The sequence below is a fragment of the Vibrio sp. 1557 genome (assembly GCF_033340175.1).
GTDB lineage: Bacteria > Pseudomonadota > Gammaproteobacteria > Enterobacterales > Vibrionaceae > Vibrio > Vibrio alginolyticus.
Genome location: NZ_JAWOVZ010000029.1, coordinates 1 through 43,875 on the forward strand (window position 1 = coordinate 1; position 43,875 = coordinate 43,875).

The window sequence follows — 43,875 nt, forward strand, 5'->3', positions numbered from 1 at the left end:
GAATTGGTAGACGCACCAGATTTAGGTTCTGGCGCCGCAAGGTGTGAGAGTTCAAGTCTCTCCTTCCGCACCATTATCGGAAAACCCAGCATGACTTTGCTGGGTTTTTTCTTTTTTTGGTTCTGGACTCGGGAAATCATTAGATTTGCCGAATTAAAAAAGCGAGCTCATGGCTCGCTTTTTTTCTATCTGTGATTTGAGTAGCTTACTACATACCTAACGCGTATTTCAGTACTTGAGCCTTAATTGGCCCTGAGTTTTCAGCAAGCTTCAATGCAGCATTACGTACGAACTTCAATGGCCCAAGATCGTTGCTAAAACCTTTATAGAAAAAGTCCATGCCCGTCTGCATGAGTAAGTTGTCAGGTCGACGTGCGCGTTCGTATTTCGCGAGTAAGGTATCTTCCAGCTTTTCTTGGTGTTCTGTTACCGAAAGGAGAACGTCTACATCTTTGAAGCCTAAGTTTACCCCTTGCCCTGCAAGCGGGTTGATCGTATGAGCAGAGTCACCCACTAACACGCAATTTTTGCTTGAGTAGCTTTGCGCATGACGACGAGTGAGTGGGAATGAGCCAAACTGTAAAACTTCAATATCGCCTAATTCAGCAGGGAAATGACGTAAAATTTCTTCCCTTAGTTGAGGTTTACCCATCGCACACAGTTGTTTAATACGTTTAGGCGAGTCATACCAAACCAAAGAACCTTGGCCTACTACTTGACCATCGTCGTTACTCAAAGAGCACAGAGGTAAAAATGAACGTGGGCCTGAAGGTGTAAATTGTTGCCAAGTAATATCTTGCTGAGGCAATTCTGTTTTCACGTTAATCAACATGCAGTGTTGTCGGTAATCCCACGCAGTTACACCAATTCCAGCCAATTGACGAACTTTAGAGTTTGCACCATCAGCACCAATCACCCAGTTAGCTTCAAACTGCTCCCCACTTTCTAGTGTCACAAGGTTTACATCTGCAAACTCAATGTCTTTTAATCGCTCGGGACACATCACGGTTAGATTGTCATACTGAGAGAAGACTTGCCAAAGACCTAATTGGATTAGGCGGTTTTCAACGATATAACCTAGTTGCTCCAATGACAGTTCATCAGAGTGAAAACGAGTACGGCACTCTGGGTGCTCCCAAGTTTCTAACCGCCGATAAGGACAAACTCGCATGCTCTTGATCTCTGACCATGCTCCGAGTGAATCAAGTAACTCCACCGACTGGTGCGAGATTGCAGATACACGAATATCCATCGCCTGAGCGGCATCAAAAACTTTAGGTTTTGTACCTTCAACCAAGACAACGCTTCTGCCCTGCTTGGCAAATCCAACAGCGACGGCTGCCCCGACCATACCGCCACCGATCACGGCGATGTCATACTTGTTCATTTTTCACTCTTCATCGTGCTGATTAATTGGCGTTTTTTATTGTACTTTCCATGGCTATTTTTACAAAATTGTTTAACAAAAAACCTTGTTCTGCATAGGGCGAAAAACTAGATTTCATCAGGCTTTGCAGAGAATTAGCTAGATCACTAGTCAGGTGCTTTTTAAAGCAGTACAATACGCCGCTTACCGCCGTGATGGCGGCTATAATTTGAGCAATAGCTCTCCGATTTAAGTACAACTGAACGAGCGAAAGTGAGATGAGTAAGAAACTGCTAATTAAAACCTGGGGCTGCCAGATGAACGAATACGATTCATCAAAAATGGCCGACCTGCTTAATGCTGCAAACGGCTACGAGCTGACGGAAGAGCCAGAGGAAGCAGACGTACTTCTACTTAACACCTGTTCGATCCGTGAAAAAGCGCAAGAGAAAGTTTTCCACCAGCTAGGCCGCTGGAAAACACTAAAAGATAAAAAACCTGGCGTAGTTATCGGTGTAGGTGGTTGTGTAGCAACGCAAGAAGGTGACCATATTCGTGAACGTGCACCATACGTTGACGTTATTTTTGGCCCACAAACTTTGCACCGCCTACCTGAGATGATCAAACAATCTCAGTCCGATGATGCACCAGTTATGGACATTTCGTTCCCAGAGATCGAAAAATTCGACCGCCTACCTGAACCTCGCGCTGAAGGTGCGACAGCATTCGTTTCTATTATGGAAGGCTGCTCTAAGTACTGTACTTACTGTGTCGTACCGTACACTCGTGGTGAAGAAGTAAGCCGTCCAATGGATGACGTACTGTTCGAAATCGCCCAACTTGCTGAACAAGGCGTACGTGAAGTAAACCTTCTGGGTCAAAACGTAAACGCGTACCGTGGTCCTATGCACGATGGTGAGATCTGTTCATTTGCAGAACTGCTTCGTTTGGTTGCGTCTATCGATGGTATCGACCGTATTCGTTTCACGACGAGCCACCCGTTAGAATTCACAGACGACATCATCGCAGTATACGAAGATACGCCAGAACTTGTGAGCTTCCTGCACTTACCTGTGCAAAGTGGTAGTGACCGTATCCTAACGATGATGAAACGCCCTCACACCGCTATCGAATACAAATCGATCATCCGTAAACTGCGTAAAGCTCGTCCTGATATTCAAATCAGTTCAGACTTTATTGTTGGTTTCCCTGGTGAGACAGACAAAGACTTCCAAGACACCATGAAGCTAATCAAAGATGTAGACTTTGACATGAGCTTCAGCTTTATTTTCTCTCCACGTCCAGGCACGCCAGCAGCGGATTACCCTTGTGATGTGTCAGAACAAGTGAAGAAAGAGCGCCTTTACGAACTACAGCAAACTATCAATGCTCAAGCGATGCGTTACTCTCGCTTAATGCTTGGCACAGAACAACGTGTTCTAGTTGAAGGTCCTTCGAAGAAAAACCTAATGGAACTACGCGCTCGTACAGAAAACAACCGTGTAGTAAACTTTGAAGGTAGTGCAGACCTAATTGGTCAGTTCGTTGATGTGAAGATCGTAGACGTATTTGCAAACTCACTGCGTGGTGAGCTAGTACGTACTGAAAAAGACATGGATCTTCGTAGTGTGATTTCCCCAACGCAGATGATGGCGAAAACACGTCGCGAAGATGAGCTGGGTGTAGCTACTTTTACGCCGTAAGCTCGTATAAATAGCCATAGAGAGCCTGGTCGTTATCAGGCTCTCACTAAGTGGCAAAAAATGAGAGGCAACATTGAGCAATAAAATCGTAACTCTAGAAATTAACCTAGAACCTTCAGACAACCGCCGACTAGCTAGCCTGTGCGGTCCATTCGATGACAACATCAAGCATTTAGAACGTCGTCTAGGCGTTGAAATTAACCACCGTAGTGACCACTTTACGATTGTCGGTAAACCTCATACCGCATCAGCTGCGCTGGATATCCTGAAAACTCTATATGTTGATACCGCACCTGTACGAGGTGAGATCCCAGATATTGAGCCTGAGCAAATCCATCTAGCGATCAAAGAGTCTGGTGTTCTTGAGCAGAATACTGAGTCTAATATCGAGCACGGTAAAGAAGTCTTCGTCAAAACCAAGAAAGGTGTGATCAAACCACGTACGCCAAACCAAGCGCAGTACTTGGTTAACATGGTCACGCATGATATTTCTTTTGGTATTGGCCCGGCTGGTACAGGTAAAACCTACCTTGCTGTAGCAGCAGCTGTTGACGCACTAGAGCGCCAAGAGATCCGCCGTATTCTACTTACTCGTCCAGCGGTTGAAGCTGGTGAGAAATTGGGCTTCCTACCTGGTGATTTAAGCCAGAAAGTCGACCCATACCTACGTCCGCTATACGACGCCCTATTTGAAATGCTGGGCTTTGAGCGCGTAGAGAAGCTGATTGAACGTAACGTGATTGAGGTTGCCCCTCTTGCTTACATGCGTGGTCGTACTCTAAACGACGCCTTTATCATTCTTGATGAGAGTCAGAACACCACAGTTGAACAGATGAAGATGTTCCTAACGCGTATTGGTTTTAACTCTCGCGCGGTTATCACTGGTGATGTCACGCAGATTGACTTACCTCGTGGTGCGAAATCGGGTCTTCGTCATGCTATTGAAGTACTAAGCGAAGTTGACGACATCAGCTTTAACTTCTTCTTAGCCGACGACGTTGTACGTCACCCTGTGGTTGCTCGTATCGTTAACGCGTACGAGAAGTGGGAAGCACAAGACCAGAAAGAGCGTAAAGAGTTCGAGAAACGCCGTCGTGAAGAACGCGATGCGAAGTTACTAGAAGCAGCAAAAGCCGAACTGAATGCACAAGTTGCTTCAACTAAGGAATAATCATGGCGATTGAACTTGATCTGCAACTGGCAGTCGAAAATGAAGAAGGTCTGCCTTCGCAGCAAGATTTCCAATTGTGGCTAGATAAGACAATTCCTCTCTTCCAGCCACAAGCCGAAGTCACCATTCGTATTGTTGATGAACAAGAAAGTCATACGCTCAACCATGAGTATCGCGGCAAAGATAAACCAACTAATGTGTTGTCGTTTCCATTTGAAGCACCTCCTGGTATGGAAATAGATTTACTTGGTGATTTGATTATTTGCCGCCAAGTTGTTGAAAAAGAGGCGGTTGAACAGAGCAAGCCTCTGCTAGCACATTGGGCGCATATGGTTGTACATGGCAGCTTGCATCTGCTAGGTTATGATCATATAGAGGATGACGAAGCCGAAGAGATGGAGTCCCTCGAAACCGAAATCATGCAAGGTATGGGTTATGAAGATCCTTACATTGCTGAAAAAGAGTAGCTATTGGCCACTCGACAGGGAAAGGCGAACCACCTAAATGACTCTCGTGTTCGCCTCTCTATGTGTGCTATCACACTTCTGATAGCGTTACTTAATTGAGAAACAATGAACGAAGATAATTCTCCCTCTTCTAACGAAGATAAGAAAGAAAAGGCAGAAGGTCCGAGTAGAAAGTCCTTCTTTGAACGTCTAGGTCAACTATTTCAGGGCGAACCAAAAGATCGCCAAGAGCTTGTGGATGTTATCCGCGACTCTGAAGTTAACGACCTGATTGACCATGACACTCGCGATATGCTCGAAGGTGTTATGGAAATCTCCGAAATGCGTGTGCGTGACATTATGATCCCGCGTTCGCAAATGGTTACCGTTGAGCGTACTCACGACCTTGATACCTTGGTTGCTTTGATTACCGATGCTCAACACTCTCGCTACCCTGTGATCAGCGAAGATAAAGACCATGTGGAAGGCATACTTCTAGCGAAGGACTTACTTAAATACTTAGGCTCAGGCAGTAATCCATTTGATATCGAAGAAGTCATTCGACCAGCGGTTGTAGTACCGGAAAGTAAACGCGTTGATCGACTGCTGAAAGAATTCCGTGAAGAACGTTATCATATGGCCATTGTTGTCGATGAATTCGGTGGTGTTTCTGGTCTTGTGACCATTGAAGATATCCTTGAGGAAATCGTCGGGGATATTGAAGATGAATTCGATGAAAGTGAAGAGACGGACATTCGTAAGCTGAGCAAGCATACGTTTGCTGTCAGAGCGCTGACAACCATCGAAGAGTTTAATGAGACATTCGGAACCAACTTCAGCGATGAGGAAGTTGATACCGTTGGTGGTATGGTCATGACTGCCTTTGGTCACTTACCTTCTCGTGGTGAACTGGTTGAAATTGAAGGCTACAACTTCAAAGTCACCGCTGCCGATAACCGTCGTGTCATTCAACTCCAAGTGACGATCCCAGACGAAGAAACCCTGGTTGAAGCCACTCAAGAGTAACGCGATACCCATTGGGAATCTCAGAAATTACAATGATGAATGAACTCTTTCATCGCCTTAAGCGGCCCTTAGTGGCCGCTTTTGTTGGCGCCTCTACTACACTCGCTTTCGCTCCTTACCAGCTGTGGCCTATTGCCATTCTTAGCCCTGCAATTCTACTGATTCTTCTTGCTAACCAAACTCCGAAACGCGCACTATGGATTGGTTATGCTTGGGGGTTAGGTCAATTTGCAACTGGCGTTAGCTGGGTTTACGTCAGTATCTCCGGTTTTGGCGGTATGCCGCTCATTGCCAATTTATTTTTAATGGGCTTACTTGTTGCCTACTTGGCTGTTTATTCAGGCTTATTTGCTTGGCTCAACAACAAGCTGTTTCCTCAATTTACGCTCACAAAAGCACTTCTCGCTGCACCTGCTTTATGGCTGATAAGTGATTGGTTGCGTGGTTGGGTGATGACCGGCTTCCCTTGGTTATGGCTAGGCTATAGCCAGATAGATGCTCCACTCGCAAGCTTTGCACCAATTGGCGGCGTAGAACTGCTTACTCTATTTATCCTTATCAGCGCAGGGGCGTTAGCCTATGCATGGATTCATAAGCAGTGGCTGATGGTGATTATCCCTGCAGTATTACTCAGTACTGGCTTTGGGATTCGCAACTACGATTGGGTAACACCCCGACCAGAAGACACGACTAAGCTCGCACTGATTCAAGGTAACGTAGACCAAAACCTAAAGTGGCTACCAAGTCAACGCTGGCCAACCATCATGAAATATGCTGACTTAACTCGTGAAAACTGGGACGCTGACATTATCGTTTGGCCAGAAGCAGCAATTCCCGCTTTTGAAATTGAAGTGCCTTCATTTTTGAGCAATATCGACAGCGCTGCAAAAATGAATAACAGCGCAATCATCACCGGTGTCGTCAACCAAGCTGAAGATCGACAGTTCTACAACAGTATTCTGTCCCTCGGCATCACACCATACGGTGACTACAGCTTCGATTTAAGCGAACGTTACCATAAGCATCACCTACTACCGTTTGGTGAGTTTGTACCATTTGAAGATATTTTGCGCCCATTAGCGCCATTCTTTAACCTACCGATGTCATCGTTTAGCCGTGGGGCTTTTGTGCAGCCAAACATCGTTGCGAATGGCATGCACATGGCACCAGCGCTTTGCTATGAGATCATCTTTAATGAGCAAGTGCGTCAAAATGTGACTGACGAAACAGACTTCATTCTAACGCTTTCAAACGATGCATGGTTTGGTCACTCTATCGGCCCTCTTCAGCATATGGAGATCGCCCGTATGCGTGCCTTAGAGTTGGGCAAACCGCTCATCCGCTCGACTAACAATGGATTAACAGCGGTAACCGATCACAAGGGTAAAATCGTTGAGCAAGTTCCGCAGTTTGAAACTGCAGTACTGCGCGCAGAGCTCACCCCAACCGATGGGAAAACGCCATATCGAATCGTTGGTACTTGGCCATTGTATATTTGGGTAGGGTTAAGTTTAGCGCTGGCTTTCGGTTTAAGAAGAAAACAGAGCTGATAACAGCTTGAAAGTAGAAAAGACAAAAAAGAGGCGACTAAGCCTCTTTTTTATTCATTGCATTATACAGTCGTTACTCGCCATTTATGGCTTTAATGACTGACGAGTAAAGCCTTTGTGACTACACTTAATACACGGAATGATTACTGTTGGGTGGTTATACGTTGTCTTGTGACCACACTCATCACAGACTAAAGTGCCTAAGCCTATCACCTCTCCTGCTTCATATAGCCCTTGATGCTCTAAGTCATCGAACAACTCAACCCACTCAACTTTAGTTCGGTCTGTAATCTCTAACAGCCCTTGCCATATCGAATCCGCAATCGTTAAGTAAAACGGACCGCTTTTGCTATCCTCGTAACTCTCTGAAAACTCTTTTAAGTCTGCTTTAAGGTACGCTTTGATTAAAGCCAATTCATCTTTGGTCAAGTCATTAGCAGCATCCACCACTTTGCCCGACGTCTCAATCGCTTTGTTAACTTCTTCCGGACTGTGCTTCAAGGTTTCAATCACATCCTCGAGCATTTCCTCATAACCTGTTTTACGTTTAGGCATAACTGACCTCCATCTTTCTCCTACCTGCGTCACTTAAGGGCGCATGGGTACAGATTGGCTATTGTTGTGATCCCTAGCTTTAGGTATTCTATGACGATCTATTTAAGTCTGTTCTAACCGAACTCACAAATTCCAAGATAACGGATACCATCGATGCAAGAACAATACAACCCACAAGATATTGAACAAAAAGTTCAAAAGCACTGGGATGACAACAAAACCTTTGTTGTAAGTGAAGACCCAAATAAAGAAAAATTCTACTGTCTGTCCATGTTCCCATACCCAAGTGGTCGACTGCACATGGGTCACGTGCGCAACTACACTATCGGTGATGTAGTATCTCGTTTCCAACGCCTACAAGGTAAAAACGTGATGCAACCAATCGGTTGGGACGCATTCGGTCTACCTGCAGAAAACGCAGCAGTAAAAAACAAAACTGCGCCAGCACCTTGGACTTACGAAAACATCGAATACATGAAGAACCAACTTAAGCTTCTAGGCTTTGGTTACGATTGGAACCGTGAATTCGCAACATGTACACCGGAGTACTACCGCTGGGAACAAGAGTTCTTCACTAAACTTTACGAGAAAGGTTTAGTTTACAAAAAGACTTCTTCTGTTAACTGGTGTCCTAACGACCAAACTGTTCTTGCAAACGAGCAGGTTGAAGACGGTTGTTGCTGGCGTTGTGATACGCCTGTAGAGCAAAAAGAAATCCCTCAATGGTTCATCAAAATCACTGAGTACGCTCAAGAGCTACTAGACGACTTAGACAAGCTTGAAGGTTGGCCTGAAATGGTGAAAACCATGCAGCGCAACTGGATTGGTCGTTCTGAAGGTGTTGAACTGAAGTTTGAAGTTAAGGGTCAACAAGACCTAGAAGTTTACACAACACGTCCAGATACGCTAATGGGTGTGACTTACGTGGGTATCGCAGCCGGCCACCCTCTTGCAGCTCTTGCAGCAGAGAACAATCCAGAGCTTGCAGCGTTTATCGACGAATGTAAGAACAACAAGGTTGCAGAAGCTGAGCTAGCGACAATGGAGAAGAAAGGTATGGCAACTGGCCTTACTGCTATTCATCCATTGAACGGCCGCGAAGTACCAGTATACGTAGCAAACTTCGTTCTGATGGACTACGGTACAGGCGCGGTAATGGCTGTACCTGCGCACGACCAACGTGACTACGAGTTCGCAACGAAGTACGGTCTAGACATCGTGCCAGTTATCAAGCCTGCTGATGGCAGCGAGCTAGACATCTCTGAAGCAGCATACACTGAGAAAGGTGTACTGTTCGATTCAGGTGAATTCGATGGCCTAGAATTCCAAGCGGCATTCGACGCAATCGCAGCGAAGCTAGAAGCAGAGGGCAAAGGCACTAAGACTGTAAACTTCCGTCTACGCGACTGGGGTGTATCTCGTCAACGTTACTGGGGCGCACCAATCCCAATGGTAACGACTGAAGACGGTGAAGTTCACCCAGTACCTGCTGACCAACTACCAGTGATTCTTCCAGAAGACGTGGTAATGGACGGCGTCACTAGCCCAATCAAAGCAGACAAAGAGTGGGCGAAGACAACCTTTAACGGCGAACCTGCTCTACGTGAGACAGATACGTTCGATACGTTCATGGAATCTTCTTGGTACTACGCGCGTTACTGTTCACCACAAGCGGACGACATCCTAGACCCAGAAAAAGCAAACTACTGGCTACCAGTAGATCAATACATCGGTGGTATCGAGCACGCTTGTATGCACCTACTGTACTCACGCTTCTTCCACAAACTACTGCGCGATGCGGGTTACGTAACTTCTGACGAACCGTTCAAGCAACTACTGTGTCAAGGCATGGTACTGGCTGATGCGTTCTACTTCGAGAACGAGAAAGGCGGCAAAGAGTGGGTAGCTCCAACAGACGTAGCCGTTGAACGTGATGGTAAAGGCCGCATTACTTCTGCTAAAGACACTGAAGGTCGTGATGTAACGCACTCAGGCATGATCAAGATGTCTAAGTCTAAGAACAACGGTATCGACCCTCAAGAAATGGTAGACAAGTACGGCGCTGACACAGTACGTCTATTCATGATGTTCGCGTCTCCAGCGGACATGACACTTGAATGGCAAGAGTCTGGCGTAGAAGGTGCGAACCGCTTCCTAAAACGTGTTTGGAAACTAGTGAAAGAGCACACAGCGAAAGGTGCAGCAGAAGCAGTAGATACCTCAGCGCTTTCTGGTGATCAAAAAGCACTTCGCCGCGACGTTCACAAGACTATCGCGAAAGTGACGGACGATATCGCTCGTCGTCAAACATTCAACACCGCGATCGCAGCGATCATGGAGCTGATGAACAAACTAGCGAAAGCGCCTCAAGAATCTGCGCAAGATCGTGCAATCCTTGACGAAGCACTGAAAGCTATTGTTGTCATGCTTTACCCTATCACTCCGCATATCTCATACGAGCTATGGGCAGCACTAGGTGAAACAGACATTGATAACGCGGCATGGCCGACGTTTGACGAAAAAGCGCTAGTTGAAGACGAAAAAACTATCGTTGTTCAAGTTAACGGTAAGCTACGTGCGAAGCTAACAGTCCCAGCTGATATCTCTAAAGACGATATCGAACAGCTTGGTCTAAACGACGAAAATGTGGTTAAGTTCACTGATGGCCTGACTATTCGTAAAGTTATTTACGTTCCAGGTAAACTGCTGAACATCGTTGCAAACTAATCGCAGCTGTCAATTTGTCTCTGTTTAGCGAACTTATTTGTTAACCAAGAGTCATTAAACAGGGTAGTTTTCTACCCTGTTTATTTACCTCAAACCATTCACATGAGTGGTTTAAGGTAAATAACCCCTTCAATTTAGGATGAATACAATCAATGCGCTTTTTCTCTTTGATTAAACTACCAGTGGTATTGGTATTAGCGGGGCTTCTTTCTGCCTGTGGTTTTCACCTTCGCGGCGAGTATTCCGTACCGGAAGAGCTGCACACTATGTCTTTCTCCAGCTACGATGAATACAGTGAATTAACTCGCTATGTTCGCTCTCAACTCGAACTGAACAAAGTTGAACTTGTTCAACCATCATCGACGGTACCCAACCTTCATTTGACGGAAGCGACAATCGATGAGCGTACACTATCGCTTTATCAAAATAGCCGTGCAGCAGAAAAAGAGCTGACATACGTAGTAAAATACCGTGTGACAATTCCTGGCTATGGTTCTAAAAACTTTACGACAACAGTAAACCGCAACTACCTAGACAACCCGTTGACCGCACTTGCAAAATCTGTTGAGCGTGACGTAATTGAAGACGAGATGCGCTTGCAAGCTGCAAAACAGATGATGCGCCAGTTGGGCCGTATTCGTGCCGAATATGAAGCAGGACAAATCTCTGAGCCAGCGAACAAAAACTCTTAGTCACTATGCGAATTTATGCCGATAAGCTAACGGATCATTTAACTAAACAAGTTAAACAGGTTTACTTAATCTTTGGTAATGAGCCGTTACTGATTCAAGAAAGCCGCCAAGCAATCCAAAAGGCAGCGTTTCAGCAAGGTTTTGAGGAAAAACACCGTTTTGCGGTGGATGCTAGCATCGACTGGAACCAAGTTTACGACTGTTTCCAAGCGATGAGCCTGTTTTCAAACCGTCAATTGATTGAGCTTGAAATTCCTGAAAGTGGCGTAACAACCGCCGTCAGCAAAGAGCTGCAAACACTGTGTGATATGCTTCATGATGACATCATGCTCGTCATTGTTGGTAGCAAACTGACCAAAGCCCAAGAAAATGCGAAATGGTTCAAAGCATTAAGCTCAAAAGGCGATTGGGTAAGCTGCTTGTCGCCAGACCTTCAACGCCTACCTATGTTCATTCAGACACGTTGCCGCACGTTGGGACTAAAACCCGATCAGCAATCACTGCAAATGTTGGCTCAATGGCATGAAGGTAACCTATTTGCATTGACACAAAGCTTAGAGAAATTGGCCCTACTCTATCCGGATGGTGAGCTGACCATCATACGTTTAGAGGAAGCCCTAAGTCGCCATAATCACTTCACTACCTTTAACTGGATCGACGCCTTACTGGCAGGTAAAGCAAACCGTGCACAACGTATTCTTCGCCAACTTGAGGCGGAAGGGGTTGAGACCGTGATCTTGATTCGAAGTGTACAAAAAGAGTTGAGCCAACTTTTAAATATGCATCAAGACTTAACTCAAATGGGAATGAACCAGGTATTTGAGAAATATCGAGTTTGGCAAAACAAGCGTCCACTCTATAACGCAGCACTGACCCGCTTATCAGCGAGTCGTATTTGTGCATTGCTCTCCTTGTTGGCTCAAGCCGAGATAAAAGCCAAAACTCAGTATGACGAGTCTGTATGGCCAACTATTCATCAGTTGAGCTTAGAAACCTGCTCTCCTGATATTAAGCTGGCAATTTAAAAATCAAAGCGTGATATAGTGCGCGACCTGTTTTGCAAGCAAGAATGTAAAACACTTTAGAGATAAGAGACAAACCGAGGAAAACCGAGTGCTTCGCGAAGAACTGAAAGACTTTTTAGCTGATAAAGCCGACGACATGAAAGCGGAAGACATTATCGTCCTAAATGTGGAAGATAAATCAAGCGTGACAGATTACATGATCATCTGTACTGGTACATCCAAACGCCACGTTTCATCCATCGCTGACCATGTTGCAACAGAAGTGAAAAAAGCCGGTCTTGAGCCACTAGGAATGGAAGGTGAAAACGAAGGTGAATGGGTAGTCCTAGATATGGGCGACGCCATGCTTCACGTGATGCAAGAAGAGCACCGCGAACTCTACCAGCTAGAAAAACTCTGGGGTTAATCTTTTGAAAATTCAACTAATTGCTGTTGGCACAAAAATGCCAAAATGGGTTGAGGAAGGCTTTCAAGAATATCGTCGCCGTTTCCCGCATGATATGCCGTTGGAGTTGATTGAAATCTCTGCTGGTAAGCGTGGTAAGAATGCCGATATCGCTCGCATCCTGCAAAAAGAAGGAGAAGCGATGCTCGCGGCGGTACCAAAAGGCAACCGTATCGTCACGTTAGATATCCCAGGTAAAAAATGGGACACTCCTCAACTCGCTGAGCAGTTAGAAGCTTGGAAATTAGATGGCCGTGATGTATCAATATTAATCGGCGGTCCTGAAGGACTCGCTCCTGCATGCAAAGCTGCAGCAGACCAAAGCTGGTCATTGTCTGCCTTAACGCTACCCCACCCTCTAGTGCGTATCGTAATGGCAGAAAGCTTGTACCGAGCGTGGAGCATCACCGCTAACCACCCTTATCATCGCGAATAATCGTTGTTTAACTTTAGAGCCAAGCGTTAATGATTCGTAAACGACGCAGTCAAATCCGAGATTATCAAGCCGAAGCGCGTCTGTTTGCCAGCCGCGCTATTGTTGCTTTTATCGGCATTGTTGTCTTGATGGGAGCTCTGGTTGCCAACATGTACAACATTCAGGTGAACCAGTTTCAAGACTATCAAACCCGCTCGAACGATAACCGCATCAAAGTGGTGCCTATCGCGCCTAACCGAGGTCTAATTTATGACCGAAATGGCGTTTTACTGGCAGAGAACCGTCCCGTCTTTAACTTAGAACTGACCCCAGAAAAAATTAAAGACATTGATGCAACCATCCAAGAATTACAAACTATTCTGGAAATTACACCAGACCAGATTGAACGTTTCCACCACGAGCGTAAACGGACTCGTCGATTTAAATCGGTCCCACTGCTGACCCAACTGAACGAAAAACAAGTAGCGGTATTCTCCGTCAATCAGTACCGCTTTCCAGGTGTGGAAATAAGTGCGACCTTAAAGCGCTACTACCCTTTCAGCGAAGTCTTAACCCACGTGATTGGTTACGTTTCTCGAATCAATGATCGCGACATGCAGCGCCTGATCCGAGAAGAAAAAGACGCAAACTATCAAGCCACTCGCGACATTGGTAAGCTGGGTATTGAAAAATACTACGAAGACCTCTTACACGGTACAGCCGGATATCAAGAAGTCGAGGTAAACAGCCGCGGCCGAGTAATTCGTACCCTAAAGTACGTTCCACCTGTACCCGGAAAAGACATCGTTTTAAACCTTGATATCAACTTGCAGTTGTACGTACACCAATTATTGGACGGCCGCCGAGGCAGTGCTGTAGTAATCGATCCTAGAGACAACGGCGTACTGGCTATGGTTTCGAGCCCTAGCTACGATCCTAACTCGTTCGTGCACGGAATCTCAGGTAAAGACTATCGCGCCCTTTTGAACGATAAAAACCGTCCTTTGGTCAACCGCACTACACTTGGCATTTACCCTCCTGCGTCTACCATCAAACCATTTATGGCGGTAGCCGCGCTGCAAGAAGGTGTCGTCACACCTAACACCACACGAAATGACCCTGGTTATTGGCGCATACCAAACTCCAACACACGCCCGTTTCGTGACTGGTTGCGTTGGGGGCACGGGCGCGTCGATATCATTAAGTCGATCGAAGAGTCTGTTGATACCTTCTACTATCAAATCGCTTATGACATGGGTATTGACCGTATTTCGAATTGGATGATGATGTTCGGTTTTGGTGATTACACTGGCATTGATATCTACGAAGAAAGTAAGGCGAATATGCCGACTCGTGACTGGAAAATGTCTCGCCATAAAACCCCATGGTATAAAGGTGATACGATCCCTGTAGGTATCGGCCAAGGATATTGGACAGCAACACCAATGCAAATCGCCAAAGCAACCTCCGTATTAGTAAACGAGGGAGAAGTGATCGCACCTCACTTGCTCAAAGCGACGATAGAAAATGGTAACGACTTCGAAGAGCAGCAAACGACAGAATACGTGACTTACCCACCAATCAAGAATGTGCCTAAAAAGTACTGGGATATGGCGAAAGAAGGCATGCGTCGGGTAAACCATGGCACGCGCGGAACAGCTCGTCGCTCATTCTACAAAATGAATTATGAAACAGCGGGTAAATCAGGTACTGCACAGGTCTTCGGTCTGGGTGAAAACGAAGAGTACAACGCCGATGAGATCGCCGAGCACTTACGTGACCATGCGTTATTTACTGGCTTTGCACCATTTGATGATCCTAAAGTGGTCGTCACTGTAGTACTAGAAAATGCCGGTGGTGGTTCTAGTAACGGTGCCCCAGTAGTAAGGAAAATTTTTGACCGAGTCGTTCTTGGTCCAGAAGAAATTGAGCCTGAAAACAATGCGAAGAAAGAGGTAAAACAGTAATGAAGATGGATCCCTCTACAGGTAAAAATCGCGCCCTGTTTGAACGCTTCCATATCGACTTACCACTCCTACTTGGCATACTGGCCCTGATGGGGTTTGGCCTGGTGATCATGTACAGCGCCAGTGGCCAAAGTTTACTGATGATGGATCGCCAAGCCATGCGAATGGTGCTTTCACTCGTTGTGATGCTCGTCCTTGCACAGCTTTCTCCACGAACTTACGAAAGCTTGGCACCTTTGATGTTCGTTGGTGGCGTTATACTGCTTTTCGGCGTGCTGTTTTTCGGTGAAGCATCGAAAGGCGCGCAGCGTTGGCTTAACCTCGGTTTTGTGCGCTTTCAACCGTCAGAGCTATTGAAGCTCGCGGTGCCATTAATGGTAGCTCGCTATGTTGGTAGACAGCCCCTCCCACCAACGCTAAGAACACTCATTGTTGCACTGATTATGGTCTGCTTACCAACCATTCTCATTGCAAAACAGCCTGACTTAGGTACCTCAATCCTGATCGCGGCTTCCGGTATTTTTGTTATCTTCCTCGCCGGCATTAGCTGGAAAATAATTGCTGGTGCTGCGATTGCATTAGGTGGTTTCATTCCAATTCTGTGGTTTTTCTTGATGCGAGAGTATCAAAAAGTGCGAGTTCGTACTCTATTTAACCCGGAGTCTGATCCGCTAGGAGCGGGCTACCACATTATTCAGAGTAAAATTGCGATTGGCTCCGGCGGTATTTCCGGCAAAGGTTGGTTGCAAGGTACGCAGTCACAACTAGAATTTCTTCCTGAACGACACACTGACTTTATCTTTGCAGTAATTGCTGAAGAATGGGGTATGATTGGCTTCCTTTGCCTTTTAGCCATCTATCTATTTATTATTGGACGAGGTTTATATCTCGCCAGCCAAGCGCAAACCGCATTTGGACGAATGATGGCAGGCAGTATTGTACTCAGCTTCTTCGTGTATATTTTTGTAAATATTGGCATGGTAAGTGGCATCCTACCTGTAGTAGGTGTACCGTTGCCACTCATCAGTTATGGCGGCACATCAATGGTAACCTTGATGGCTGGTTTTGGTATTCTGATGTCGATTCATACGCACCGAAAAGCATTCTCTAAGGCGACCTAGACATGCAAAAACGCGCTTTATATTCCTTGGTTTTCTCTGCTCTTATTTTGGCAGGCTGTTCATCAACTAGCCAAAAAGAACAAGAAGGCCGTTACGAACTCGAATCCGATGTTGCACCGGATACACCGCTTTCAGTCGAACACATCGAGGATGCGCATCCTAAATATGAACCGTACAGCCTAGGTGGGAACAAAGATTACCACTTGCGTGGCAAAGACTACAAAATAGTTCGCAATGCGAAAGGCTTTAAAGAAAAAGGCCGCGCATCTTGGTATGGGAAAAAATTCCAAGGTCATTTGACTTCTAATGGCGAAATCTATGACATGTACTCAATGACGGCAGCGCATAAAACGCTACCGTTACCAAGTTACGTAAAAGTTACCAATACTGACAACGGCAAAACCACCGTAGTACGAGTTAATGACCGAGGTCCTTTTCACGATGGTCGTATCATTGATTTAAGCTATGCCGCCGCGCACAAGTTAGATGTCATAAAAACAGGCACCGCGAACGTGGAAATTGAAGTGATCAGTATCAATCAGCCCACGGACAAAAAGTCATTAGAAGCGCACCCTAGGTACGTTATTCAAGTGGCATCATCAAAAAATGAAGAACGCGCGCGAACTTTAGGTACCGAGCTTGGTCAAAAGTTGGATACAGAAACTTTCCTAGAGAGTGCGAAAGAGTCTTATCGCTTGTTGTTAGGGCCATTTACTGACTATTCCCTGACGCAAGCCACATTAGATAAAGTAAAGTTGCTCGGCTATTCGTCTGCATTTATTAAAAAACACAACACTGCCAAATGACCTCGTGTCATGAATTTCTCTTTGATCCCCCTCTTACATAACTAGGGATTCTGATAAGATGTCTGCAGTTAACCCAAAAATTTGAATTACCATGAATAAAAATAAGTTTGTGAAATCTATTCTCGTTTCTTCGGTTGCCCTTTCTGCAACTTTCGCTCAATCTGCTCTTGCATCACCTATCGTTGTTCCAGATGCCCCTCAAATCGCGGCGAAGGGCTACGTGCTGATGGATTACCATTCAGGTAAAGTACTGGCAGAGAAAGAGATGAACACAAAATTGTCTCCAGCTAGTCTGACTAAGATGATGACCAGCTATGTAATCGGCCAAGAGCTAGCGCGTGGTAATATCTCAGAAGATGATGATGTCACCATCAGTAAAAATGCGTGGGCGAAAAACTTCCCTGATTCATCAAAGATGTTCATTGAAGTAGGCACAACAGTTAAAGTACGTGACCTGAACCGAGGTATCATCGTCCAGTCAGGTAACGATGCCTGTGTTGCGATGGCAGAACATATTGCAGGTTCAGAAGATGCATTTGTTGACCTAATGAACGCTTGGGCCAACACATTGGGTATGACTAACTCGCACTTTGCCAACGTTCATGGCTTAGATAACGCAGAATTGTACTCAACACCATACGACATGGCACTGCTAGGTAAAGCACTTATCCGTGACGTACCAAATGAGTACCGAGTGTACTCAGAGAAGAAATTTACTTACAACGGCATCACCCAATACAACCGTAACGGTCTACTTTGGGATAAGAGCATGAACGTTGACGGCATCAAAACGGGTCACACAAGTAATGCGGGTTACAGCCTAGTAAGTTCAGCAACTGAAGGTCAAATGCGCTTGGTTGCGGTCGTTATGGGTACTAAAGATGCCAATGCTCGTAAGTCAGAAAGCAAAAAGCTGCTAAGCTACGGCTTCCGTTTCTTCGAAACAGTGGCACCGCACAAAGCAGGTGAAACGTTCGTAGAAGAAAAAGTGTGGATGGGTAACAAAGACACCGTAGCACTGGGTCTTGACCAAGATACTTACGTAACACTACCGCGTGGTGAAGCGAAAAACTTAAAAGCAAGCTTCGTCCTTGAAAAAGAGCTAGAAGCCCCAATTAATAAAGGTGATGTAGTTGGTAAGCTATACTATCAGATCGATGGTGAAGATATTGCCGAGTACCCACTAATGGCACTAGAAACCGTAGAGCAAGGTAGTCTATTTAGCCGCATGTGGGATTACATCGTATTGTTATTCAAGAGCTTCTTCTAAAAAGAACGTTAGAGTAGCAAACTTATTCGCAAAGCCGCCTGAATGGGCGGCTTTTTAAGTTTGAGCTCCTCGTCTTGAGTTCCCCCTAATTTGACTGTACTATTTCGCACCGCAACGAATATCTACTGGAGTTATCGATATGCTAACCATCAACTCTGATGCAAAATTAAAAGACCTGCTTGAGTTCCCTTGTTCATTTACTTACAAGGTAATGGGTCATGCAAAGCCTGAACTTCCAGAGCTTGTTCTTGAAGTTATTCAGCGCCATGCTCCAGGTGACTACAGCCCGACCGTTAAACCAAGTGCTAAGGGCAACTACCACTCTGTGTCAATCAACATTACTGCAACCTCTATCGAGCAGGTTGAGACACTGTACAAAGAGTTAGGTGAAATTGACATCGTACGCATGGTTCTATAATTTTTTGATAGATTAAATTTTTTTTGAAAGCAGCTTTGGCTGCTTTATTTTTATTTATCAAAGAGATAACGAGGCTTTACATCGCTTTCAGTTAAAAATCTGTTACGCAGCGGTAGAGCATCAGGGTTATCCGGTTTATAATCCAAAAACTTTATATATTAGCAACAGGAATTCCCATGCAACACCAACTTGTTGTAAAACGACTTGGCCGCCAAGACTATGAGCCTGTATGGAAGGCGATGCATGAGTTCACCGACCAACGCACAGAAGAAACCCGTGATGAAGTCTGGTTGGTAGAACATAACCCAGTATTTACGCAAGGACAGGCAGGTAAAGCTGAGCACTTGATTAACACTGGCGATATTCCTGTTGTACAAAGTGATCGCGGAGGTCAGGTTACGTATCATGGCCCTGGTCAGTTGGTCGCCTACTTCTTGATCAACCTACGCCGCAAAAAATTAGGTGTACGAGATCTCGTTACCACAATCGAGAACCTCGTGATCAACACGCTAAAAGCATACAATATTGACTCAGCCGCGCGACCTGACGCACCAGGTGTCTACGTTGCCGGTAAGAAAATATGCTCTCTCGGTTTACGCATTCGTAAAGGATGCTCGTTTCATGGTTTAGCCTTGAACGTAAATATGGATTTAACACCGTTTCTGCGTATTAACCCTTGTGGTTATGAAGGTATGGAAATGGTTCAGGTCAGCCAATTTGGCGGCCCAGACAATGTAGAAGCCGTAGAAAAACAATTAATAAAAGAACTCGTTACTTTGCTCGATTATGAGCAAGTAGAATTCAGCACAGAAGCACCTTCTCAAGGTAATAAAGCATGAGCAAACCAATCCAGATGGAAAAAGGCGTTAAATATCGTGACGCCGATAAAATGGCATTGATTCCCGTAAAGAACATGCCTACAGAGCAGAAAGAAGTGCTACGTAAGCCTGATTGGATGAAGATCAAGCTACCAGCCGACAGCCAACGAATTCAAGACATCAAAGCGGCGATGCGTAAGAATAAACTTCACTCCGTATGTGAAGAAGCATCTTGCCCGAACCTAGCGGAATGTTTTAACCACGGTACAGCAACCTTCATGATCTTAGGTGCTATTTGTACTCGTCGTTGTCCTTTCTGTGACGTTGCTCATGGCCGCCCATTACCACCGGAAGCAGAAGAGCCTCAAAAACTGGCGAAAACCATTGCCGATATGAAGCTGAAATACGTCGTAATCACTTCTGTTGACCGTGACGATCTGCGTGACGGCGGTGCACAACACTTTGCCGATTGTAACCGCGAGATCCGTGCGTTAAACCCGCATATTAAGATTGAAACACTGGTTCCTGACTTCCGTGGTCGCATGGATGTAGCGCTTGATCTAATGAAAGACAATCCGCCAGATGTCTTCAACCACAACTTAGAAACCGCGCCACGTCTTTACCGTAAAGCTCGCCCAGGTGCGAACTACAAATGGTCACTTGAGCTCCTTAAGAAGTTCAAAGAGCAGCATCCAGATGTACCGACCAAGTCTGGTTTGATGATGGGCCTTGGTGAAACCAAAGAAGAAATCATCGAAGTACTGAAAGATCTACGCGCACACGGCGTAACGATGCTGACTCTAGGCCAGTATTTAGCGCCAAGCCGTCACCACTTGCCAGTAGAACGTTACGTTCCACCATCTGAGTTTGACGAGCTAAAAGAAGTTGCACTAGAACTTGGCTTCACGCATGCAGCGTGTGGTCCATTTGTGCGCTCTTCTTACCATGCCGATATGCAAGCTCAAGGTATCGAGATTAAATAAGCTCTCGCTTGTTTTGAAAAGCTTGTTTTGAAGAGAAAAGGTTGGCTCAGTGCCAACCTTTTTTGTATCTGGCAAATGATGATAAAAAGCCATTCTACCACCGTCATTCTGAACAGCGAGGTACGAACGTGATTCAGAATCTGTTTTCAGAATACTGAGGATTTTTAGGGAAACTCTGAGTAAAAGAGTGTGCCTCAACAAGATTCCTGATCTCGCCTCGGCTCGTCGGAATGACGTGGTTTGGATATATTGAAAAGGGACAGTGTTGGTAGCCATCCCCTTATCACACACTCTCGCTATATCTCATTCCAAACGCCAGACAAACAAAAAGGCCCTCAAATGAGGACCTTTAGTATATCAATGTTCAAAATAGACGAGTCGAGTTCTAGGAGAACACACGGAGTTTGCGCGAGCAAATGAGTATGTTCGACACCGAAATCGACTCATTCTATGAAGACCGGTTAGGCATAAACCGGTAGACGCTTACAAATTTCTAGCACTTTCTGTTTTGTCGCTTCGATAACTTCTTCGTTGCCGATGTTATCTAGAACGTCACACATCCAGTTTGCTAGCTCTTTTGCATCTTCTTCAGTGAAGCCACGGCGAGTGATCGCTGGCGTACCTACACGAATACCAGACGTTACGAATGGGCTGCGTGGGTCATTTGGTACTGAGTTCTTGTTTACAGTGATGTTTGCTGCACCTAGTGCCGCGTCTGCGTCTTTACCAGTGATATCTTTGTCGATTAGGTCAACAAGGAACAAGTGGTTTTCTGTACCGTTAGATACGATTTTGTAGCCACGCTCTTGGAACTGACCAACCATTGCTTTTGCGTTTTTCACTACGCGAGCTTGATAAGCTTTGAACTCTGGCTCCATCGCTTCTTTGAACGCTACTGCTTTACCAGCGATAACGTGCATTAGAGGGCCACCTTGACCACCAGGGAACACTGCTGAGTTCAATTTCTTGTACATATCTTCGCCAGCATTTGACAAGATAAGACCACCGCGAGGACCTGCTAGTGTTTTGTGCGTCGTTGTTGTTACCACGTGAGCATGCGGTACTGGTGTTGGGTATTCACCGGCGGCGATAAGACCAGCTACGTGCGCCATATCAACAAATAAGTAAGCACCTGCTTTGTCAGCGATTTCACGCATGCGTTTCCAATCAACGATTTGCGAGTAAGCAGAGAAACCACCGATGATCATCTTAGGTTTGTGTTCAAGTGCTAGCTGTTCCATCTCGTCGTAGTTGATTTGACCAGCTTCATCGATACCGTAAGGGATAACGTTGTAGTGCTTACCCGAGAAGTTTACTGGTGAACCGTGAGTTAGGTGACCACCGTGCGCTAGGCTCATGCCTAAAACTGTATCGCCAGGGTTAAGAAGCGCCATGTAAACTGCGCTGTTTGCTTGAGAACCTGAGTGAGGCTGTACGTTAGCGTACTCACAACCAAATAGTTGGCATGCACGCTCAATTGCTAGTGCTTCAGCTTTATCTACGTACTCACAACCGCCGTAGTAACGCTTACCTGGGTAGCCTTCAGCGTATTTGTTCGTTAGCTGAGAACCTTGCGCTTCCATTACACGTGGGCTTGTGTAGTTTTCAGAAGCGATAAGTTCAATGTGTTCTTCCTGGCGAAGAGTTTCTTCCTGGATAGCTGCGAACAGTTCCGCATCGTAATCTGCGATGTTCATATCACGCTTAAGCATCTGTATCTCCTGACTCAGATTAGTACTGAAAGTTGCAAAAAAACTGTTGAATGACCCGACGCAAACGTTTTCGTCACCCTAATGGCGCGCATTCTACATAATTTGATTTAGGTCATAAAGAGAAATTTACAATTTTTCTCATGCAGTTTTTTCATGATGACAAGCAATGTTTATCATGCCAGCATTGCAATCGCATAACGACAATCTATTGCCTGTCAAATTTGTGCTTTACACCCTGTAAAACAGCAATTACATAGGTTTACCGTAAATTTTACCCTCTAGCTACCGAAAAGATCATCTTTTTACTACTATGCACGCCTTATTTATCACTAATGACTGCAACATTGATGGAAAAACACTCATTAAAAGAAGACTGGATAGCGATTCTCACGGGTACCTTTTTAGTAGCTCAAGGCGTTTTCTTTCTCCAATCCGCGAACCTTCTAACGGGAGGCACGACTGGATTGGCTCTGCTTATTAGCCAATTTACACCTTTTACCTTTGGTGTGCTGTACTTTTTAGCAAACAGTCCTTTTTACTTACTAGCATGGAAACGCTTCGGCCGTCATTTCGCCATTAATAGTGCCATTTCTGGCGCGTTGGTTTCTATCTTTGCCGATCATCTTTATTTGCTAATCTCGCTCGAATCGGTAAATGAAGTTTATTGCGCCGTCGCAGGCGGACTTTTAATGGGGCTTGGTATGCTGATCCTATTCCGACATCGCTCCAGCTTGGGTGGCTTTAACGTGCTGTGTTTGTTTATCCAAGACAAATTTGGCATTTCAGTTGGCAAAAGCCAAATGGCAATCGATGCATGTATCCTGTTTGCTTCATTCTTCTTTGTCACACCAGAAGTGATTGGCCTTTCAATTTTGGGGGCGTTTGCACTCAATCTCGTGTTAGCGATGAACCACAAACCGCACCGCTATTCCGTGACCTACGGTTCATAAATTTTTGATAATGATTGAAGCGCGATTTATAAGATTTCGCGCTCCAATCGCTATATAATACTTCGCGATTTCCAAATAGATCGGTACGGTATGCGCGACTTTCTGCAACAAGCTAAACAGACTCACAGTTGTATTGCGATTGGAGAGCTGATCTATAACCCGAAGACACAGACCCTTCATCAAGATGCTATCGCGATTGATCTTGAACCTCGCACCATTGAATTATTAGAACTGCTGTTAACAAGCGTTGGCCACCCACTCTCTGCTGACACCATTATTGAAACCATTTGGCAGAGCAAGTTCATCTCTAAGAATGTGCTCACGAACCGCATTAGCACCTTACGTGCCCTGCTACAGCAGTACTTACCCGAATACGATGCCGCTAAGCTCTTGGTCACTTACCCCCGCAAAGGCTACTTTCTTAACCCTGCCAATATTCGTTTAGTGCCACCAGCGAAAAACCATCGGCGCGTTATCTCAACCCAGGTGGCGAGTAATAAGAACTTCAAGCTGATTTTTGCTTACAGCTTATGTGCCATACTTGCGGTATGTAGCATGACACTCGCAAGCTTGTTATGGCAACGCCAAGAAATCTCAACACAACAAACACGTCATCAACTACTGATTCCCAAAGTCGAGCTACTACTCAACCGTGTCGATTCAATCGGCTCCCAGGCGCGAAAATACCGCATACTGGTCAAAGCCATCTTGCTGCAACAACAGGTCGAATATCCATACACCGACATCGCCAACCAAGATGCTCCCAGTTACTTTCTTGATCCTATCGGTCATACGCCATATTTCCCTGGCGCACGAAACATGCAGACCAGCGACTACGAGCTCAATATCGAGTTAAAAGACGGCACAAAACAGGGCATCTTGAAAGCGCAGATGAACCTTATTTATCCTGCGACGGGCAAGCTGGCGTTTCGCAATGAGTACACACTGCGTTTATCTGCCTTACAATCGGATATTTTCCAAATGCACTCGGATGTCGCGCAATACTTCAATCTGCCTGCACCTTCGGCAAGTTCGTGGCAGCTTTCGAATATTCACAAAAAAATGTTATTCGAGAATGCCTTTTCTAGCCAACCTCTCCGACAATCTGATGAGTTTGCGGCTATAACAACGGCAAGACATCTCGCCTTATACGAGCACGAACATCAAAAGCTGGAAGCGTATTTAACTCAAGTACAATCGTCGTTTGATGTTTTGCCAGATGAGCTGAGCCTCTGGTTAGGTCTATTGCATTTCAAATTAGGTAACTTAGACAGGGCAAAAGCTCTGTTAACGACACCAGATGGCGACTCACGTATCCAAAACGCACTGATTTATACCTTTGTGTCTCACATTGCTTATAAGCAGAACAAACTTGAACAGTTCCGTCTCAACTACATGGAATCACTGGTGGCGCTGCTGCGCGTTTTACCTTCCGAAACCTTGTTTGAGCGTCTTTCTCAATCTGAATCAAAAGAGACTTGCCTCCAACCGTGGAAAACGTTGCATGTTAGTGTGACCGATCAAGAAATCATAAGCCGATGGAAAGCGCTCATTAACGAGTATTGCACTAACGTAGCCAACGAAATAACCCCAAATAAAACAAAGACCTAAATATAAAATTAAGCTTTCATTAACCCCTGTTATCTTTTGTTTTTTGCCCTTTTTCTCTCACTGAACTTAGCATGCTCGCATTCAAGCAACGGCCCAACATGAAGCGCCCTTATCAATCAGGAATGTAAACCATGCTAAACAAAATGACGCTTATCGCAGCAGCAACTCTGGCTCTTTACGGCTGTGGCGGAGGTTCGTCTTCTGGCAGTGCGAATCCAAACAAAGTGCCTCAAGAAAGTTTCGACGTCTCGATTCACAACTCAATCTTCGCTCCCACGCCAAGCACACAGCTAAACTACGCATTTAGCTTGGATGGCCAACCAGAAGGCGACATGAAACTGAGCTTCCAAGCGATGGATCGCGAGCAAATATTGGCAGCATTGGCACAAATCCCAAACAGCGAGGCAATGGTCCAGTTGGTTAATGACTTGGTGAACTACGGCGCCGAACAGTTCTACTATTCAGACGAGCAGTACAACGACGACGAAGAGAGCAATACGCTTTACTTTGTAGGATCAGATGGTGCACTCCATGAAATCACTGACGCTTATTTCATTGGTCATCAGTTTATTGCCATGCTTATGCACAGCAGTCCGATTTTCCGCCTAAACGGTGACGACGTAAAAGAGAAAAGCCCGAATATTGACATCGGTGAAGAAACTATGTCTCTGCAAACCACTCTTACAGGCTACGCAGTTCACAACCTTCTAGACCGTTTTGAAGATCATGAGTGGGTACAAAACCTTCCTATGACAGCATCTTGCCAAGTGGTTTGGCAACAGCAAATCCGAGAGACTGGTGTGCGTAAAGCGTTCTCGATCTCAGGCAAGAAAATTGAAGCGGCATACCTGATGGAAGAGAACATCTACAACCTAAACTGTGATGATATGGACTCAATGGAGTTCGCCACTTCGGCAGAACGTTGGTTTAATCCGAGCTTAGGTCTGATTGAACAAATTGAACTGCTGAAAGTACAACAAGTACAAATCAACGAAGAGAAAGTGCAGCTAACAGCGATTGAAACAAAATAAGCTCGCATTTTTTAGAGATATCTCAATAAAAGAAGGCTTTGGGGAGCACACCAAAGCCTTCATCTCGAACATCAATCTTAGGGGTGATGACACCCGAGTTTATTCTTCTATCAATAAAATACGAGTTTCGTAAGGTCGTAACACTTGATGGTTTGACGCGACTGCGCTCGCTGAGTTTTGATAGTTAGATAGCAAGTTTTTCGCCTTACTCATATCAAAACGTTCTGGCAGAACGCATTCCACCTCTTCAGCATAGTAGTTATTGATACACAGCAGCGTTTGCTTATCGTTCTGACGAGCGTAAGCGAAAATACGTTTGTGCTCTGGCAGCAGGTCCTCGTAACGACCATCGGTGATCACTGGAACCTGTTTACGCAGTTCAATCAGACGCTTGTAAAAGTAGAACACCGAGTTTAAATCGGCAACCGCAGCTTCAGCATTGATTTCAGTGTAATTCTTCGCCACTTCAAGCCAAGGCGTGCCCTCAGTAAAGCCCGCGTGTTTTGCACTGTTCCATTGCATTGGTGTACGTGAGTTATCACGCGACTTCTGTGCCAAGATCGCCATCATATCGTCATGAGATACACCATCACGGTTGACCATGATGTCGTACATGTTAGTACTTTCAACATCACGATATTGGCTGATTTCGGTATAACCCGGGTTGGTCATGCCGATCTCTTCCCCCTGGTAAACATAAGGTGTGCCTTGCATCATGTGCACTGATGCCGCAAGCATCTTGGCAGATTCAACACGGTATTGCTCTTCGTTACCTAATCGGCTGACAACGCGTGGCTGGTCGTGGTTACACCAGAACAACGCCCCCCACCCTTTGCCATTTAAGCCCGTTTGCCAATGATTGAAGATCTGTTTTAACTGAATGAAATCAAACGGCGCTTTGGTCCATTTTTCACCATTTGGATAATCGACTTTCAGATGATGGAAGTTGAACACCATGGATAGCTCTTTGCCGTCTAGCGAAGAATATTGCTGGCAGTGCTCTAGCGTAGTGGAAGACATTTCACCCACCGTCACGCTGCCGTATTTTTGAAACACAGATTCGCTAATCTCTTGAAGGTATTCGTGCACACGTGGACCGTCAGTGTAAAAACGACGACCATCACCAATATCGTCACTTGGAAAATCTTGCTGCTTGGAAATCAGGTTGATAACGTCGAGACGGAAACCATCGACTCCCTTCTCTGCCCAGAAGCTGATGACTTCTTTCACTTCTTCACGCACTACTGGGTTTTCCCAGTTTAAGTCCGCTTGCTCTATAGCAAAAAGGTGCAAATAGTACTGGCCTGTTTTTTCATCCAGCGCCCAAGCGTTGCCACCAAACTTTGATTGCCAGTTGTTTGGTTCAGCACCATCTACCGGATCTTTCCAGATGTAGTAATCACGGTATGGGCTGTTTTTATCACCCAGTGCGGATTGGAACCACTTGTGTTCTGTCGACGTGTGGTTCACTACAATGTCCATGATGATACGAATGCCCAACTGATGCGCTTCTGCTAGCAAAGTATCGAAATCTTGCATAGTGCCGAACTGTGGATTGATCGAGTAGTAATCGGAGATGTCATAACCGTTGTCGATCATTGGCGATTGGTAAACCGGCGTCAGCCAAATCGCATCCACACCAAGATGCTTAAGATAATCCAGCTTAGAAATGATCCCTTTAATGTCGCCCGAGCCTTTACTGCCACTGTCACAAAAGCTTTTTGGGTAAATTTGATAGATGGTTGCGGTTTTCCACCAGCTCTCATCATGCTTGGTCATAGCCATTTCTAACACTCACTTACCAGTAATCGGAAACTTAAAATTTGAAAAGAAAAATAGGCGGAGGCAGCCAAGTCACTGCCTCAAATAGAATTACGCGTTTGCAGGCTCAAGCTCACCTTTGGCTTGTGCACGCTTATAAAGAATTAACGTTAATGCAGCAGGTACCAGCATTGCGACTAACATAGCCAAAGCAAAAATGCCCCAGAACTGCGGTTGGATAGACAAGATGCCCGGCAAACCGCCCACACCGATACCGTTCGCCATTACGCCCGCACTACCACAAATAGCAGCAGCACACGCACTACCGATCATCGCGCTCAGCATTGGGAACTTGTATTTCAAGTTGATGCCGTACATCGCCGGCTCGGTCACACCAAGGTAAGCAGAGATAGCCGCAGGTACTGAGATATCACGCTCGCCATGTTTTTTACTGATGATAATGATGCCGACGACCGCAGACGCTTGAGCAATATTTGAAAGCGCAATCAGAGGCCAAATTGGCGTGCCGCCTAGCTCTTGCATTAATTGAAGGTCAACCGCGTTGGTGGTGTGGTGAATACCAGTAATGACCAATGGCGCGTATAGGAAGCCGAAGATGGTTGAGCCAATCATTGCGAAGTCACCCGTCATGGCTGCTTTTGCTGCGAAAGCAACGCCGTCACCCAACATACGACCGAATGGACCAATGATTGAGTGCGCAAGAATCACAGACACAATGATTGAGACAAACGGCACGACCACTAGGTAAAGGTAAGACGGAATGATGCGTTTTAAGTTGGTTTCAATAAACGCCAGAGCCATACCAGCAAGCATTGCTGGAATCACTTGCGCCTGATAGCCCACTTTTTCGATGGCGAATAAGCCAAAATCCCACACTTCGGGTACTTGCTTACCAATCAGGTAGGCGTTCATCAACTGCGGCGAAACCAATGTTACACCAAGCGTGATACCCAGAATCGGAGTACCGCCGAGCTTTTTCACTGTCGACCAACACACGCCAACTGGTAGGAAGAAGAAGATCGCCTCACCAATCAGCCATAAGAAAGAGTGTACCGTTGCCCAAAACTGGCTGATTTCCGTTAGCGTTTGACCATCAAACATCTTGATGTCGCCAATCACGTTACGGAAACCAAGGATCAGACCACCGGTGATGATCGCTGGTAGCAGTGGTACAAAGATTTCTGCAAGGTGGGAAATACCACGCTCAACGATATTCATGTTTTGACGAGCAGCGTTCTTCGCTTCGTCTTTGCTGGCTTCACTTTTACCCGTCAGTCCGATCAGTACCTTGTAAACTTCATCCACTTCAGTACCGATAACCACTTGGAACTGGCCTGCGTTGGTAAAACAGCCCTTCACCATCGGTAATGCTTCTAACTGTTTCGTATCTGCTTTGTCCGTATCATTTAGAACAAAACGCAAGCGAGTTAAACAGTGACTTACACTGGCAATATTGTCCGGCCCCCCGACCAGCTCAATAAGACGCTCCACGTCTTTACGCGCAATCTTACTCATAATTTTGTCCACCCTGTATTGGATACATTCGATTCATCATTTTGTTTTTATAAATGGGAACATTCCCATTTCTTAATTTTAATATTGCCATTCGAAGACAAAAAACAAAATGGGAACAGTCCCATTAATTGAGAATGATCACAGTATAATTTTAGAGCAGATCGTTTTAGTGTGGATTAACAAACGATAGGCTGTTGAGTAAAGTGAACCACTTCCTCATCACCATTTAATTGATTGATCAGCATGTTAGCGGACTTCTCACCTGCAAGGGTATAACCTGGGTCGACACTAAATACTTTAGGGAAAAGGAAAGAGAGCAATTCATTACCACCAACACCTGTCACAACCACGTCTTCACGGCCTAACTCTTGAAGACGCTTAATCACGCCCAACGCGATAGTGTCACTGGCGCACACGATGGCCTGAGTATCAGATTGAAGGACTTTGTCTACCAACTGATAAGCACTTTCATGGCTCAACTTACCCGTTTGGAAACAAGGTGCAATTTGCTTGCGTTGACACCAAGCTTTATAAGCATTTAGACGAGCTAAGCCAGTGGTTTTGTCTTCAGGATCAACACCAATATAAGCAATGCGAGATAAAGATTGCTGCTCAAGGTGAGACAAAGCCATGTCTATCACACCTTGGTTATCGTAGTTGATCGAGGAAACCATTTGCGTGTCCATCGCGATCACGACGATACGGTTCCCCCACTCCGTCAATGCTCGCTCATCACATCCAGTAAAGCCAAACACGATCACCCCATCGACGTTGCGACGTTTAAGCACATCCAAATGTTCATTGGTTTTATCGCGATCGAATTGGCTCTCCATGATCACCGCATCATAACCAGCGGAATACAAAGCATTGAGCATGGTACCAACGGCGCGATTTTCTGATGGTGAATCTAAACGGGAGATGATAACCCCAATAACTTTTTGGCTGCCGCCACGCATTGATTGCGCCGACTTTGATGGGACGTAGCCTGATTCACGAATGATTTGCTCAACCTTCTCTCGCGTTTGGGGTTTCACTTTTGGATCGTTAGTAAGCACACGGCTTACTGTCGATTTGCCCACGCCTGCCAATTTTGCGATATCAAGAATGGTGAGTTTTTTGCTCATAAGTGTTCAGATTAAAAGAAGGAATCAAACAAAAGGGAAGCAGTGGCTTCCCTTATCTCAGTCAGTAATGAAGATTACTTGTTTAAGTACGCAGGCACATCTGCAATGCTATCTAATACTACCGTTGCAATGGCTTCGCCCTGTTCCGTTACTGGCTTACCAGTGCGAACCAAAATCTTAGTGCCAACGCCTGCCGCTTCTGCTGCCATCATGTCTTCAGCTTTATCGCCGATCATCACAGATTTCTCCATGTCGATCTTCAAGAAGTCACGCGCAGAAATGAACATGCCTGGTTTTGGCTTACGGCACTCACAATCTTGCTTGTACTCGCCAATGCCATGTTCTGGATGATGTGGACAGTAATAGATACCATCGAACTCAACACCATTATCAGCAAAGTTCCAATCCATCCATTGAGTCAGAGACAAGAAACGGTCTTCACTGAATTTACCGCGTGCGATGCCCGATTGATTCGTCACTAACACTAGAAGGTAGCCTTTATCTTTTAGCGCTTTCGTCGCTTCAAATACACCATCAATGTACTCAAAATCATGTTCGTCATGAACGTAGCCGTGGTCAACGTTTATCACGCCATCACGATCGATAAAAACAGCAGGTTTTGCCAAAACGTATTTCTCTATTAACTCGGTTTAATCAGATTATTACATACCTTATAAACTTCAACACTATCTAATTCATTCTTGGCCTCGACAAAACGGTTGATTTGTTGGGCAAGAATCGGTAAATCTGAGGGTGCCCTGCCGTCTACCTCCTGCTTATTATCTATACATCTTCGTTTCAAAACAGAACATCCATACATTTAGACGTCTAGACGTAAAAATATCTATTGACTTCATTCTGCTTAACCCATAGCATCAACTGAAAATTGAGATAAAGCTCAACATTAAGTTCTGTCAAAGGCCGTTTTTGACAGCGAAGTTCCCCGTATCTTTGGGCAGGTTGAAACATGATAGAAATAAAAAACGTCAATAAAGTGTTCTACCAAGGCAGTAAGGAAATCCTTGCCCTGAAAGACATTAACCTACACATCGACAAAGGCACCATCTTTGGTGTTATCGGTTCATCAGGTGCTGGTAAAAGTACGCTGATCCGCTGTGTCAACATGCTAGAAGCACCGACCTCTGGTTCCATCATCGTTGATGGTGTGGATCTAACCAAACTCAGTAAAAAACAACTAGTCGAAACACGCCGTAACATTGGCATGATCTTCCAGCACTTTAACCTGCTTTCGTCTCGTACTGTGTTTGATAATGTGGCATTACCCCTAGAACTGGCAGGTAAAGACAAATCGCAAATCACAACAAAAGTAACTGAGTTGCTAAAGCTTGTAGGCTTAGCCGACAAACACGAGAGCTACCCATCTAACTTAAGTGGCGGACAAAAACAGCGTGTGGCAATTGCTCGTGCATTGGCATCCGATCCTAGCGTGCTGCTTTGTGATGAGGCCACTAGCGCACTAGATCCAGCAACAACTCAATCTATCCTTGAGTTATTGAAAGAGATCAACCGCAAACTCAACATCACGATTTTACTTATCACTCACGAAATGGAAGTCGTAAAAAGCATCTGTCACGAAGTAGCAATCATCGGTGGTGGTGAGTTGGTGGAAAAAGGCACCGTTGGCGATATTTTTGCGCACCCTAAGACAGAGCTGGCACACCAATTCATTCGCTCAACGCTGGATCTTTCCATTCCTGAAGATTACCAAGCACGTCTGCAAGCAGAGCGTGTTGATGGCAGCTACCCGTTGGTTCGCTTAGAGTTTACTGGCGCAACCGTCGATGCACCGTTAATGTCGCAAATTTCTCGTAAATACAATATTGATGTGAGTATTTTGAGTTCCGACCTTGATTACGCTGGTGGCGTGAAATTCGGCATGATGGTCGCAGAGCTATTTGGTAACGAAGAAGATGACAACGCAGCTCTTGAATACCTGCGTAAGCACAACGTAAAAGTAGAGGTACTTGGTTATGTCCTTTAATACGATTTCTGAATGGCTGAGTTTAAACAGCAAACTACTTTTAGGTGCAACGTGGGAAACGCTTTACATGGTTGCGGTTGCCGGATTAGTCGGCTTTGCTGTGGGTATTCCATTAGGCGTAATCCTCCATATTACTAAGAAAGGCGGCCTACTTGAAAACACCAAACTAAATAGCGGCTTAGGCGCTATCGTTAACATTGGTCGTTCTGTGCCATTCCTCGTACTGATGGTTGCGATTATTCCAGTGACAAAAATGCTGGTTGGAACCTTTATCGGTACAACCGCAGCAATCGTCCCACTGACTATTGGCGCCATTCCTTTTGTCGCTCGTCTTATTGAAGGTGCTTTATTAGAAGTACCGACAGGCTTGGTGGAAGCTGCGCAGTCAATGGGGGCGACACCAACACAGATCATAACAAAAGTTCTACTACCTGAAGCAATGCCGACTATTGTTAACTCAGTAACGATTACCTTGGTCACTCTCGTTAGCTACTCAGCTATGGCGGGTACGGTAGGCGGCGGCGGCCTAGGCGACGTAGCCATCCGTTACGGTTTCCACCGCTACGATGTAACTATCATGGCCGTGACTGTCGTGATGTTGATTGTTCTAGTACAGATTATTCAGTCTATCGGTGACGCAGTGGTGCGCCGTGTAGACCACAGATAAGCATCAAAAATACAAATTATAAGGAGATAAAGATGAAATTTAGCCTTAAAGGTCTTTTGACTGTAGCAACAGCCGCCTCTGCTCTTGCTCTAGCGGGTTGCAGCGACAAAGAAGTAGACGTAAACAAAGTAAAAGTTGGCGTTATTGCTGGTGCTGAAGCACAAGTAGCCGAAGTTGCCGCTAAAGTAGCAAAAGAGAAATACAACCTAGACGTTGAGCTAGTAACATTTACCGATTACGTAACACCAAACGCCGCTCTGGATGATGGTTCAGTAGACGCGAATGCGTTCCAGCACAAACCATACCTAGACCAACAAGTGAAAGACCGCGGCTACAAACTGGCTATCGCGGGTAACTCATTCGTTTACCCTATTGCTGGTTACTCAAAGCAAGTAAAATCAATTGATGAAATTCAAGATGGCGCACGCATCGCAGTACCAAACGACCCAACTAACCTAGGTCGCTCACTACTGCTTCTTGAGCAGCAAGGTTTAATTACGCTACGTGATGGCGTTGGTCTACTCGCTACAGTACGTGACATCGTAGGCAACCCTAAAAATATCGAAATCATTGAACTAGAAGCCCCACAGCTTCCACGTTCACTGGATGACGTAACGCTATCTATCATCAACACCACTTACGCAAGCTCTATCGACCTATCGCCAGAGCGTGACGGCGTGTTCGTTGAAGATAAAGACTCACCATACGTAAACCTAATTGTCGCTCGCGAAGAAAATGTTAATGCGCAAAACGTACAAAACTTCGTAAAAGCTTACCAAACGGAAGAAGTTTACGAAGCGGCAAAAGAGCTGTTCAAAGGCGGTGTTGTGAAAGGTTGGTAATCCCACTTTTCAAAACATGACTGAAAACAACGTTCTAAACACAAAAGGGCTGATGTGAAAACATCAGCCCTTTCTATTTGTCTATCTACCCATTTAAGTAGCTTCAATTCGCTACTTAAGATGGTCCCAAGAGATATTCGACACGATTCGGCAGTCATCACACTTAAAATGAAATATGTCATGTAGTGGCTCATCGAGTAGCCACTCGCCATCGCATTTTGGACACTTGCGCGCTTTCTCGCTCTCCAGCGACTGACCACCGACACGATACTGGTAATAGTACGTAGGGATCTTCGTGATGTATTCGATACGGCCACGTAAGTCCCAACCTCGGCGAAACAGCACACTATCCACATCGCAAATTTCGTGCAGCGCCGCATGTTCCGCTCGGCAGCCCCCTGCCATTTGGATTTCATCACACGCTTGCCACTCAGTCTGCCACTTAATGACGGCTTTATGGTCTCCATTAAGTGTTGGCTCATTACGATACAAAGGAATTGGCAACAGGGTTTCACCACTTCGCAAAGGCGAACACGTATGAACATAAGTCGTGTACAACACTTGCCAGCTAGGTGTCTCTTCTTCGGCTGCTTGTTCTGAATTCAAATCACGCCCCAGCATACGCATTTTCGGTGCAAGCAAAGACGCATCCGACAAACGGTTCATGCACACTTTGACGAAATCTGAGTGATAACGTGGATGCAAGCTGTCTTGTTCTGGGCAAACAACACGAACGAAAAATTCACCTTCTCCCATCACTATCGGAAATTCACGACCTAATACTTGGCCGTTGTAACGCAGAGCATCCATCAAGCCATTAATGGCTTTGTCTACCGCGCTGACGGTGGTGTTATCAAAACACTCAAACTGCAACTCAACAACATACATACTTAGACGGCAGCCTCTAACTTATTCAAGAACTCAACCAATGAATCTGCCAATACATCACGTTTAGAGGTGCCCAAACGCTCTAGAATCACATTGCCAGTGAGGTTACAAATAGAAATCACATCCATTTCCTCACCTGTCGCTGCGATAAATACTGTTGGTTTAAGTTTCAAGCGGCGCTGCGTCACCAAATGACCAAGAATATTTTCTTGTAGACGCACGAAATCATCATCGCTCCAGACTTGCAGCAGCGTCAACGAATTACCTTGCCAAGTTGCCTCCATATCGGCGCAGTATTGAGAACCATAAAAGGCTTTAACATCATCTTGCAGTGACAACTCAATCGCATTTTCCACATTGGTGAAATCGGCCATTTCATCACGTGCGACCGCTTTCCAAAGCACCTTTCCATCACGCTTCTCTTCGACACAAGGAGAAACAAGCTCTGCAAGCTCTTCACTGCTTGGCAACTCATTGTGCTTAGCTTGCCAAGCTTGTTGGTAGCGCAGGCTGAACTCTTGTAGCGCCTGAGTAACGTTTTGGGTCATGAAGGTCTCCTCATTCCTTATTTATCAGATAGCCGTACTTGCCTGATGGCAATTGACCAGCGGATTCAGTAAAATTCTCGCCATTCTAATCGAAAACGACCACAAAGTATGAGCAAATATTCTGACGCTAAAGAGCTTGCTGGCCTCACACTAGGTAAAACGACCGAGTATGCGAACCAGTATGACCCAAGCTTGCTGCAACCAGTCCCTCGCAGCCTGAACCGAGATGACCTTCAGTTAGGCGATACTCTGCCTTTCATGGGGCACGACATTTGGACGCTGTATGAACTGTCTTGGTTAAATAGTAAAGGTTTACCACAAGTGGCCGTTGGCGAAGTATACATTCCAGCCACCAGCGCAAACTTGATTGAATCGAAGTCTTTCAAACTGTACTTAAACAGCTACAACCAAACCCGCTTTGCAAGCTGGGAAGAAGTGACTGAGCGTTTAACACAAGACCTGTCTGAATGCGCAGGTGAAAAGGTGCTGGTTGAGGTGAATCCAGTGACTCACTATACCAATCAACCTATCGTGACAATGGACGGTGAATGTATTGATGACCAAGACATTGACATCACCAGTTACGATTTTGATGCCGATTTGCTTGAAGGTGCGGCAGGTAAAATACAAGTTGAAGAGGTGCTACATAGCCACCTATTGAAATCAAACTGTTTGATCACTAACCAACCCGACTGGGGCAGTGTAGAAATTCGCTACCAAGGCGCAAAAATAGATCGTGAGAAGCTGTTACGTTACTTAGTGTCTTTCCGCGAGCACAATGAGTTCCACGAACAGTGTGTAGAGCGTATTTTTACGGATCTAATGAAATACTGCCAACCAAGCAAACTGACCGTATTTGCCCGCTATACGCGCCGTGGAGGCTTGGATATCAACCCTTACCGCTCAACGGAACAAGATAAGCCAGCTCACAATCACCGTATGGCTCGTCAGTAAGCGCATAGGCAACAGAAATAAGTTCGGCAATCTAAAGGGTTGCCGGACGTTTTTATTGTCCAAGCATGTTACTATATCAAATGGCTTCAACCCGCATTTAAACGGCTAATTGAGGCTTTTCGCCGTTATCGCCATATCTAAAAACAGTTCGAGGGAACGAAAGGATGTTTTGGGACAGTTCGCGTCTATTCAAATTGATTGGCTTTCTTTGCTTGCTGTTTGTACAGCCACTTCATGCTACCATTTTATCGTCCGCGTTACTCAACGAAGCACAACAATTGGCGGAAATAGAGCCATCACAAGCAAAACAAGCGGCAACCAACTATTTGTCACAGCGTGAACTAACAGAACGCAAAGAAAGTGACAGCCCTTCAGCCATGTCTCGCGACGAAACAGATCGTAGCGTTCGCACACCAAGCAGCACCATCGAAGCGCACAAGATTATCGCTCAGGCAGATTACGCCATGGGTAATGTTCGTTCGGCTATCGAGCACCTAAATAAAGCGGAACGCTTAGCGCAAGAATATCAATTGCCGTACATGGACTTAGATCTCCAGCTGATGCGCAACCAAATGATTTGGATGTACGACGAAAACTACTCAAAAGCGGAAGACACGCTTAACCAAATTGAACAACAGCTCGATGAAGCCGATGCCGTATTACAACGCACCGACAGTGTTCGCTACCGACTAGTGATGCAAAGAGCACTCCTCGCTTCACATAGTGGCGATATCATTAAAGCGGAAAACTTGTACTCTGAAGCAAAGACCATGCTTGACGATAGCCGCTCTGAGTTAGCCTTGATCGACTACTACACAGCCGTCGGCGAGTTTTACCTCAATAGCAAGAAATACAATTTGGCTTTGTCAGAGCTGCTATACGGTTATTGGCAATCTATTGAAAGTAACAGTGGTGCAAGGTTAGCAAAAGTGAATCGCCTTTTGGCTAGGCTCTTCCAGGAGCGACGAGTGTACGACAAAGCGATCGAATACTTATCTCAAGCCGCAGATTTTTATGACTCTTACCCTAGCTCTCCGATCCTAGCGGACGTCCTAGAGCAAATGGGCGACATCTACTTTTATCAGGGTAAGTTTAACCTTGCGTTAGTGCATTACTTCAACGTGCTTGACCATGAAAGTACCAGTAAGAACATCAATAGAATCATTAAAATTCGCTTAAGCTTGGCGGCTACCTACCTACAACTCTATAACTACGCGCTAGCAGAGCAGTACTTAGACCGCTCTAAAGAGCTTTTAGAATACACCAATATTCCTAAGCTTGAAGCAAAGGCTGCCCTGCTTCAGTCAGGTCTGGCTTATCATCAAAATGACAGTAAAGACGTCATTACTAATGCAAAGCTGGCGTTAGCGCTTGCTGAAAAGTCACCTGAAAATAACAACTTCATTAAGCAGCAGTCATACCGTTTACTTGGGTTGGGTTACGAGCAGGCAGGCGAATACAAACTTTCTCTGCAAGCTTATAAAAAATACACCAACCTCGTTCGTCTAGAACAAAAGCAGCTTAACCAAATCAGTGAAGATGCGTTCCGTCAGCAAAAAGAATTTGCCGAACAAACCATCCATTACATCGGTCAATCAGAACGCTTAGAGCAAGTGGAAAGAGAGCATCGTAAATTCCAGAAAATCTCATTTGCATTGTTTATTACTGTATTGGTCATGTTTTTGTTCATTATGCGCCGCGGTGTCATTATGCAGCGCCAAGCAAGTGAAATCGAAAAACTGCGTAACGACCTCTTCACCCACTCTCGCTCTCGTTTACGTAACTTGCGTATGCTGAATGTTAAGCTTTCTCGCTCATTGAAAAAGTCGAGCGAAACTTTCGAGCAATGGCAAATGGGTGAATTGATCCACGAACCACTTAATGATCGCCTACGCTTTGTTATGATCGATTTGCCATTCTTACGAAGCATGTACGTCCATAACGGCTATAAGGCAGGTCTAGAACTAGAACGGGCATTTGGCGACTTCCTTGCGGAAAAAATAGAAAAACCGTCGCGTCTTTACCATTTCTCAGATGCGAACTTACTCTACATAGAACCGAACGCTGACCGTGATGCTTCTGCCGAAGTCATGTTCGAAAAATTCCAGACTTGGGTGGATGAGTTCGCACAGCAGCACAACGTCAATCGTATTATTCGTATGGGCATCAGCGATTATCCGTTCTTACCCCGAGCCTACACTGCAATTAACGATGAGGAATTACTCGATCTGTTATTGCTTGCTACTCACATCGCACGAGAAGTCAGCTTGAAGGATAAGCAAAGCCACTGGGTGTTCTTAAAAGCCATCGATAATGCGCCTGCTGCTAGCTTTGCAACAGGTAACATAAGAACTGCCTGTCAACATGCCATTAGCCAAGGCCTGATCAAGATCCATTCGTCCTACAAGAATGAGGACGACATCAAGAAAATATTAAAAAATGGATAATTAAACGCCTGTTGAACGTAATAACTAATGACGCTATAAAGTTTTTTGTTATTATCAGATAATTGTCAGTAGTACATGGACTTAACCGTAGTCACTTCATGGGAATCTTGGAATCCGATATTCAGTCGCAGCTGCATCAGCTGAGTTGTCAACTTGACCAACTCAGACTGACTCATCGTGATACTTCACTCAAATTCAAACGTGAACAACAAGTTCTTAAACGCGTTGTGGCATCATTGTCTTCAGCTTGCCAGGGTTCGAATACTCAGGTATCCAACTACCTATTTGAAATCCAACAAGAGCTGCAACATCAAAAAGATATCAGCACTCTTATCCCGCGTTTAGCGGTATTAGAGAGGATGCTCAAACAGCAGTCGAAGACGATGGATAAACAGAACGGTTACCTTGACGAACAAATCAAGCACAGTGGTGAAACACTGCAACGTGTCACTGGCTTACCTGCGCAGTTAAAACGTGAACTACGGAACCTGATGAGTTTCTCTGAAGTTCACGCCAGCAATAAAGCTGATCAAGCCACTAAGCTACTGAGTATTTACGAACGCGCTCTGAAAATCATCACGTCTAATTCACGTCTACATCTTAGTGAATTTGAAAACAATCCCGACAGATCTCAGCTTGAGTGCTTAGCCAGCGACCTCCAACATACTATTACAGAGCTGGATTTCGAAGGAGAATCAGGCGATAGATTGCTGGATATTCGCGCTAAGTTGCTCCTTGGCGTGAGTGCCGAGTCTCTCATTGAGCTTACGCTCTCAACGCTGAAATTGGTTGTCGAAGCAACAAAGTTCGAGCGCGAGGCGTCTAGCCAATTCCTTGATCAGCTGAACACTTCTCTCGCAAGTAACCTAAAAACCGTTCATCAGAACGTCGACCAGCATCATACCTACTTTGAACACCGCCAAGAGCTCAACACAGAAATGAACAGCTTGGTTGAATTAAGCCAAAAGTCACTTAATCAAGCTCAAGATATCGCGGTTGTGAAAAAAGAAATCACGCCTCTTCTCGAAAAAATGGCGTCGCTGACAGAGCGACTGAAAATGACGGAAGAGCGAGAGCAAGCGCTGCAAGAACGGTTGAGTTACAGTAAGAACCAACTCGAAGCGGTATTTGAAACTACGCAAGATTATCGTCGACGCTTAGATGACCAAGCTCAGCGTATGTTGCTCGACCCGCTGACTAAAGTTTATAACCGCACTGCATTTAACGATCGACTAGAGCTAGAGTATCGCCGTTGGATTCGCTCTCAGCAAAACCTTCGTGTTGTGCTATTTGATGTAGACAACTTCAAAGCGGTGAATGATAGCTATGGTTATACGGCTGGCGATAAAGCGCTGAAGATCATCGCTCGTACTATTAACAAGCGCGTATCAGAAACGGAAACAGTAGCTCGCTTTGGTGGCGAGGAGTTTATTCTACTCGTCCCGGAACAATCTGAAGAATACACACTGGATCTGATTAAGCATATCCAGCGTGATATTAGCCAATTACCCTTTAAGTTCCGTGAGCAAAATATCATGATTACCTTAGCTGCTGTATCGACGTCTTTCAAAGAGTCCGATACGCCAGAGTATGTGCTCGATCGTCTTGGCAAGATGCTTGCGGACGCTAAAAAACGTGGAACAAACCAGCTTAACTGGAGCTAAGATTCGTACAAAAAGCGAGCAAACAAACCAAATTTGGTGCAATCTACGCTTTATAACCACCCATTTTCAACGAGTTATCACATTTCTTCCCTTTTAGTCTGCTAAGCTGTAAAAACCCAAGTCACTTCAAGATGATGTATTTATAAAAGGCAAATGTATCATCTTGAGGTTGCTTGGGAGTTGATAACCATAAAACCAAATCGGCCAACTACCTTTCATCAAACCATACGTATAACACCAAAAAGGTAAGTTGGTACTTTCCCTCAAATTAATGCAACACAAGGAGGCGTTATGATTACCCATATAAGCCCCGCTGGTAGCATGGACTTGCTATCTCAACTAGAAGTAGAGCGCTTAAAGAACACAGCCTCGAGTGAACTTTATCAGCTGTACCGTAATTGCACATTAGCGGTGTTGAACTCCGGTAGCCATACCGATAACTCGAAAGAACTGCTCGATAAATACCAATCGTTTGATGTCAACGTCGTGCGTCGTGAGCGTGGTATTAAGCTTGAACTGACTAATCCGCCAGAGCACGCTTTTGTTGACGGCGAAATAATTAAAGGTATCCAAGAGCATCTGTTCTCCGTATTGCGTGATATCGTTTACGTAAACATGCATTTGGCAGACGCCCAGCGGCTCAACCTTACTAACCCAATTCACATTACGAACCTCGTGTTCGGCATTCTTCGTAATGCCAGAGCATTAACTCCAGGTATCGCACCGAATCTTGTCGTATGTTGGGGTGGTCACTCTATCAATGGAGTGGAGTATCAGTACACACGTGAAGTGGGTAACGAACTGGGCCTGCGTGAACTTAACATCTGTACAGGTTGCGGCCCTGGCGCAATGGAAGGGCCGATGAAAGGTGCAGCGATTGGGCACGCAAAGCAACGTTATACTCAGCAACGTTATCTTGGTTTAACCGAGCCCTCGATTATTGCGGCCGAGCCACCAAACCCAATAGTAAATGAACTGGTCATCATGCCCGACATCGAAAAGCGCTTGGAAGCCTTCGTCCGTATGGCTCATGGTATCGTTATTTTCCCAGGTGGCCCGGGCACAGCGGAAGAGCTACTGTACATTCTTGGCATCATGATGCACCCGGATAACGCCGATCAGCCAATGCCTATCGTATTAACAGGACCAAAAGAGAGTGAAGAGTACTTCCGCTCTATTGATGAGTTCATTCGCGACACACTTGGTGAGGAAGGGCAAAAGCACTACGAGATCATCATTGACGACCCGGCAGAAGTCGCTCGTATTATGAAACGCTCCATGGACTCGGTACGCCTTCACCGAAAAGAGAAAGGCGATGCGTACAGCTTTAACTGGTCATTGAAAATTGAGCCAAACTTCCAACTGCCATTCGAGCCTACTCATGAGTCGATGGAACAATTGGATTTAAGCCTAGATCAAGAACCGCAAGTTTTAGCGGCCAACTTGCGTCAAGCCTTCTCTGGCATAGTGGCAGGTAACGTAAAGGCTGAAGGCATTCGAGAAATAGAACGTAGAGGGCCTTTCACCATTCATGGCGACGCAGTCCTCATGAAAAAACTCGATAAGTTGCTAAAAGACTTTGTCGAACAGCACCGAATGAAATTACCTGGCGGTTCAGACTACGAACCGTGTTATCGAATCGCTCACCCGGAAATTGGTGGTCGATAGTCAGGCTAGCATTCGTTACACTAGGGGCATTACGCCCCTTTTTTATTGCTAAGTCATTATGTCTATTCATCTTGTTATCATTGATGCCCTAAACCTGATCCGCCGAGTGCACTCAGCACAACCAGATCCAACCGACATAGCAAGAACCATAACCACAACGCAAAGAACCCTCACTCGCATTCTGTCAGAGGCCAACCCGACACACATCATCGCGGTTTTTGATCACCACGAACAAGACAGAGGTTGGCGCGCTGAAATTCTCCCTGACTATAAGCAAAACCGAAAACCAATGCCTCAGCCACTACTGCAAGGGTTAGATGCGATTCAACAAGCGTGGTGGGAGCAAGGTATTGATTCATTGCTGTCTGAAGGCGATGAAGCAGATGATTTGGTTGCTACACTCGCAACGAAAGTGGCCAGCCATGGTGAAAAAGTCACCATCGTTTCCACAGACAAAGGTTACTGCCAGCTACTTTCCCCTACCCTACAAATCCGTGATTATTTCCAACACCGTTGGTTAGATGAACCATTTCTCGAAAAAGAGTTCGGCGTAAAACCAAGTCAACTAGCGGATTACTGGGGATTAACAGGGATAAGCTCTAGCCAGGTTCCGGGCGTACCTGGAATTGGCCCGAAAGCAGCGAAAGAGATTCTCACTCAGTTTGAGAGTATTGAAGCAGCCTACGCTAGTGAAGATCTCGTACCGAAATACCGTAAAAAATTGGATGAGCACATTGAATCTGCTCGTTTATGTAAACGCGTCGCCGCTTTAAAGTGCGATATCGAACTAGGCTTTAACTTGCAAGATATTCGCTTTTTAGGGCCAAACAAAGCGGAGTAGTGCCCGATGGTAGTTTCACACCATGAAACCCTCAGATATTAAAAAAGCGCCATTTGAAGGCGCTTTTTCTATCCTAATCACTATCCCCAAAAGACTCAGGGAATAAAGTTAGTAAGGTGAAATATTCGACAGACATTGGATATGAATCGTGATCTCTTCACGATCATGATACAAATGTTTAGCTTGTAGCTTGAACTTTACCTTATTATCAATGAGGAACTGCTTGAGATTTTCAAGGTCTTGCAGCACTTCGTCATAACGCCCTTTCATTGGCAGCTTAAGGTTAAAGATGGCCTCTTTTGCCCAACCTTTTAACAGCCACTGTCCCATCAGGTGAGCAACACGAGCTGGCTTTTCCACCATGTCACAAACAATCCATGTTACGTTCTTGCGGTCTGGTTCGAACTTAAAACCATCCACCATATGGTGCTTGATCTGGCCAGTTTCCATCAAACTGTCTGCCATCATGCCGTTATCAACGCAGTGAACGAACATTGAGCGCTTCACTAATTGGTACGTCCAACCGCCTGGACATGCACCTAAATCCACACCCCACATACCTGGTGCCAAACGCTCATCCCACTCTTCACGTGGAATAAAGACATGAAATGCTTCTTCCAGTTTAAGTGTTGAACGACTTGGAGCGTCTGCTGGGAATTTAAGGCGAGGGATACCCATGAAGAACTGTGAGTTGTTGTCAGTGTAAGAGTAACCAACGTAACAGTGGCCAGGCTCAACAAAGCAAATGTGCAGTACTGGTTTTTTCGCGTTATCTTTGTTCAGCATTAAGCCTTTGCCGCGCAACGCTTGACGCATTGGGACGGTAAACTTACGGCAGAATTTCAGTAACTCTTTCGCTTCATTTGTATCTGGCGTTTCAATTCTCAAATCACCACAACGAGGGAATGCTTCGATGTCTGCTAGTTCATTCAAAATTGGACTAATTCGGTCATCACTTGGCAACGATTGAAACTCAGCTGCTACCGCAAACATTTGTCGAGCAAAAATTAAAGACTTAAAGTCTAAACCTCTCGCAAGTTTGTCGGCATCTCCATCTTGGTAACACTCGAAGACAACATAACCTGAGTTTCTCTTCACACGAGGGAAGCCATACACTTCCAACTG

Annotated in this window: 39 protein-coding genes; 29 read left to right on the forward strand and 10 right to left on the reverse strand. The window is 45.4% G+C overall.

The window, feature by feature from the left end:
* A partial coding sequence (locus R7070_RS21855) for a hypothetical protein (protein WP_206949545.1) occupies positions 1 to 195 on the forward strand: 195 nt, incomplete at its 5' end.
* A 13-nt stretch (positions 196 to 208) separates the two neighbouring features.
* On the opposite strand, the gene R7070_RS21860 is transcribed toward R7070_RS21855, so the two are convergent.
* Complete coding sequence (locus R7070_RS21860) at positions 209 to 1,387, reverse strand: 2-octaprenyl-3-methyl-6-methoxy-1,4-benzoquinol hydroxylase (protein ID WP_256900432.1); 1,179 nt, start codon at positions 1,385 to 1,387, stop codon at positions 209 to 211.
* A gap of 257 nt (positions 1,388 to 1,644) precedes the next feature.
* On the opposite strand from R7070_RS21860, the gene miaB reads away from it, so the two are divergent.
* The 5 genes from miaB (at position 1,645) to lnt (ending at position 7,262) form a co-directional block, all read left to right on the forward strand.
* The gene (miaB, locus tag R7070_RS21865) at positions 1,645 to 3,069 is read left to right on the forward strand and encodes a tRNA (N6-isopentenyl adenosine(37)-C2)-methylthiotransferase MiaB (protein ID WP_005373038.1); all 1,425 of its coding nucleotides are present in this window, start codon (positions 1,645 to 1,647) and stop codon (positions 3,067 to 3,069) included.
* 73 nt (positions 3,070 to 3,142) lie between these two features.
* Positions 3,143 to 4,240, forward strand: coding sequence for a PhoH family protein (locus tag R7070_RS21870; RefSeq protein WP_005373033.1), 1,098 nt, complete (start codon positions 3,143 to 3,145; stop codon positions 4,238 to 4,240).
* A 2-nt stretch (positions 4,241 to 4,242) separates the two neighbouring features.
* Positions 4,243 to 4,707, forward strand: coding sequence for an rRNA maturation RNase YbeY (gene ybeY, locus R7070_RS21875; RefSeq protein ID WP_005373030.1), 465 nt, complete (start codon positions 4,243 to 4,245; stop codon positions 4,705 to 4,707).
* 105 nt (positions 4,708 to 4,812) lie between these two features.
* The gene (corC, locus tag R7070_RS21880) at positions 4,813 to 5,712 is read left to right on the forward strand and encodes a CNNM family magnesium/cobalt transport protein CorC (protein WP_005384118.1); all 900 of its coding nucleotides are present in this window, start codon (positions 4,813 to 4,815) and stop codon (positions 5,710 to 5,712) included.
* A 32-nt stretch (positions 5,713 to 5,744) separates the two neighbouring features.
* Positions 5,745 to 7,262 carry an apolipoprotein N-acyltransferase gene (lnt, locus tag R7070_RS21885; protein ID WP_005384119.1) on the forward strand — a complete coding sequence of 506 codons (1,518 nt, stop codon included), beginning with the start codon at positions 5,745 to 5,747 and terminating at the stop codon, positions 7,260 to 7,262.
* 84 nt (positions 7,263 to 7,346) lie between these two features.
* Here the strand turns inward: lnt and R7070_RS21890 are convergent, their stop codons facing one another.
* The gene (locus R7070_RS21890; RefSeq protein ID WP_005384120.1) at positions 7,347 to 7,817 is read right to left on the reverse strand and encodes a zinc ribbon-containing protein; all 471 of its coding nucleotides are present in this window, start codon (positions 7,815 to 7,817) and stop codon (positions 7,347 to 7,349) included.
* Between the two features lie 153 nt (positions 7,818 to 7,970).
* On the opposite strand from R7070_RS21890, the gene leuS reads away from it, so the two are divergent.
* From leuS to lipA, 12 genes are all read left to right on the forward strand, one after another.
* On the forward strand, positions 7,971 to 10,544 hold the full coding sequence (gene leuS, locus R7070_RS21895) for a leucine--tRNA ligase (RefSeq protein ID WP_005384121.1): 2,574 nt from the start codon (positions 7,971 to 7,973) through the stop codon (positions 10,542 to 10,544).
* 152 nt (positions 10,545 to 10,696) lie between these two features.
* A complete protein-coding gene (lptE, locus tag R7070_RS21900; protein ID WP_005384122.1) occupies positions 10,697 to 11,236 on the forward strand; it encodes an LPS assembly lipoprotein LptE in 540 nt (179 codons plus the stop codon).
* 5 nt (positions 11,237 to 11,241) lie between these two features.
* Positions 11,242 to 12,261, forward strand: coding sequence for a DNA polymerase III subunit delta (gene holA, locus R7070_RS21905; protein ID WP_005384123.1), 1,020 nt, complete (start codon positions 11,242 to 11,244; stop codon positions 12,259 to 12,261).
* Between the two features lie 88 nt (positions 12,262 to 12,349).
* Positions 12,350 to 12,667, forward strand: a complete 318-nt coding sequence (rsfS, locus tag R7070_RS21910; RefSeq protein ID WP_005373015.1) for a ribosome silencing factor — start codon at positions 12,350 to 12,352, stop codon at positions 12,665 to 12,667.
* A gap of 4 nt (positions 12,668 to 12,671) precedes the next feature.
* The gene (rlmH, locus tag R7070_RS21915; RefSeq protein WP_017821762.1) at positions 12,672 to 13,142 is read left to right on the forward strand and encodes a 23S rRNA (pseudouridine(1915)-N(3))-methyltransferase RlmH; all 471 of its coding nucleotides are present in this window, start codon (positions 12,672 to 12,674) and stop codon (positions 13,140 to 13,142) included.
* Between the two features lie 29 nt (positions 13,143 to 13,171).
* Entirely contained in the window at positions 13,172 to 15,088 is a 1,917-nt protein-coding gene (mrdA, locus tag R7070_RS21920; protein ID WP_005384126.1) for a penicillin-binding protein 2, read from the forward strand.
* Positions 15,088 to 16,209 (forward strand): rod shape-determining protein RodA, encoded by a 1,122-nt coding sequence (gene rodA, locus R7070_RS21925; protein ID WP_005384128.1) that lies wholly within the window; start codon positions 15,088 to 15,090, stop codon positions 16,207 to 16,209. The genes mrdA and rodA overlap by 1 nt, the downstream gene beginning before the upstream one ends.
* Positions 16,210 to 16,211: 2 nt before the next feature.
* On the forward strand, positions 16,212 to 17,015 hold the full coding sequence (locus R7070_RS21930) for a septal ring lytic transglycosylase RlpA family protein (protein ID WP_005384131.1): 804 nt from the start codon (positions 16,212 to 16,214) through the stop codon (positions 17,013 to 17,015).
* 91 nt (positions 17,016 to 17,106) lie between these two features.
* The gene (locus R7070_RS21935; RefSeq protein WP_005384132.1) at positions 17,107 to 18,285 is read left to right on the forward strand and encodes a serine hydrolase; all 1,179 of its coding nucleotides are present in this window, start codon (positions 17,107 to 17,109) and stop codon (positions 18,283 to 18,285) included.
* Positions 18,286 to 18,424: 139 nt separating this feature from the next.
* Entirely contained in the window at positions 18,425 to 18,703 is a 279-nt protein-coding gene (ybeD, locus tag R7070_RS21940; protein WP_005384135.1) for a DUF493 family protein YbeD, read from the forward strand.
* Between the two features lie 176 nt (positions 18,704 to 18,879).
* Positions 18,880 to 19,542 carry a lipoyl(octanoyl) transferase LipB gene (gene lipB / locus R7070_RS21945; protein ID WP_256900434.1) on the forward strand — a complete coding sequence of 221 codons (663 nt, stop codon included), beginning with the start codon at positions 18,880 to 18,882 and terminating at the stop codon, positions 19,540 to 19,542.
* Positions 19,539 to 20,504, forward strand: a complete 966-nt coding sequence (gene lipA / locus R7070_RS21950) for a lipoyl synthase (protein ID WP_005391329.1) — start codon at positions 19,539 to 19,541, stop codon at positions 20,502 to 20,504. Before lipB ends, lipA begins: the two co-directional genes overlap by 4 nt.
* 461 nt (positions 20,505 to 20,965) lie before the next feature.
* On the opposite strand, the gene glyA is transcribed toward lipA, so the two are convergent.
* Complete coding sequence (gene glyA / locus R7070_RS21955) at positions 20,966 to 22,216, reverse strand: serine hydroxymethyltransferase (RefSeq protein WP_005381985.1); 1,251 nt, start codon at positions 22,214 to 22,216, stop codon at positions 20,966 to 20,968.
* A gap of 347 nt (positions 22,217 to 22,563) precedes the next feature.
* Here glyA and R7070_RS21960 point away from each other — a divergent pair, with 347 nt between their 5' ends.
* The 3 genes from R7070_RS21960 to R7070_RS21970 all read left to right on the forward strand — a co-directional run bounded on the left by R7070_RS21960 (position 22,564) and on the right by R7070_RS21970 (position 25,808).
* The gene (locus tag R7070_RS21960) at positions 22,564 to 23,166 is read left to right on the forward strand and encodes a YitT family protein (protein WP_017635671.1); all 603 of its coding nucleotides are present in this window, start codon (positions 22,564 to 22,566) and stop codon (positions 23,164 to 23,166) included.
* A 90-nt stretch (positions 23,167 to 23,256) separates the two neighbouring features.
* Positions 23,257 to 24,777 carry a transcriptional regulator gene (locus R7070_RS21965; RefSeq protein WP_054575503.1) on the forward strand — a complete coding sequence of 507 codons (1,521 nt, stop codon included), beginning with the start codon at positions 23,257 to 23,259 and terminating at the stop codon, positions 24,775 to 24,777.
* A gap of 131 nt (positions 24,778 to 24,908) precedes the next feature.
* The gene (locus R7070_RS21970) at positions 24,909 to 25,808 is read left to right on the forward strand and encodes a hypothetical protein (RefSeq protein ID WP_017635673.1); all 900 of its coding nucleotides are present in this window, start codon (positions 24,909 to 24,911) and stop codon (positions 25,806 to 25,808) included.
* 99 nt (positions 25,809 to 25,907) lie between these two features.
* Here R7070_RS21970 and treC read toward each other — a convergent pair whose 3' ends face one another.
* The 4 genes from treC to gmhB form a co-directional block, all read right to left on the reverse strand.
* Positions 25,908 to 27,593, reverse strand: a complete 1,686-nt coding sequence (treC, locus tag R7070_RS21975) for an alpha,alpha-phosphotrehalase (RefSeq protein WP_054575504.1) — start codon at positions 27,591 to 27,593, stop codon at positions 25,908 to 25,910.
* Between the two features lie 87 nt (positions 27,594 to 27,680).
* The gene (gene treB, locus R7070_RS21980) at positions 27,681 to 29,105 is read right to left on the reverse strand and encodes a PTS trehalose transporter subunit IIBC (RefSeq protein ID WP_005381959.1); all 1,425 of its coding nucleotides are present in this window, start codon (positions 29,103 to 29,105) and stop codon (positions 27,681 to 27,683) included.
* A gap of 176 nt (positions 29,106 to 29,281) precedes the next feature.
* Positions 29,282 to 30,229, reverse strand: coding sequence for a trehalose operon repressor TreR (treR, locus tag R7070_RS21985; RefSeq protein ID WP_256900435.1), 948 nt, complete (start codon positions 30,227 to 30,229; stop codon positions 29,282 to 29,284).
* Positions 30,230 to 30,303: 74 nt separating this feature from the next.
* Positions 30,304 to 30,855 (reverse strand): D-glycero-beta-D-manno-heptose 1,7-bisphosphate 7-phosphatase, encoded by a 552-nt coding sequence (gmhB, locus tag R7070_RS21990; protein ID WP_005381961.1) that lies wholly within the window; start codon positions 30,853 to 30,855, stop codon positions 30,304 to 30,306.
* A 341-nt stretch (positions 30,856 to 31,196) separates the two neighbouring features.
* On the opposite strand from gmhB, the gene metN reads away from it, so the two are divergent.
* Genes metN through R7070_RS22005 form a run of 3 tightly spaced genes read left to right on the forward strand, consistent with a single transcriptional unit; the run spans position 31,197 to position 33,740 of the window.
* Complete coding sequence (gene metN / locus R7070_RS21995; protein WP_005381962.1) at positions 31,197 to 32,231, forward strand: methionine ABC transporter ATP-binding protein MetN; 1,035 nt, start codon at positions 31,197 to 31,199, stop codon at positions 32,229 to 32,231.
* The gene (locus R7070_RS22000) at positions 32,221 to 32,898 is read left to right on the forward strand and encodes a methionine ABC transporter permease (protein ID WP_005383604.1); all 678 of its coding nucleotides are present in this window, start codon (positions 32,221 to 32,223) and stop codon (positions 32,896 to 32,898) included. The genes metN and R7070_RS22000 overlap by 11 nt, the downstream gene beginning before the upstream one ends.
* A 32-nt stretch (positions 32,899 to 32,930) precedes the next feature.
* Complete coding sequence (locus tag R7070_RS22005; RefSeq protein ID WP_256900436.1) at positions 32,931 to 33,740, forward strand: MetQ/NlpA family lipoprotein; 810 nt, start codon at positions 32,931 to 32,933, stop codon at positions 33,738 to 33,740.
* Positions 33,741 to 33,851: 111 nt separating this feature from the next.
* Here R7070_RS22005 and R7070_RS22010 read toward each other — a convergent pair whose 3' ends face one another.
* Together R7070_RS22010 and syd are read right to left on the reverse strand one after the other, a co-directional pair.
* On the reverse strand, positions 33,852 to 34,628 hold the full coding sequence (locus R7070_RS22010; protein WP_005383605.1) for a Zn-ribbon-containing protein: 777 nt from the start codon (positions 34,626 to 34,628) through the stop codon (positions 33,852 to 33,854).
* Between the two features lie 2 nt (positions 34,629 to 34,630).
* Entirely contained in the window at positions 34,631 to 35,176 is a 546-nt protein-coding gene (gene syd / locus R7070_RS22015) for a SecY-interacting protein (protein ID WP_005383606.1), read from the reverse strand.
* A gap of 108 nt (positions 35,177 to 35,284) precedes the next feature.
* Here syd and queF point away from each other — a divergent pair, with 108 nt between their 5' ends.
* The 5 genes from queF to xni all read left to right on the forward strand — a co-directional run bounded on the left by queF (position 35,285) and on the right by xni (position 42,750).
* A complete protein-coding gene (gene queF, locus R7070_RS22020; RefSeq protein ID WP_256900437.1) occupies positions 35,285 to 36,130 on the forward strand; it encodes an NADPH-dependent 7-cyano-7-deazaguanine reductase QueF in 846 nt (281 codons plus the stop codon).
* A gap of 164 nt (positions 36,131 to 36,294) precedes the next feature.
* A complete protein-coding gene (locus R7070_RS22025) occupies positions 36,295 to 38,577 on the forward strand; it encodes a tetratricopeptide repeat protein (RefSeq protein WP_017635678.1) in 2,283 nt (760 codons plus the stop codon).
* A 98-nt stretch (positions 38,578 to 38,675) separates the two neighbouring features.
* The gene (locus R7070_RS22030) at positions 38,676 to 40,241 is read left to right on the forward strand and encodes a sensor domain-containing diguanylate cyclase (protein ID WP_005381978.1); all 1,566 of its coding nucleotides are present in this window, start codon (positions 38,676 to 38,678) and stop codon (positions 40,239 to 40,241) included.
* Positions 40,242 to 40,532: 291 nt separating this feature from the next.
* Entirely contained in the window at positions 40,533 to 41,909 is a 1,377-nt protein-coding gene (gene ppnN / locus R7070_RS22035) for a nucleotide 5'-monophosphate nucleosidase PpnN (protein WP_005383611.1), read from the forward strand.
* A gap of 58 nt (positions 41,910 to 41,967) precedes the next feature.
* Positions 41,968 to 42,750, forward strand: coding sequence for a flap endonuclease Xni (gene xni / locus R7070_RS22040; RefSeq protein WP_053306525.1), 783 nt, complete (start codon positions 41,968 to 41,970; stop codon positions 42,748 to 42,750).
* 108 nt (positions 42,751 to 42,858) lie between these two features.
* On the opposite strand, the gene rlmM is transcribed toward xni, so the two are convergent.
* On the reverse strand, positions 42,859 to 43,875 hold a 1,017-nt coding region (gene rlmM, locus R7070_RS22045; RefSeq protein WP_318073011.1), incomplete at its 5' end, for a 23S rRNA (cytidine(2498)-2'-O)-methyltransferase RlmM.

What these genes read in the sequence shown, in the direction of transcription:
- lipB (WP_256900434.1), top strand. Translation starts at nt 18,880, where the DNA reads ATGCAACACCAACTTGTTGTAAAACGACTTGGCCGCCAAGACTATGAG.
- holA (WP_005384123.1), top strand. Translation starts at nt 11,242, where the DNA reads ATGCGAATTTATGCCGATAAGCTAACGGATCATTTAACTAAACAAGTT.
- R7070_RS22025 (WP_017635678.1), top strand. Translation starts at nt 36,295, where the DNA reads ATGTTTTGGGACAGTTCGCGTCTATTCAAATTGATTGGCTTTCTTTGC.
- rodA (WP_005384128.1), top strand. Translation starts at nt 15,088, where the DNA reads ATGAAGATGGATCCCTCTACAGGTAAAAATCGCGCCCTGTTTGAACGC.
- xni (WP_053306525.1), top strand. Translation starts at nt 41,968, where the DNA reads ATGTCTATTCATCTTGTTATCATTGATGCCCTAAACCTGATCCGCCGA.
- leuS (WP_005384121.1), top strand. Translation starts at nt 7,971, where the DNA reads ATGCAAGAACAATACAACCCACAAGATATTGAACAAAAAGTTCAAAAG.
- ybeD (WP_005384135.1), top strand. Translation starts at nt 18,425, where the DNA reads ATGCTAACCATCAACTCTGATGCAAAATTAAAAGACCTGCTTGAGTTC.
- R7070_RS21965 (WP_054575503.1), top strand. Translation starts at nt 23,257, where the DNA reads ATGCGCGACTTTCTGCAACAAGCTAAACAGACTCACAGTTGTATTGCG.
- treR (WP_256900435.1), bottom strand. Translation starts at nt 30,229, where the DNA reads ATGAGCAAAAAACTCACCATTCTTGATATCGCAAAATTGGCAGGCGTG.
- syd (WP_005383606.1), bottom strand. Translation starts at nt 35,176, where the DNA reads ATGACCCAAAACGTTACTCAGGCGCTACAAGAGTTCAGCCTGCGCTAC.
- treC (WP_054575504.1), bottom strand. Translation starts at nt 27,593, where the DNA reads ATGGCTATGACCAAGCATGATGAGAGCTGGTGGAAAACCGCAACCATC.
- R7070_RS21860 (WP_256900432.1), bottom strand. Translation starts at nt 1,387, where the DNA reads ATGAACAAGTATGACATCGCCGTGATCGGTGGCGGTATGGTCGGGGCA.
- corC (WP_005384118.1), top strand. Translation starts at nt 4,813, where the DNA reads ATGAACGAAGATAATTCTCCCTCTTCTAACGAAGATAAGAAAGAAAAG.
- R7070_RS21970 (WP_017635673.1), top strand. Translation starts at nt 24,909, where the DNA reads ATGCTAAACAAAATGACGCTTATCGCAGCAGCAACTCTGGCTCTTTAC.
- R7070_RS22000 (WP_005383604.1), top strand. Translation starts at nt 32,221, where the DNA reads ATGTCCTTTAATACGATTTCTGAATGGCTGAGTTTAAACAGCAAACTA.
- R7070_RS22010 (WP_005383605.1), bottom strand. Translation starts at nt 34,628, where the DNA reads ATGTATGTTGTTGAGTTGCAGTTTGAGTGTTTTGATAACACCACCGTC.
- ybeY (WP_005373030.1), top strand. Translation starts at nt 4,243, where the DNA reads ATGGCGATTGAACTTGATCTGCAACTGGCAGTCGAAAATGAAGAAGGT.
- ppnN (WP_005383611.1), top strand. Translation starts at nt 40,533, where the DNA reads ATGATTACCCATATAAGCCCCGCTGGTAGCATGGACTTGCTATCTCAA.
- queF (WP_256900437.1), top strand. Translation starts at nt 35,285, where the DNA reads ATGAGCAAATATTCTGACGCTAAAGAGCTTGCTGGCCTCACACTAGGT.
- R7070_RS21960 (WP_017635671.1), top strand. Translation starts at nt 22,564, where the DNA reads ATGGAAAAACACTCATTAAAAGAAGACTGGATAGCGATTCTCACGGGT.
- R7070_RS21890 (WP_005384120.1), bottom strand. Translation starts at nt 7,817, where the DNA reads ATGCCTAAACGTAAAACAGGTTATGAGGAAATGCTCGAGGATGTGATT.
- R7070_RS21935 (WP_005384132.1), top strand. Translation starts at nt 17,107, where the DNA reads ATGAATAAAAATAAGTTTGTGAAATCTATTCTCGTTTCTTCGGTTGCC.
- lptE (WP_005384122.1), top strand. Translation starts at nt 10,697, where the DNA reads ATGCGCTTTTTCTCTTTGATTAAACTACCAGTGGTATTGGTATTAGCG.
- lipA (WP_005391329.1), top strand. Translation starts at nt 19,539, where the DNA reads ATGAGCAAACCAATCCAGATGGAAAAAGGCGTTAAATATCGTGACGCC.
- miaB (WP_005373038.1), top strand. Translation starts at nt 1,645, where the DNA reads ATGAGTAAGAAACTGCTAATTAAAACCTGGGGCTGCCAGATGAACGAA.
- lnt (WP_005384119.1), top strand. Translation starts at nt 5,745, where the DNA reads ATGATGAATGAACTCTTTCATCGCCTTAAGCGGCCCTTAGTGGCCGCT.
- R7070_RS22030 (WP_005381978.1), top strand. Translation starts at nt 38,676, where the DNA reads ATGGGAATCTTGGAATCCGATATTCAGTCGCAGCTGCATCAGCTGAGT.
- metN (WP_005381962.1), top strand. Translation starts at nt 31,197, where the DNA reads ATGATAGAAATAAAAAACGTCAATAAAGTGTTCTACCAAGGCAGTAAG.
- R7070_RS22005 (WP_256900436.1), top strand. Translation starts at nt 32,931, where the DNA reads ATGAAATTTAGCCTTAAAGGTCTTTTGACTGTAGCAACAGCCGCCTCT.
- mrdA (WP_005384126.1), top strand. Translation starts at nt 13,172, where the DNA reads ATGATTCGTAAACGACGCAGTCAAATCCGAGATTATCAAGCCGAAGCG.
- treB (WP_005381959.1), bottom strand. Translation starts at nt 29,105, where the DNA reads ATGAGTAAGATTGCGCGTAAAGACGTGGAGCGTCTTATTGAGCTGGTC.
- R7070_RS21930 (WP_005384131.1), top strand. Translation starts at nt 16,212, where the DNA reads ATGCAAAAACGCGCTTTATATTCCTTGGTTTTCTCTGCTCTTATTTTG.
- glyA (WP_005381985.1), bottom strand. Translation starts at nt 22,216, where the DNA reads ATGCTTAAGCGTGATATGAACATCGCAGATTACGATGCGGAACTGTTC.